The following is a 53,587-nucleotide window of genomic DNA, read 5'->3' as shown; positions in this document are numbered from 1 at the left end:
ATCATGTCACTCAGGAATTCATATTGGGCGCGAGTCAGATTACTGGGGTAAGCTTTACTCATGTTGCTCTCTCGGTGCTGTGTTCTACGTATTCATAGTTTATACCTAGAGAGCTTTTTTACCCCTCGGCTGACTTTTCAAACATCCTCTAAGTGTATTAAAAAAATTGAGTCAAAGTTTGAGTTAATAATTATGTCTATTCGTCCTATATACCTTGATTGCCACGCTACTACAGCCGTAGATGAACGAGTATTAGCAGCAATGCTCCCCTACTTCACAGAAAAATTTGGCAACCCAGCAAGTATCGGTCATGTTTACGGTTGGGAAGTAGAAGCTGCTGTTAAGCAAACACGAGAGATTTTAGCAGGAGCAATTAACGCTACTCCTGAAGAGATTGTTTTTACTAGTGGTGCAACAGAGGCGAATAATTTAGCTATTAAAGGTGTTGCGGAAGCTTATTTTAAAAAAGGTCAGCATATTATTACTGTTGCCACTGAACATAATGCAGTTCTTGATCCTTGTAATTATTTAAAAACTTTGGGTTTTGAAATTACTATTCTCCCCGTTAAACAAGATGGACTGATTGATTTAACTGAGTTAAACAAAGCTTTCCGTCCTGAGACAATTTTGGTTTCGGTGATGGCTTCAAATAACGAAATTGGCGTTTTACAGCCAATAGCCGAAATTGGGGAACTATGCCATGCTTACAACATCATTTTCCATACCGATGCAGCCCAAGCTATTGGTAAAATTTCCCTGGATGTGCAAGCGATGAAAATTGATTTGATGTCGCTAACAGCACACAAAGTATATGGGCCAAAGGGCATTGGGGCGCTGTACGTCCGCAGGCGCAACCCCAGAGTGCAACTAGCTCCCCAGCAGCACGGCGGCGGACATGAACGGGGGATGCGGTCTGGGACATTGTATACACCGCAAATTGTCGGCTTTGGGAAAGCTGTAGAAATCGCCTTGGCTGAACAAGCAACAGAAAACCAACGCCTCACTCAGTTAAGGCAAAGCTTGTGGGAACAGCTTTCTCAACTTGAAGGAATTCATCTCAACGGACACCCTCAACAGCGATTGGCGGGAAACTTGAATATCAGCGTTGAGGGGGTGGATGGAGCCGCACTTTTGCTAGGATTGCAGCCAGTAATGGCGATTTCTTCTGGTTCTGCTTGTTCATCGGCAAGTACTGCACCATCCCATGTTCTGACAGCACTGGGGAACTCCCAACAGCTAGCTTATGCCTCAGTGCGGTTTGGGATTGGACGGTTTAATACCCAAGAGGAAATTGATATTGTGGCGAAACATGCGATCGCTACTATTCAAAGTTTACGCAAAACCTCTTTTATGGATTCTCACTCAAGAAAGCGCCAATCTGAGCTTGCTCCTGCTGATTGAGGCGAAATTCCCCAGCAGCGATGATTCCTTCCACCTGCTTAGGATTGCGTGCGCCAACGATCGCAGCCGTCACCGCCGGATTGTTTAAAGTCCAAGCGATCGCCACCTCACCGGGGGAGCGATCGTGTTGCTTACCAATATCCTGTAACACCTCCACCAACTTCAGGTTACGAGATAAACGTGGCTCCTGAAATTCACCGCTATTCCTGCGCCAATCATTATCTGGTAAATTGGCAACCCGCTCAGGTGTCATCTTTCCTGTAAGCAAGCCAGATTGCATAGGTGAATAAACAATCGCACCTATGTTGTTTTCCTGACAAAAAGGCAGAATCTCGTTTTCGACATCGCGCTTAACCAGCGAATAAGGCGGTTGCAATGAAGTAACTGGTGCAATCTTTTGGATACGTTTCAACTGTTCTACATTGAAATTTGAAACCCCGATATAACGAACCTTACCCTCATCCTTGAGCTTGGCAAGAGTCGTCCAGCCTTTTTCAATTTCTGACTCTGGGTTAGGCCAGTGGATCTGGTAGAGGTCAATGGTTTCAATATCAAGTCGGCGCAAACTAGCTTCAACTTCCCGCCGCACAGAATCCGCCTTCAAGCTACGACCAATTTCGCCCTTTTCATCCCAAATCATTGAACATTTAGTGAAAATGTAAGGGCGATTAGATCGACCCTTGAGCGCCTTAGCAACAACTTCCTCCGAATGTCCCAGACCATAGATAGCTGCGGTGTCAATCCAATTAACGCCCAGATCCAGAGCGTGAGCGATCGCTTCAATCGATTCTTGGTCATCCTGCGCTCCCCAACCAAAAGCCCATCCACCTCCACCGATCGCCCAGGCTCCAAAACCGATTGGGGTAATGTGAAGCTCCGAATTACCGAGCTGTTTGGTTTGCATATCTATATATCTCCAAGGATTTTTGAGTCAATTGCTAGTTTAGGTTGCAAATATTTTCTCAACCGCTATCTGAAGTGTGAATGACTACTAGTGAGAACACAACAGCAAATCACTACTTATGTAGGATTACTAAATCTTGAAGGTTGTGTTGATACATACTACTTATACATTAGTACAGCACGGCGTAAATCCAGCTATTATCTCAATTAACAAGTGACTCAAGTCCCTTGTCTTCCGGCACAGTGTACTAGACTTGCTCGAAGATAGTAACAGTTGTCAGTGTTTATCAAAATAGAGAAGCAAACCGTAACGCTTGGATAGCAAAGCACTAATCAAAGGTTAGAATATTTTGAAGCTTTGGACTATTCATTTGGATCAGGGTTCGCGCATTTCTACGTCTGACTTTAGCAATGGGAGTGATCGCATCTTTAAAAGATAGATAGGTCTGTGCTTTTACCGTGCCAAAAGGCATCTATTTTAAACCTTTTTTTTCATACTCGAATTACTATAAAAATTATTATACGCATCACTATGCCCCCTTCCATGCTTAAACTTTCACTAATCTCATCTGCTATGATATGCACGCAATTACAGGGTGTTGCGTCTGCCCAAAGTAACCCACATTCTGCTTTTCAGGTAATTAAGGTGCAAGAATTTATCTCTTCTAACCGTATTAAAGTTACTATTCCAAAAGCTGTGGCTGCACAATTGTTTAGCAACTTAGAAGAACAAGAAGGAAGAAAGTCTGAGGAGATTTCAGTTGCGTATCCTACACAAAACACATCTGTAATCGTTCATACCACAGTAGGTTTGGCTGATGATTCAGTGATCGGGAGACGAAATCGCATCGAGTTGAGACGCAACAAAAATAAATGGGAAATTGTCTGGGTAGGTCGGCAATACAAGTGTCAACCAAATCGAGGTCATCAAGACTGGTCTAGCAGTCTTTGCTCATAATCGGGTTTTTAGTCTTCGTCGGTCTGGCTTAATTGCTACTCCAGCCACCGTAATCAAATATATGAAGTAGTATTTTATTCAATGACAAGATGCGTGCAATTCTCACGCTTTTGGTGCAACGCTTCTGGGATTGGGGGAATGCGATCGCCTCGACAAGATTGCAGCACAAGTTCATGGGGAAAGCTAAACTACTTATGGATTCATTTCTGCGATCGCACTTTAGTCTGACCAATAATGCTCGTGGATTTTAGGGACTACCGATTCAACCTTGATAGTCTCGTCCCAATGTTAATCCTAGCCAGTAGGCACTAACGCTGTAACCAGCAATCAATTCGGGAGTTTGGCGAGCGACGGATTGCACAGTGTATGCCCAGTTGCCGATGCAAGCTTCCATACCAACATAAACCAACAAGAGTGACCCAGTTAGCACTACTACTGGATTTTGCAGTGAGCGCCCCAAATTTTCTAACACAGTTGTATTTGACGACCGAGAGCTAATCTGTCTCTCGTCGCTAAAGCTGTAGGCGTGGCTGATGGTGAGCTAATAAAGAACAAATTGGACACTAGCAAGTTGATCTACTTCCAGTATATTTCTGGAAAACAGATTGTGCTGTATGTATCTAAGATAAATATCAATTTAGACCCATAGGATCTAATGATTAATCGCTCTGCCAATTTCATTTTTATTAATTTTTTTGTCTCAGCAAAATTTTAGATACTAAAATCTCATAATATTTCTTGACAATATTTGAATATTCAAAGGTAAAGCAATGCTCAATATAGATTTAGAACGACTTCTTTACGCAGTACAAATAAATTTTCAAGCAGAGGTTACTATGATTGCTGGGCAAGTTTTTAGCGACACTCAGTTTCAGTTATCTGCTCGAAAAATCGGCAAGGTTCATGCAGCTTTAGTTGTACCACAAATTTATTTAAAATCATTACATCAAGACTATCAAAACATTATTGATAATAATTTAGCCATTACTTTTAAAAGTGGAAACCGTGCTGTAGGGAATTTTCAAGTAAATTATTTACCTAAAATAAATATCTTAACTATATCTGGGTACTACAAAGAGGGCACGGCTTATCTATGTTATTCTCCAGGGAAGAATCCTGATTGGTACAATGGCAGAGGTTATAAAATAGCTCGCCCTGATTGTATTGGAGAAAGGTTTGAGTTGTTAGCGAACAAGTTTTATCCATTTTTTGAAGAATGTTTTGCAGTTTAATTCTAATTAAACGCGTTGTCAGGATGGCTATAAAGCGACGAATTATTTGACCAGAGTGACAGATTACGGTCAAATAATCTGTCACTCTACAAAATCAGCAAACAATTCATCAGCGTTGCGCCGTGAAAAGTCAGACTTTGAGGATGCTTACCCTCAAAAGTTTGGTAAATTGGTGACAGATGCGCCGCAACGGCCTGAATGGATTGCATGAGAAAGTTGGGCACAGAAAGCGATCGCTAAAAGGTCAGTTCCTCCCAAGCAAAAAGAACTAACTCTGTAAGGATTCAGTGATTATTAACTATGGGGGCTGTCTTTGAGCCTCACCAAAATTCTAGTCGCACACCAACGTCAGATAGCATATCGAGAACTCGTATCAGTTCCATATTCTTTGACACAATATCCCAGTCAATCCCCTCTAAGATTAGATGGGGCGGCTCAAAGTGTTTTGAACTTTTTTTGGAGAAATCTCAATGACCATTTCAATGTACCAAGCTTTAATACCCGTGTCTATTCGAACACTGGATAACCTTATAAACATTCTTGAAAAAGGTGCTGCTTATGCAGAAACTAAAAAAATAGATCCTTCTGTGTTGATTAATAGTCGTCTATCTCCAGATATGTTTCCATTATCAAAACAAGTGCAAATTGCCTCTGACATAGTAAATAGAGGTGCAGCACGGTTAGCAGGAATAGAACCACCTAAATTCGAGGACAATGAAACTACATTTCCTCAACTTATTGACCGTATTCATCAAACTATCTCTCATTTAAATACATTTAAACCTGAACAAATTGATGGTTCAGAGGAGAAAACAATTACCTTACAGATGCGTGACAACACTCTCTCTTTTCAAGGAATGCCATTTCTCCTATATTTTGTTTTACCAAACCTTTATTTCCATGTCACAACAGCGTATGACATTCTTAGGCACTGCGGTGTAGAACTTGGCAAAGGAGACTTTCTTGGTCAGCCTTAATCGGAGCAGTATCTAACTCATGGCTATTCGGTATTGCATGAAATTTTTTACTCTCTTTGAGGAATTTGAAAAGTATGTTTTGTATCAACAGTAACGCAGCCAAGCCAGAGCGACGAAAAATTGGGATTCTTCCTTTTACTTTGTGACGCTCAGAATGGCGAATTATACCTAGTAAAGTCGGGTGGCTGCCAATACCGTTCGGTTAAAGAATTTATTGGTTGAGGCAGGCAGAGGGAGCAGGGGGAGAAAAAAATAGCTGAACATATACCCTCTTGCCCCCCTGCTTCCCCTGCTTATCCGAACCGTATTGGGGTGGCTGCTAGAGAAACCCTAGCAGTATTAATTAATACCGTTGCTTTCTCTGAGGAGTTGTATTGAACCATCTTTTAGCAGTGCTAGGATAGAAATTAAAAGACTTGGGTATGGCTTTCGTAACTTTAGCAATTTTCGATTACGCAGTTTATTAAACTGGCACTTTTCTATTAATTCTTTATAAAAGTAACCGAAGAACCAGTATTTGTTTTCACGACAGATACAGTTACGTGAGCTTTCTTACTTCTTAGACATTCTCTTAGGATCAACGCTATTTTGTGATTGCAAAATTACAGGCTTCTGGTAATTAGAAGTATAACCTGGTAAAACTTTTACCCCTGATTGAGTCAACCTTAGCGTTAAAGAAAGTCTGACTTTACCGCTATTATTACGTACTGAGCGATGTAATAGTGTATTAGTAAATAGTACAAACTCACCAGGACGTAATACTACAGGAATAGCTTTTTTTGCAACTTCATCAGGGATTTCAAAAAAGTTATTTCCACTAAAAGGATCGGTTCCTTTTATCTGGCAACTTTTTAAGTAAATATTAGGTATATATTCAAATCCATTATATTCATTAACTTCTGTCAAAGCTATATAAGCATTGATAGTTTTACCATCTCCTTCCAGGAGTTTAGAATAAGAGTCTTGATGCCAAAAAGGAATTAATTGCTGGGCAGGATAATTTACCCATAATTCTGACCGCCATAATACTAAGTTATCCCCTAAATGAGCATTAAGCTTCTCTAATAAGTTTTTATCTTCACATAATTGCAAAATCACAGGTGAATCTAAATGTCTTTCCATGTAAAAACATCTGGTAAACACTTGAACCGATATAATGAATAACGAACCAATATCAAATCTAATAAATGATTTAACTACCTGTCTTAATAATATTTTTATTGGGATTCTTAAAATAATATTATCAAAAATATATTGGGTAATCTCAGCTATTTCGTTACTGCTTAAACTCAGAGAATTTGGCCCCCATATTTCATCAGTACCATCATAATTAATTTTCTTTGTATTCTGCTGTTGGTTGCAACCAGCCCATAATAAACTATATTCCCATAATTGCTGTGATAATTCTTGATTTTGTGCTATTTCAGGTAATATAATTTCTTGAGCGTGACTATCTAAAAATTTTCCATTAATATTCTGATAATCTGGGGAAGTAGCACAAATAAGGGTACTATATGCTCCGGCTTCCGAAGAAATACCTAAACCTAAATATTTACTGAGACGATGCCATATAGTAATATTTGATTGTACAAAGCCTGGATGTATGGCGTTAACAGTAACTTGAGAATTATTTAATCGCCCAGAAAGTTCTCTGGTTAAAAGCAATAAACAGAGTTTTGAAATGGCATATAATTTTAGGAAATTTAAAGGTGTTCTTTTAACTAATAAATTCCAGTCAATACCACTTGGAGATAATGCCAAATCTGATGCTAACATAATAATGCGGCTAGGAGCAGATTTTTGCAAATTTTCTAGTAATAAATAAGTCAGCAAAAAATGACCTAAATAGTTCGTTCCCCAAATCAGTTCAAAACCTTCTTTGGTTGTACCTCTGTTATTAAATATCCCTGCATTGTTGACTAATATATGTAATGGCAAATTGTAGCCATTAAATAGTTTTACACACTTACGAACTGAATCTAAAGAAGCTAGATCAAGAGGTAAAAATTTCACATTTTCATTTCCGGTGCTTTGGCGGATGTAGTCTATAGCTTTTGCGGCTTTATTTGCCGAACGACAGGCAATAAATACATGATTGCCTAATTTGGCTAAACCTATAGCAGTCATTAAACCTACACCAGAATTACCACCTGTAACCAGACACACTTGCATAATTTCCGCTCTCTTAGTATTTATTTCCAACTAATTGCTAGAAATATAGCCAGTATTAATATAACGTTAAATATTTCATCATCTTGCATCATGATTAAATCCCTCTATAATTTGAATTGGGCGCTTAGGCATCACCGTGCCAAAACCTTATTTCCAGGTAATAATTATGGCGCAACAAGTTTTGCGATGCCTTCGGCGGGCGCAGCCATCGCTCAAGTCAGATAAAAGCAAGTTAGTGAGTGAGCGATTATTGTCAAAAAAGCCTTGGTAAATGCCTTAACCTTCACTAATCAGCTGTAACAAGGCTTCCGTTGATATCTTGCCACTAATATCAGCACCTTCCAATAAGCTGTCTGCCAAATTTCGCTTGTGCTGATGCAATTGCACAATCTTTTCTTCAATAGTATCCTTTGCTACTAGACGATAAATAGTAACAGGGCGTTGTTGCCCAATGCGATGGGCACGGTCTGAGGCTTGATCTTCCACTGCGGGATTCCACCAAGGATCTGTATGAAGCACATAATCAGCAGCAGTTAAATTCAGTTCTCAATATTACTTAGATTTCGACCTGTTTAATAGGTATATATTTTACTAATTTACTGAATTTAGGATTTAGCGATCGCTCGTTTTTTGTCTGACTTCAGAAAATTGCGTTGCTGCTATTGTCTGTACGTGGTTCTTTTTTCAGGCATTCTTCCAAAAATACTATGTCCTCTTCTCCCCATTTTGACTTTCCTCCTCGACCGGGTAGTTCCCAAAGCCCTTCTAGACCTTTGCTTTTCCATTTGTGCAAAACCTCTCTCACCGTTTGTAGAGTCAAATTAAAGTGAGCAGCTATTTTTTCTACATACCAGCCATGTGCGTTTAGCCTAATTATTTCTGCTCGATCTTTTACTTTCTGTGGTACATCCGTAGTTCTTAGCTTTAACAGGGTTCTGTCTTGCTCACGAGTCAAGAATATCCTTAAACGGGCGCCCATATATAAGTCACCTCGGTAGATGCATTCTCCATATTTACTTATCTTTACATAGTTTGGTTTTTTCGTACCTACCTACTTACTTTCGCAAATACTTGGTATCGGAGAAAACAGCAGGCAATACAGTCGGTACAAAAATCAGCCGTAATCAAGAGATTCGGGAAAGTTTGTATATCTCTGCATAAAGTTATCTCAATTCTTCCTTGGTGAAAATGGTCAAGTCCGTTGAGAAGGCAGGAGGCAGGAGGCAGAGGGCAGAAGGGAAACCCCATAAATAAATTTAGGGGATTCAATAGGGACTTAGTATTTCTTCTCCCAAGGGGAGACGCGAAACGCGATGCGCTGCGCGTCTCGAAATACATATTTTTTCTGTTTTTCATAAATAAATTTACTTGCTCTAAACCCTTGATTGCTGAGGGAAAAATTATATTCTCTTCCTTCTGCCTCCAGCAAGAACTGCCCTCTGCCTTTCTTCGGTAAAAAAGAATTAAAGCTGACACCTAGCTAAAAGTTAAAAAGAGCAAAGGAGCGGTAAATAATCGCTCAACCACTCTAATCAAAAAAATCTCAGCTAAGTTTTAAACAAGACACAAAAACTGAGTTCCGAGCTTCATGTGTTGAGTTAGTGTATGCTTGTTAAGGTATAAATTCAATCCTATTTTACTCCAAATGTCTATTCCTGAAATTACCCAGAAACTTTTAACAGCCAAAGAAAACAAGGGGCTGACTTTTGCAGAATTAGCAGAAGTTCTGCAATGTAACGAAGTATGGATTGCCTCTGTAATTTACCGTCAAGCGAGTATTTCACCTGAAGAAGCAAAGTTACTAGTTGATATATTGGGGCTTGATATAGACGATGCTAGGGAACTGACTAAATATCCGATAAAAGGTAGTGATGCTGTTGTTCCAACTGACCCTTTTATTTATCGGTTCTATGAAATTATGCAGGTGTATGGACTTCCACTAAAAGATGTAGTTCAAGAAAAGTTTGGTGATGGAATTATGAGTGCTATTGATTTTACTTTGGATGTAGATAAGGAAGAAGACCCAAAAGGCGAACGTGTGAAAATTATTATGTCAGGGAAATTTCTTCCTTACAAAAAATGGTAATTCTCTTGGGTGTAGATACTTTTAATGACTAGCAAAGGGTCTGCAAGCGTTTGTTGAAGAACAAACGCATCTTTTATTCGTAATACTCAGAATTAGGTAGTGAGAAAATTCTGTTGTTATGATTTTATGGTACTTATTGAAAATCAACAAGGTTGATTCGATCGCACAAAGCTTATGCACGGTCACGCCCCGCACGAAGTTTACACTTTCGCCGAAGCGGGAGTCAATATTCATCCCGAAGACGAGATTACCTTTGTGCAGGAAACGGCAGAGCGCACCTGGGCGGCGGTCGAACGTGCCCACGCCGAGGTGAGTGGGTGATTTTGGATAATGCAACGTTTCATCATGGTGGTCGGATTGCACAATTAATTGAAGCTGTGGGGTGTCAACTGATATATCTGCCACCCTATTCCCCTGATCTAAATCGAATTGAAAAATGTTGGGCATGGTTACAATTTCGACATTTGTGCCTCCCCTGCTCCCCCTGCTCATTAGACAATGCTCTCACTTTTTCGCGTTGCTCCCATCCCGAATCGGATTTACTAGTTTGTGGGATAGGTTCATCATTCTGAACGTAGGGCTTTTACTGGGTCGATCTGGCTGGCCCGCACGGCGGGAAGCAAACTAGCTCCCACCCCTACCGCTAGCGCTGATCCTAATGCTAGCACTGCAATTCTGCTATCAAACTCATAGGGTAAGCTAAAGGTATCTGTAACCACAACTGTCAATCCATGCACCACTCCCAGCCCTGCTGTCCCTCCTATTAGACTTAAAAGCATCGCCTCTAGAATAAATTGCTGCATGATTTCCCGTTGGGTTGCACCCACCGCCCGTCTCAAACCTATTTCAGCGGTTCGTTCTGTTACTGAGGCAATCATAATATTTGCAATCCCAACACCGCCAACTAATAGCGCGATCGCTCCTACTGCTGTTAGACCTTGGGAAGCCATCTCTAGAGTTTTCTGCTGCTGTATAATATCTGATACATTATTCCAAAATTTAAATTTGTAACCTGGAAATCTTTGTAACAGTAACTTCTCTGCTTGCTGGCTTAACTCTTCCACATCTTCAAGTGAGTAAGGGCGCATTTGGATACTCCCAATGTCGCGGCTACCGGTCAAAGCATTGTAAATAGACATCGGCACATATAGTTGACCCGCCGGGGGTGCATTTTCATTTAGACTAGTCGCTACCACCCCTATGACGATATAGGGTCTTTGCCCAGCATAAATCAGCTGCCCCACAGGTTCCTGCTTTTGGAAAAGTTGTTCTGCCAGCAATTGATCGATTACTATCACCGGACGGTAGTTAGCAAAATCTTCAGATGTGAAAAACCGTCCCGAAACCAATGATTTCCCTGAAGTCAGCAAAAAATCTTGGGAAACAGGTGACATGGGTGGAGTAAATTCCTTGTCCCGAAATACAGTTGGCGTAGAACCAGCCCAATTAAAAGAACTGATCGCCTGCAAACCTACCATTCGCTGTCGTAAGAATTCCATGTCTTCCAACTTGAGTTGGGTGGTTTGCCCACCAGAATCCCAGTTTGGATAAACTGAAACTTGAGGTGCGCCTCGTTTTGCTAATTGTTGAGCGATCGCGGCCCGGCTAATATTACCAACCTGAAGTGTAGCACTAACAGCAGCCACACCCATAAATACCCCTAGAATAGTCAGAGCAGAACGCAACGGGTTCCTACCTAAGGAGTGAAAGGTAATATTTAATAAGTCAAAAGCTGAAAGAGCCATAATAGTCGCTTTGCTCTAGCTTAAAAATGGGTGAGTATAAAGGTGTGGAGTAAATGTCACGAAAATAAACTGGGGGAATAAAGTCTAAATATTAATTTATTTATTACTTTTCACTTGCCTTAACTGGCAGCCCTGGCTTGAGTTGCGACTCAACGGGCGGCAGTATGACCTGTTCGCCAGGATTTAAACCAGAGGTTACTTCTACAGCCATTAACCCCTCCAATCCCAGATTAATGGGACGTTTTTGGGCTTGATTTTGGCTATCCCGAACCCATACAAAGGGACGCGCTTCCGAGCGCACAATAGCCTCCGTCTTCAAAACTACTACGTTCTGCCGTTGCTGCAACACAACCTCGACATTTACCCTACTACCAGGGAGCAGTGTGCGAGTAGGGGTATCAAGCCGAATGGTTGCAGGTACTGTTGGTTGATCTGATTGTTTTGGACTACTACCGTCTTGTTTTTGGTCTTCAGCGGTGAGTGCTTGAGGATACAAGCTTTGCACCCGTCCAGAGAACGTCTTTGCATTAGGCCCGATCGCATTAATGCGGGCAAGTTGACTGACGCGAACTTGAGCAGCGTTGAGGGTAGAAAGCTGGAGTTTCACCAGGATTTTTCCTGGATCGCCCAAAGTCAGCAGATTGGTACGCAATTCTACTCCATCACCGTCCTCTACATTGACACCCAAGACTACACCATTTAATGGTGCAGTCACGATATTATCTTGAAGTTGCTGCTGAATAAGTTGGCGCTCCAATTGCAAAGTCTGAATTTTGAGGGCGGTTGTACGTGCCTCTGCTTGACTATCTCGCAGGCTAGCCCGAGCAACGCGCACTGCGTCTTCTTGCGCTTGGGCTTGTTGTTGGGCAATAGCTCCTTCTTGCACCAAGGGAGCAAGCCTCTTGAGTTGTCGTTCCTCGGCTATTAATCGTTCTTGGGCTTCAATAATTTTCTGACGACTACGTGCTAGATTGATTTGCTCTTGTTGAATTTGCAACTGCTGATTGGTAAGAGCAATTTTTCGCTCTGGGTAACGCAGGGTCAGCAACACTTGACCAAGTTTTACTCTGTCACCAGGTTTGACCATGACTCGTTCGACTGCACCCTCTTTTGGGGACTTCAAGATTCGCTGTTCTCGTAACTCAACAGTACCGCTCTCATTGATTGTGGTTTCAACATTACCTCGCTCCACAGTTAACAAGCGTACTGCTACTGGTTCAGGAGGTTGATTCAGAGCTAAGAAGTAGGTCAGCCAACCGCCAGCGCTAGCTAAAGCTAAAACTCCTGACCAGGCTAGCCATCGACTTGGGATATTAAATTTACCTTTTTCATATTTCCAGTTCATGACAACTCGATCCAGTGAGTTTGCAGTTAATTACAAGCGATGTCTACGACGGGCTATACCTACGCAATTAGAATAGTTTTCAGGTAAATAGCTGTAATGTTGGAGAATCTCGCAGCCAGAGATCGAACACAACAAGGCGGCTGTTGTCCAAAATGCGGCGGAAATTTGATCTGAGATAATTTCGCAGACCAGAGTAATAATCAAGCCACCAAAATGCCGGCCAGCCAATGACCATGAAACTTGCTCCTGCTTGACGCATTCGTTCAAGTTCTTGGATGGCCATCTCATCATTCAGTGGCGCTCCCCAGTAATGACCGTCATGTTCTAAAAAGGGTAGAGCATCGAATCCCGCCAGAATCTCACAACCCCATTGATTTTCATCGACCAAAATCAGACGCTTCCCAGCGGGAATCACAGATGCAATTTCCCGCATCGCAATCTGTAGCCGCTCTGACCAACTCAAATTAAGTTCAGGTATCAGTTCAGATGTCAACTCACTACGGCGCATATTTATATACAACACGCGCTCTGCTAACCACTGACGATAAGATGCATCCTCTGCACGCGGCGACTGTAACAAATAAGCGATCGCATCAGTACGTTCTGCGATCGCAGCCAGCGATCCTGTTCCCCCAGAGCCGAAGTTAAGCTGAGAATCCTGTTCAGCGTGAGACCGGAATTGAGCCAGCGTTTTAGGTATAAAGAAAAGATCGAATTGCGCTGCTATCCGCAAGTATAGGTTTAAGTCTAGCAAGTACTTGGAGTGGGGCGTGTCGTATCCCCCAACTGCTGCCAGTGCATCAGCGCGAAACATGGTAGCTGCACAAAAAAGCAAAATCCATTTTCGCCCGTCAACAATTTGGTGAATAAAATCTAATCCGTCGATGAACCCCTCTAAAAAGTTACTTGAAAATCTTCTGCTTTTGTCCTCTAAGAAAGCACCATTATTGTCAACCACTTCAATTTGACCAACTGAAAAACCAGCCTCTGGATGGTTATCTAACGCTAAGACGGATTCGCTAATAAAGTTAGGTAGTACGATATCATCGTCCGGCAAGAAGCTGAGATAGCAACTAGAATTAAGCTCAATAGCTCGTTGCCAATTGCGAAATAATCCAATATTAGTTTCATTACGCACGTAAGTGATGCGCGGATCTGCAAACGAGCGAACGACTGCCTCTGTATCATCGGTAGAAGCATTATCTAACACCAGAGCTTGGAAATCTGAATAGTCTTGTGATAAAACGCTTTGAAGGCTAACTTTTAATAAATCCGAGCGATTGTAGGTTGGAATCGCGATAGTTACTTTGGTTTCATATTTCATATCCTTGCTAATCCCCCTCTGTTTGGTAATAACGTCTGCATCATAAATTAAAGACAAACTTATCTAGGACTTACGCAATAACTCTCTGAAACCCTCTTCCCTTCGTGTCCTTTGTGTCCTTCTCTAACGAGACGCTGCGCGAACGCGGTTCGTTTTTCCATAATTTTGCGTAAGTTCTATTATCTTTAAGTTATTAAATCCAGTTTTCACGACCAGAGATCGAACACAATCAGGCGGCTGTTGTGCAAAACACAGCGGAAATTTGAATTGAGATAATTGCGTAGCTGTGAGTAGTAATCTAGCCACCAGAAGGCGGGAAATCCAATGACCATGAAACTTGCTCCCGCTTGTCGCATTCGTTCGAGTTCCTGAATGGCAGTTTGGTCGTCAGGTGGAGCGCCCCAGTAATCACCGTCGCGTTCGAGGAAGGGAAGGAAATTAGATTGAGGTAGAATTTCGGAACTCCACTGATTGTCGTCAACCAAAATAAAACACTTTCCTGCTGGAATCGTGGCTGCGATCTCCTCAATGGCAATCTGTTGTCGTTCTGGCCAGCTAAGATTGAGTGCGGGTACCAGTTGAGATGTAAACTCGCTGCGACGCATACTGATATGCAACAGGCGCTCTGTTAGCCACTGACGATAAGCTGCATCCTCTGCACGCGGTGACTGTAACAAATAAGCGATCGCATCATTACGTTCTGCCATCACAGCCAGCGATCCCAATCCTCCAGGGGAGTGAAAGCTAACCTGGGAATCCTGTTCAACATGGAACCGGACTTGAGCTAGTTCTTTAGCAATAAAGAAGAAATCGAATTGCACTGCCATCCGCAAGTATAGATTCAAGTCTAGCAAGTACTTAGAGTGCGTGATGTCAAATCCCCCAACCGCCCTGAGTGCATAAGCACGAAACATCACTGCACTGGTACGCAAAATCCATTTTTGCCCATCAACAATTTGATGGATGAAGTCTAGACCGGAGATTAGCCCTTCTGGTAACTGATCCGAAAGTTCTGTACCTGTGACATGCAATGTAGCACCGTTAATGTTAATAAATTCCGGTAGGCCAACCGACAGACCAGCATGAGGATGGTTGTCCAATGCTAGGACAGACTCGTGGATAAAGTTGGGCAGCAGTACATCATCATCCGATAAGATGCTGAGATAGGGGCTAGTGTTTAGCTCAACACTCCGCTGCCAATTGCCAAATATGCCAATATTGACTTCGTTGCGTACATAAACAATTCGCGAATCCGCAAATGAGCCTACAACCGCCTCTGTATCATCGTCAGAAGCATTATCTAATACAATAACTTGGAAATCTGGATAGTCTTGTGCCAATGCGCTTTGCAGGCTAGTTTTGAGTAAATTTGACCGATTGTAGGTTGGGATTGCGATCGTAACTTTGGTTTCAGGTTTCATATCGTTTCTGCTCACTCCCTGTTTTGCTAATAACGGTCAGGCAGTATCAAGCTAAAGTGTGTAAATCAAAGACAACCAAGCGTTCATTTTCCAAAAGACAACGAAACCTAGTACGCAAATAGCGAACGAATTCAGCATAGTAGTCAAGCCACCAGAAGGCAGGCCAGGCAAACACGATGAAACTTGCGCCTTCACGGTGCAGTCGCTCAAATTCTTTAATTGCTATGGTATCGTCACTAGGAGGCCCCCAATACATACCCTCTTTTTCTAGAAAAGGGATCGCTTGGCAATTTTCAAGTAGCTGATGATGACCCAATTCATCCATGTCAACCAAAATATAATTTTGCCCTTGTGCAATCAAAGAGCCTAACTCTTTACCTAACTCGACCATCCTCTGAAGATATTTGTGACAAGAATCTTCCTTGTATTCAAATGCATCATTAACTTTAATACCTTGTTTGTGTAAATATTCCCGTAGAACTTTCTCTTCATAATAATAGTGGCTAAGTCGCCAGCTATAAGTACGCTTGTTTGTGCCATTATGACCATGAATGCGGTATAGCGACTGATAGTCATTAATACGCCTGATACTGCCGGAAAAAGGAGCCAAAAAGCCGAGGTATGACTCTGCATTTAATCGATAGTTAGTCTCAGGCATAGGTAAGATTTTCTCTAAATAGCTGCGTAACCAAACGTTACCGCTAGTAGGTGGAAAAGTATGACCTTCTAGACCATATTTAAGCTGCTCATTGTAAAAATTACCTTCTGGCAAAATACCTTCACAATCAACTTTTTCTAGTAAGTTGCTATTAACATCAATGACGCGCAAGGGCCAATGAACCTTAACTGCGTCTGGATCGTCACGCAAGATTTTAACTGCTCTTTCAATAGCACTCGGTAGCAAAACATCATCTGAATCCAAGAAGCATATAACCTCACCACAACTAATAGCAAAAGCAGCATTAAATGCAGATGCTTGTCCACCATTATCTTTTAAGACAGGAACAATTTTTTCTCCATAACTGGCGATGATTTGTTGTGATTTATCGGTTGAACCATCATCAACTACGATGACTTCTGTAGGCTGATATCTTTGATTTAGAGCACTTTCAATTGCCTCGGATAAAAATGATCCATAGTTATAATTGGTAATGATAATACTGGCTAGATTTTTTTGCATATACTTTTCCCTTTATTCTAAGCCAAACACAATTACATAATCGTTTTTTAATAAGTAAGGAAACTTTTGACGCAAATAGTCATGAAATCCAGTAAAGTACTCTAGCCACCAAAAAGCCGTCCAAAAGAAGACAATTGCATATACCCCAGTTTGATGCAATCGCTCAAATTCTTGAATTGCCATATTATCATCTGTGGGAATTCCCCAATAATGTCCGTTGCGTTCAGTAAAGGGAATAGTCTGAAAACCTTCAATGATTTTGTTGCCATTTAGGCAATCCTCATCGACTAAGATGAAAGATTTTTCTGCTGAAATTACAGCCTTCAATTCCTCCCTCAACTCATACAGATGACCAATGCGATTGCGCTCTTCCACGAAATATAAATCTGCCGTCATTTGAGCCAAATTCCACTTTTTCTGGATCTCATCTAACTCCTTGGCAGCTTGTTGAATATCCCATCTTTTAAAGAAATAATCGAGGTTATCACGTTCTGGAGGAAAAGGATGCCAGAAATGAATAACAGACTTCGGTTCAAACACAACTGGAATGTTAGAATGATACAAAGCCATACTAGAATCAATCCAATCTAAATAGACGACATCATCAAAAGGCATCACTCGATTGAAAACACTTCGACGGTAAAGTTGACAATGAACCTCTCCAGATAACTCTAGTTTTCGGCGATGGGAACCTTGATCAAGCTGTTGATCGCCAGTAGCTGGCAGAATTTCCAACTTGATCCCATCCGTGGTTTGTACTGAATGAACCTGTCCTAAGTTTGGGTCCCAGTGAATTTTAGTTGCACCCAAACCGCCCTCGATAATACGGGGAATGGCCACATCAGCTGGATGTTCTTCGCAAGCCTGGATGAGATAAGACAGCCAACCCTCTTCTACGAGAACATCATTCTCGATGAAACACAAGAAATCATCATTAGGGTTAGATTCCTGAATTACCAGATTTCTTGATTGGTTAGGCATCAAATAATAATCTTTATAAATGACTTTGACATTGCTACGCCCCGCAAGCACCTGTTCAATTTGCTGCCAGTAAACTTCAGGAGTGTTGCAATTTATCACAATTAAATTAAAAGGAATATGCGTGTAGTCAAAAATTCGCTGCAAAGATTCAGCAGCTAATGAGAACTGTTCGCGAGGAAAAAATCCAATGGTGACTGTTGGCATATTGATATTCCTAAATTGAATCATGATGATTAATTCATGGCTGCTTCTAGCAGCGAGGACAGAACTTTATGGGAGTCAAAATATTCTTCCGCAATCTTCCGTGCGCCATGACGATGTTTTTCATAGTTAGAATTGATCGTCTGGACACCATTCATCGCCTCGCACAGGTCTTGGAAGATTAAAAGTCCTTCTCCGATGGGTAGCCAATCGCTTAAGCCTGTGTCTTGAACTAGAATTGGCCTACCGGAGGCTAGGTAACAGACGCTGCGATCGCTAAACCAGCCACCTTTGGTAGCAACATAACCCTGTTTTGCTACTCCAAACTCAGCACGGGATGCTTGAACAAATTTCTGGTAAGACTCTGGTGTAAAGGACGCAAGCCATCCGAGAATCACCTCCCAGCCATACTGCAATAGTTCATCAGGAAAGCCGCCGCTTAATGCAATCCGAAACTGCTGTTTGGTGAGTTGCGGTATATCAATAAACTTTAAGAACTCTTTATCTTTGTTGCCGTAGGTGATTCCTTCGTATACTACCTCTTGATAACTGTGCCACTGCATAATCGAACTGAAGCCGATGGTGTCATTGTCTTCAATTACTGGCCAGTAAGGCAGTGCTACTGGAGGTAATGTCTTTAACCAATGCCTACCGTTTGTGGGGATAAGACAGTCTTGGGCATCAATGCGTTGCCCAATTGTGAACAGGCGATCGCAACGTTCAATCGTCTGTACTAATTCCGAATTACCGCTAGCAATATTAATCTGCGTAAAACCGGGATCAGCATCAATATAGATGCGGCGCTGCGGCCATCCATACTCATCTCTCCAAACAGAAAGTGGTGAGCCACGGACAATCATTAAATCAGCCTGAAAGCAGATGTCTTTAAACTTGTCAATCTCCATTCCGACTGAATGCTCGTCAGTTCGGTAAATCCACTTGTTCTTAAAACCAAGCGGTTCTAGGCAGTTTTTAATATAATTTGTCGGATAGTCTAACTCCGTCGTGATTTGCTCGGTTTCCCAGTTGTAAACCCACGACATCGCTCCACATTCTTCCAAGTAGAAAATATCATGTCCGAGGGCACGCAGACCCAGAAGGTATTGCAGGTCAGACCAGGCGTTGCCCCCTATGGGAAATCGACCGATAGCACTAGCAAAAATTATAATCATCCTATTTTAAATTTATTAAATGTTTTGATTTAGATGTATTAGCTGATAATTTCTCGTTCTGCATAGGCAGTCAGAGCAATGGAGATAGATAAGGTGTGTTCATATTTAAAACTGTCTCCAGTAGTCGAGGTAACACCACTTTGTAACTGAAGAATTGCTCGGCTAATTCCCTTGCTGCCTGACAGTGAGCCTGATAATTTGCATTGACGCGCTCGATACAGCCGACGGCTTCCTCTAAGGATGAAAACACCAACGCACCTTGTCCCGTCGGCAGCCAATCGCTAAATCCGGTATCTTGTAAAATGGCGGGACGACCAGCAGCGAGATAGCAGACGCTGCGATCGCTAAACCAACCGCTACGGGTTTTGACATAAGCTTGTTTAGCAACGCTAAACTCTCCACGGGAGCCAGTCAGGTAAGTTATGTAGGTTGACAGACTAGCGCTAATTTCCTTACCATCTCGAACTAACCAGCCTGCTGCTTGTAAAGATTTCGTAACCTCTGCTATTTCTGCGTCCTTGCCAGCAAGAGCAAGTTCGAGTTTTTGCGAACAGTAGCTAGGGAGTTCCAGCAGGCGCATAAATTCCTGATCTTTCTGTCCATAATGCTCACCTTTGTAAGTCACGCCTCCATAAGCATTCCAATTGGCAATTGTCGTCAATGGTAAATCTGCGCGTTCTTCGCCACTATCTTTGGGAGTAAGTATCGAATTCCATATCTCTGGCACAACAGGCGGTACAGTGGGGAGCCATTCAATTCCATCACTCGGTATGCCGCAATCGGGTTGCCCAATATTAACGCCATAACTAAAGTAGGCGTGATATTCATTGCGACCCTCGGCGGCAAACGTCCCAATCTGAGTAAAGAATGGGTCCATATCGATTAATACTCGATGTTTGCATAAAAGAAATTCAGCTAACCAGCAAACTCCACCGATATTTAATAGCAGATCCGCCGTTTTGAGCATCTGCTTTATTTCTTGCCAATCTGCACCATATACAGTTTTTGTATCACGATTTACATAGCACACTGTCGCATTTACACCATAAGTGTTTATTAGTGCCTGGACTGCGTGCAAACCAAAGTCGGGATCATCAGTGTAATTGTGATTGATCGGGTTATAGCAGGACTCAGACCAGCCGCTTTCCTCCAGGTATAAAACTTCATGTCCCAGATTATGTAGCCCTAACACATAGTGAAAGTAGGCTAAGAGATTGCCAGCTACTGGATGTCGAATCATATATCCGCAAACAACAATGCGTGCCATGCTTATAACCCCGCTCGTTCCATGAGACTGCCAATCACTTTCTCTGCGGCAAAGTACTCTGAGGCAATTTCACGGGCTGCCCGGCAATTGCCCTCGTAGTCGCTTTCGATCGCATCCACTGCCGCCAAAATATCTTCCATAGTGTTGAATGCAAATAATCCCTTACCCGTGGGCAAGAACTTGCTAAACCCTGTTTCCTGGGTGATTACAGGACGGCCTGCGGCCAGATAGCAGGCAGAGCGATCGCTAAACCAGCCACTATGCAATCGCGTGTATTGATCCTTAGCTACGGTGAATTCTCCGCGCGATCGCTGGATATAATTGCGGTAAGAATTCAGATTTTGGGAGAGTTCCATCGAGTCTACCTGGCTCCAACCGTGTTTTTGCAGCAGGTGTCGGACATCCTGACTGATATCAGCCGCCGCAATCTCAAATTGCACTGAGCGCTGGTGCGGCAGATCGATAAATTTTTCAAACTCGCGTGCCTTGCGCCAGTAATAGGTTTCACCTTGATAGGTAATATCTTTACCTCCTTTGTTATCCCAGGTGGTAATGGTGTTGTAAGCAATGCCTGGCGCATTATCTGACGTATGCCACAAGTCTGTTGCGATCGCTTGACGAGTCGGCAACCACTCAAAGCGGGAAGTCGGGACTCCACAATCAGGCGCACCCAGATTTTCGCCAAAGCTAAAGTGTGTATCATGGGCTTCCAAGTCAGCAATTAAGGTTTTGTCTCCCTGAACAACCCGAATTTGAGATCCAACTGGATCAGATTCAACATAGATGCGGCGACGACAAGCTAAATGCTCCTCACGGATTTCTTGAGCGCCAGTTACATTCAAGAATGCGTCTGCTTCCTTATATAGGTTAAGGATTTGGGTTTCGCTCATCCCATAACACTCGCCCCCTGGATAGTGACCGCGAAATCCCCAACGCTCTTTAAAGCCATAGACCTCCAAAATTGGTGCGACTCGCTTAATGTTTTCACTAGCGTCTGGAGATAGATCGTTGATTAGGGGGTTGTAAATCCAGCGTCCTGAATCTTCTATGTAGTAAGGATCATAGCCGAGTTGACGCAGCCCAAGCATATAGTGGAGAAATTGATAAGTTACTCCTGCTAGGGGATACCAAAACAAAATCCCGAAGACAATAATTTTTCCCTTAGTAGGGGGTTCACAATTCATGCTTGCTACCTCCTGTCTCTAACTGGCGAACGATCCGAGCAGGATTGCCAGCCACAACGGTATACGCTGGAACATCCTCGCTAACAACAGATCGGGCACCAACGATCGCCCCTTCGCCTATTGTTACCCCCGGCAAAATACAGGCATCAAATCCAATCCAGACGTTATCTTGAATCCAAATTGGTTGGGCTGGGACATCAGCGTTAGAGAATTGAGAAAGTTGACACGATGCTCGTTCTAAAATTTTTCGTCGCTTGGCAATGTCGAACGGTAAGCGGTAGGTATCCATGAGAACGACTTGCCAGGAGATCAAAGCATAATTACCAATCTTCAGTTCGGCATCGCAGACGATGCGGGCACCGTGAATCAATGCATATTCCCCGACCTTTACCTGAGCGCGGGAACCTATGTCAAACATAGTATCTTTATATACAGCAGAACCTTTACCCAATCGTAGCCCTACTGCCAATTGGCTGCGGTAAAGTTTAAAGCTAAGGCTAGTTTCAATATAAGTGTCGTCTCCTAAAACAACATTGTCGGGAATCGTTCCCGGATACCAGTCCCAAGGCAATGTTCGTGTGGCATCCATTAGACTTCTACCTCCCCAATCACTTGGGCTGGATTGCCCATCACTCTGCTACGTGGTGGTATATTCCGTGTCACCAATGCCCCAGCCTCAATCCAAGCTCCCGCGCCGATGCGAACCCCTTTGAGGATCGTGACATTGGGGCCAACCCAAACATCATCTTCAATGATCACCGGCTGGCACATCACAGGAGGGCGGAGCCGTCCTTTTCCTAGAGGAGAGCAGGCGATCGCATCTGCAATTCGTTCTGCCGGCGCGATCGGATGAAAGTCTGTGTCAGCGATCGTGGTATTCCATCCCAAAACCACATAGTTGCCGATGCAAATTTCCTGTTCGCAAAGCAGGATGACACTAGTCAAATAGCAATAATTTCCAATCTCAACCCTAGCAGCTTTGCCCAGCGCAAAGTGGACATAATCTATCGTGCAGTTTTCTCCAACGAGTAGCGCGGGGTTGATGCGGCTCTGGAAGCGAGCAAAACAGCGCTCATCATGGTTGATAACACTGTTGAGTCCCACCTGGACATTGGGTGGAAGAGCTATTGTCTGGCAGTCGGGTGGCTGGTTGGTTAAATCATTCACAATTTCAGGGGAGCGCTGCATATTGTAATGCGAATCAAGATGGGTTGGTAAACGGTCTATTAGGTTCTGGAAATTTTGTATAATTTAACAAGAAAAATAATTAGTAATTAAGTATTTTCCTAAAAGGATATTTTTGTAATTGCTTTATTTAACTTGGCTTTTTACTCCAGCTTTGCGGTACTAAGCTGATGCTGTTTGAGTTGAGCCGAAGTGTAATTTATACAGCTTCTTGTAATAGCCACTTACCGCTAGCAACTCCTCGTGAGTTCCCATCTCTACTACTTTCCCCTGATCCAAAACTACGATTCGGTTGGCTCGTTGAATTGTCGAGAGACGATGGGCAATAATAAACGTAGTCCGTCCTGCCATCAGTCGCTCTAATGCTTCCAGAAACAGAAACTCGGTTTGAGCATCCAGAGCAGAGGTGGGTTCATCCAGAATTAGCACTGGAGCATCTTTGAGCAGGGCGCGGGCGATCGCTAACCGTTGCTTCTCGCCTCCTGAAAGTGTGGCTCCGCGCTCACCAATTATCGTGTCATAACCTTGAGGTAATCGTTGAATAAAGGTGTCAGCATTGGCAGCTTGGGCGGCTTTGACGATCGCTTCGCGGCTAGCATTAAAGCAGCCATAGGCAATGTTCTCTGCGATCGTTATCGGCAGCAAAAACGGCTCTTGCAGCACTAGGGCAATCTGCTCGCGCAGACTTTTCAGTTGCACACTTTGGACATCCACCCCATCAAAGAGAACTCGTCCCTGCCAGGGGTCAAAAAACCGCAGAATCAGGGACACTAGGGTAGTTTTGCCAGCACCAGTTGCGCCTACTAGTGCGATCGTTTCTCCGGGTCGCGCTTCTAAGGTAATTTCTTGGAGAACGGGATAGTTAGGTTCGTAACCGAAGGTGACTTTCTCTAAACATACGTGTCCGCGTCCTCCTGCTGGATGAGCAGGCAATGGTCTGGCAGTAGGGGCATCTTGCACCCCATCTTTAGCATCTAAAACCTCTAACACTCTACGAGCACTAGCTGCTGCTGCCGCAAAACTGGACGATATATAAGCCAGAGTCGCCATCGGCACGTACAGGGAGCCGAGATAAGAGAGAAAAACCAGTAAAGAACCAATTGAGAGCGACCCATCCAAAACCTGGAAGCCACCGTAAGCCATGATTGCTGCTGTTCCTACTGCGGTTACGCCTCCCACCCCAACTTTGAATTGCATTTGGGCAAGGATAGAGCGTACATAAGCTTGGAGGGCTTTTTGAGACAGGTAGCGAAAGCGCTCATCTTCGTGTGCTTCACGTCCGAATGCTTGAATAATCGGTAGCGCTGTCAAGGTCTGCTCACTCAACGCCACAATCTCACCTTCAAATTCTTGATACTGATAGGTTCGTTCAGTCATGGGCTGGTTAAAGACCCAAATTAGTAACATTATTAGAGGAGCAATCAGAAGTGAGAGCAGTGAAAGGAAATGATTAATCTGCCACATGACGGCGAACATTGCTAGTAAATTAACCAGGGAAGTAAGCATGGGCAAAAAAACCCCCATCACCAGATTCTGAATGCAGATGCTGTCAGTCATTACTCGCCTAACAAGATCGCCAGCCCGTTGTTGGTTGTGGAATCTCAAAGAAAGATGCTGTAAGCGATCAAACAGTGCTGCTGCCAAGTCATAAACCATCTGGTTGGCAACACCAGCTCCAACATATTCCTGTATAAGACGAACCCCCTCACTAGATAAAAATAGAAAGATTGTGGCACCTGCTAACCAACCGAGCAACTGAATGTTGGATTCACTACCAGGCAAGGTTTTGAGCCAAACAACACTATTAGGCAGCGATTGGTTGCTCAAGACGCAATCAACGATCAACTTTAAAGGCCAGGGCTTGAGTACATTCAGCCCCACATTAATCAGCATTAGCACCATTACAAAGGTGAGTCCGTGCCAACGAACCAGGGCGTAACGTGCCAGTCGCAGCCACCACAGTTTCATAGAACGACCTCCTGCGCCGGTTTGGAAAACTGTAAGGAGTGCAAACGATGATAGAAACCACCGACAGCCAGCAACTCTTGGTGCGTTCCCATCTCCACAACCTTTCCTTGCTCCAGAACCACAATCCGATCTGCTCGTTGAATCGTCGAAAGTCGATGGGCAATGATAAACGTAGTTCGCCCTTCGATCAGGCGATCTAAAGCTTCCAGCAGTAAATTCTCAGTCTGGGCATCCAGGGCAGAAGTAGGTTCATCGAGAATCAGTACTGGCGCATCCTTAAGCAACGCGCGGGCGATCGCTAGTCGCTGTTTCTGTCCTCCAGAGAGGAGCGCTCCTCTTTCGCCAATCAGGGTGTCATAGCCTTGGGGCAACTGTTGGATAAAGTCGTCTGCCTTTGATGCTTTGGCTGCTGCGACAATCTTCTCTAAACTTGCTTCTGGACACCCGTAGGCAATATTCTCTGCTACCGAGAGGGGCAGCAAAAACGGTTCTTGCAACACTAGGGCAATTTGCTCGCGCAAGCTTTCCAGTTGTACGTCTCGTACATCCACCCCATCAAAGAGGACTCGTCCCTGCCAGGGGTCAAAAAAGCGGGGGATCAGGGAAACTAGTGTACTCTTACCAGCACCTGTCGCGCCTACCAGAGCGATCGTTTCTCCCGGTCGCGCTTCCAGGGTAATTTCTTGGAGGACGGGATAGCTAGGTTCATAACCGAAGGTGACTTTCTCTAAACATACGTGTCCGCGTCCTCCTGCTGGATGAGCAGGCAATGGTCTGGCAGTAGGAGCATCTTGCACCCCATCCTTAGAATCCAAAACCTCTAATACTCTATCTATATTGGCATCTACAGACTTTAGGCTCCCGTAGATGCCAAATAGTCCCTTAAATGCTCCTTGTATAGACTGGAGATATGCTAAGAAGACGAGCAGGCTACCGATACTCATAGCCCCTAATAATACCTGCTGCCCGCCCACATACAGAACAAGCGCAGTACCAATCGTTGTCACAGTACCATTTGCCACACCGTAAACACTCTTGAGCAGAGTTTCACGTTGTGATAAAACAACTGCGTCTGCCGCTAAATGTTCAAACTGCCGGGTATTGTAACTCTCTCTACCAAATGCCTGGATCATGGGGATTGCCGTGACTGTTTGGTGGACAAAACTGGTGAGGCGTGACTGGGCTTCGCGGTTAAGTTTTGTCCGGCGCTTGAGTCGGGAACCAAAAACAAGGGCTGAACCACCCATCATTGGTGCTACGAAAAGCGAAAGCAACGTTAGTAAAGGACTCAGATTCCAGGCGACGATGCTAATAGTTCCTAGCGTCAGCAGGTACTGCACAGGTGAAATCAGCAAAGCACTGCTCAAGGTGTAAACGCAATAAGTATCTCCCGCCAAACGGCTGAGGGAATCACCAACAGTCCGTTGGTTATGGAACAACAGTGAAAGGCGTTGCAAACGATAGAACAGTTTCTGGGCCAGTTCGTAGACCATACTTTGCCCGACAGCACTCCAGGCCCAGCTAAGGGTAGTTTCCAAGGTAGCGTTTAGAGCATAAAGTCCGAGGCTACAAACAGCGGCGACAACGACCAGCAACATCGGTGTGAGCGCCAAGTTAAAAGTCTCCAGGAATGATCCAGCTAGTGGGGGGATCACTGCTTGACCGAAGGCATAATCCACCAGGATTTTCATCGGCCAAGGTTGAAGTGTTGCGGTGGCTGAAGTGCCAGCTGTGAGACCGAGGATTGCTATTATGGTACGCCAGTGGCGCAGCGGATATCGGAGCATTTGCCCGTATCGATGCATTATCGCTTTGATCTCTTGCCTCACTTACAGATTTACCTCCCGTCTAGTCATTTCATTTGTTACTGGAGTACCAAGACGTTCGTTAGGACTGTAATATTGCACTTTCTGTGACAGACTTGTTGCTGGTGGTTTGTATTGGCAGCAAGTTAACTCTTCTGGCAATAATCTCCAGTACTTGATAGAGAATACGCCCTAACTGGAAGTTCTGATATAAGATGAAAGCGGCGTTGAGCATACCTACTGCAATTGTGAATTTCGCTACTTCTGGCATTCCCAGAATGATCGCTATAATTGTGAACAGACAATAGCCAACCATAGCCATAATGGCTAACTGTGACATTCTCAGGGCACACCGCACCCGCAAGACTCTTTTGTTACCTCCATGATTTTCGGTACATACTTTGAGCTGAACTTTTGACCAAATCCCCTGGTAAATCTCTAAATCCCAGTCGCTCCAGCCTTGATCCATTGCAATGAAATACTTGGAAGGCAGGAGTAAATCCATTACCTTTTGCAGCAGGTTCTCCTTCTCCATTCCTGTTTCTGTCCAATAGGACAACTCATAAGCGCGATCGCGCCAGGAAATATTTACTCTGCTGGCTGGCGAATCAAACTGAATTAAATCTGCTTGAGTTAGTGTTTGAGTCATTTTTTTAATGCTTTTATTTTTATTTACAGTTCATCAAACTTTATCGGCTCGGCCTTCTTAAGTTCTTTGATTCGCCATTTGTAGCGCTCTATACTACGTAAAAGTGGCCCCAGGTAAATCAGTAGCGCCACAAGCAACCGTGCCCTGATTTTAAGAAAACGAGAGTCAATCCGCGCTTGCATAGCACCAGCTACACACCAGCTAAAAGAGATGAGGAACATTACTGCACCCAACCACGGGCGATCGCCAGACAAAAGTGCTGACACAAATAGGATCAAAGCTGCGACATTCCACTCTAGTGTCAGGGGGAGGTAAGAGATCAGAGAGGAGGAAGGCTCGTACAAGGTTTGAAACAGACCGCGACCAAACACCCCAGAGTAAATAATTGGTTGACCAATACGAAGAAATGTAGATAAATCTCCGTAAATTCTCCCCAACCAAGAGGGTTGTCCCAGAAGGTTAAAGCGGTAAGGATGCTGAAAATAAACCAGCGCTTCTGCCTTGCCATAACCTTGCTGTTGTTTGAGATAGGCAGCTACTGTGTTACGGCGAAAATGCCATACTATTGCCGTTGGGCTAAAACCAATGCTATAACCTCGATCTTGCAATCGCCAGCAGATATCTACATCATCCCCAGCAGTACGAAATATCGGGTTGAAGCCGTTAATTTCTTGTAGAACGTCCCGACGAAAAGCCATGTTACAGCCAGCAATATGTTCTGCTACCTCATCACTCAAAAGTATATGGGTAGGTACGCCGGGAGAGACAGCAACGCAGGCGGGAACAAGAGAGTCTTCTGGGGGAGATAAGTTTGGCCCGCCTACGGCAGCTAGACCAGAGGAGAGAAACTTGGCGACCAGATAGGTAAGCCAGTCTGGATCTGCCATACAATCAGAATCTGTATAGGCGACAATCTCGCCAGTTGCGGCGGCCATACCAACGTTGCGGGCGACGCTTAATCCCTTGTTTTCTTGGTTAATTAGGCGTACATAGTCGTAATGCTGAGTAATTTCGAGAGTGCGATCGCGCGATCCATCATTAACTACAATTACTTCATAGTTGGGATAGTTGAGTTCTTTGAGAGAAGCTAGACAACTATCCATTGTGCGTTCAGCATTGTAAGCGCATACAACCACTGAGACTTTGGGATACTCAGGTAACGCTGGCGGCAGAGGTGCTGTGTAATATTCCTGAACTGTCTCGAAAGCTGGTTTCTTAAGCCTTTCGGCATCAACTAAACCAAAAGCCCAGTCCTGTATGGCATATCCACCAGTAAACCATTCATCCGTCCAAGAAAAGATGATCGTTCCTGCTGCTCCCATCTCAAAACTAGATGACAGCTTTTGAGAAAGAATTTCGGCTTGCACTTGGGTTCCTTCACCCATTGAGTCAACGCCAAACTCACTCAGTACTAGAGGTTTATCCTCAGCAAGGTTATGAAGCCGAGAGAGGTAGCGGCGAAAATCTTGTTCCCGATGCAGGTAAACGTTAAAGCATGAGAAATCAGTAAAGTCAATATTTAAATACTCAGTGCAAGGATAATTCGCATAGCTTACTAAACCTTCGGGATCACTGGATTTTGCTACCGCCATTAACTCTTTGATAAAAGCCCGAACTGGTTTTGCTCCATGCCATCGGACAATATCTGGAGGAATCTCATTGCCCACTAAATAGGCAAAGGTGGCGGGATGATCCCGGCAAACTTTAACTCCTTGAGCAATGCAGTTACGGATTTCTGCTTTCACAGCAGAAGAGTCGAGGAAGGCGATATGCTGAGACCAAGGTATACCAATTAACAGCCTAAGACCATAGATTGCAGCTAGATCCAAAAGCCAATCAGGTGGAACAGTATAGGTACGCAGACAGTTAGCACCCATTTCTGCAATCATGGCGAAATCTTTTTCCACAACTGATTTTTCTGGAAAGGACTCACCGTGGCTACCGATGGAGAAAGGGCCGTAACTAACTCCTTTAAGAAAAAACTTTTTTTCTTTAATAAAGAAAAACTTACCTTTTACTGTGACTACTTCGCCTTTTGCAAGTGGTTCAGCACAGAAGCCAGAAGGTGTTGAAGTCAAGTTTAGCAAATTACCCCCGACAATTCACTGCAAATTTATTTCCTTTTTGCTGAAACGCTAGCCCAATCTACTTAAAAGAGAAACACACACACAGAAACACATAGATACTTATATGATTAACGCATCCGCAGCATATTGCGTTAATAGCACCACAACAGCTATCAATTAACAATCTTGTAATACTTAAACTTTCCCAGTAATGCGTTTGCGATCGCGTTTATCGAAATGTATAAGTTAACGTATATTTTCAGTGTAGTCTTGTATCCAGTTGGTCACTCATCGGCGTAAAAATGCTTTAACTCAGCAACTGGCGTTACTAAGTCAGTTCAAAAATTTGCGGTTGAATACATGAACTTATCCCACTATTCTAAAAATCCCTACTTCTTTTCATAAAATGTGATTGAAAAGTTTAATTTTTCGTTTTCATTCCTCAATAAGCTTAAACTTTGTAGCACAGATATTATCGAATAGAATTCAGGAGTCATATCAATTCACAAAAATAGTGATACAGCGTATTTCAGGTAAATGAAGTACACGGGTAGGGGCACAACATATTCATTGGTGTCAACTTAAGCAAAAACTCTTTTAAAACCTTGTTTTCAGCCTCTCGCTGGAAATGCAAATCAAAAGTGGCTCTGCCGCAAGTTTTGAGGCGGAGCCTCAACGACGGGCATTCTTAGTCGGAGACTCTTGACGAGGCAATCCTAAAAGCTTTTTTTAGACTGGTTTTTACGTTAACTGTTACTACTGTGGTTTATAACCCTGCTATATGCCGCTATATCTCATCAATCTTTTGGGGGTGGGTAACAATAACGTTGCCAAAATACTCTCTGTTACAGTGGGAGTTATTTTACAATTACTATTGAGACAATCTACTAATAGCTGATTGGCAGTGTAGTACTGTTTGAGTACTTCTTTGTGCTGCTCACTGAACTGCCATTGATGACCAATATTGCGACACCGAACTATCACCAACCTCAATTCATTAGCCCAAGTCTGACCGTTAGCATTCCACCATTCTTTTAACTTTTCTTTGCCTTGAACTGGACTCGGTAATTGTTCTTTAAGTTTTTGCAAAGAATGCTGTAACTCAGGATTGCAGGCAAGAGTTCGGTCATCAGGAAGAGCAAAGCTTAAAGCCAAAACTCGATCCAAAGACGGCTCATAAGGCAGGGCAAGGCTTAACTGAAGCGCACACTGAAGAGCTATATCTAGAGCTAAATCAGGAGTAAGATTATTAGTGAGCCTGAGATCGATACCAAGGGAAAAAGCCAAGTCATTAGTCAAGTTCACATTGTCGAGAAGTTCTAGTGTTAGATAAAAGGCACGAATAGCTACTCTTTTATGGGTACACTGAATTGAAATAGACTTATGGTTAACCCAGTTCAAGAACTTTTGCAATTGCTTATCAAAGACGACAAGCTGATCAATATCTTGCTTCATGAATTGCAATAGACAAGGAAGATTATCCAACATGCCAGCAGTTAGTAAAAAGATTTTGCGCCAACGTGGTTCAGTCAAATGGCTAACTAGCTCAATTAGTTTTTTTTCTAATATTTGTGGGTTGGCACTAGTAACAATATTTTTAGCTGTTAAATACTCCTGAAAAACTATATGCGAGAACGAGTAAATTCCCCGTGCCTGCTCTATTAATAATCCATGTGTTTCAAGCAATTTCAGCACTACTTCACTGTTGAGTTGCAATACTTCCGGCTCAGTTTGGTCTATGGGTAAGTTACAAAGGTAGTCCGTAATGTATTGCTGGACATTACTTTGCGTGAAAAAGTAATCACCTTGCTTAAAGGTAGTAGCAGCAATTTGACTCAGCAATCCAAACTTTTGAGGTAAAGACAAACGAAGATAAATTTCATTTCGTTTAATGTTCCTTACTTTATCCCAGCGATTGAGTAGAATGTCCAATCCTTGCTTGTAAAGTTCGACTTTTCTAACTGGAAAGTCTGAATGGTCTTGGAATACACAACAAACCAGGTTAAGCAAAAGTGGCGTTACGACCAGTTCTCGAATTTGTTTATTCTCCAATAACTGTAATTTTTCCACGAACTGACAAGTTAAGGCTTGTCCTTTCTCTAGGGAATTATTGCTAACATTAATAAACCAGTTTTGGACAAAATCCTCAATTTGGGAGGAGTTAAAATCAGCAATTTCAATATCGCTAAATTCCTCAAACCGATACTGTTGGTAACCAATCCGACATGTAATAATAAACTTGTTTTTATAATACTTTTCCGCAAAAATCGCAATTTTGCTGATTATTGTTTGGTTATCATCTTCTGGAATTTCATCTAAACCATCCAGCAAAAATAATATTTTGCCGTCAATTAATAATGTTTGGATTTCTATGTCTGAAGCACCGCAATCGGCAAGTTCTTGACTAATATAGCTCAATAAACTGTAACTTTCTGTTTCTCTAGCATTCTCAGCAAAGCTTTTCAAACGAATAAAAATAGGTATCCGATCTAATAGTAATTTGCCTTGATTGCATTGCATAGCAATATACTTTAAAAATGTAGTTTTCCCAGACCCTGGTTTACCTAATACCATTAGTTTGGGATAGGTGATAACTGCTTGTATTGCAGAGACTCGTTCTTGATAAAGTTGATTAAAATCAAAACAGTCGAACTCTTCTGGAATAGACTCTTGTAGATCGAGGATATCTAACCATCTTCGACTTGTAATATTATTCAGAATATTGGTGTCAACATAAATTTCTTCTAGTTGAATTGGTTGAGGGATATCTAACAACCGCGTAGTGGCACATTGGGATTGAATCTTATCACTGCGACGCGATCGCAACATTTGCACCAAGCTTTCGACATCTTGGCAGTTTTCCCATGTCTGGTTGTTTTCTGTCAGTAGCCTCTGATCAGGAAGTTGAGCAATGTCTTGCCAATCTAAACCGAGTTGAAAGCAAATCTCCATAAAGTTGTGACGCTCAATCGGCTTCCCTGTAAAAAATTTCCAGATTGACTGGCGAGTTTCAAGTCCTACCTCACTAGCTAAATACTCTTGCGTCCATTCCCTGACTTTGAAAGCCCTTTTTGCTTTCTCAATGCCTACAATAGATGCTTTCAACGAACGTCGTGCCATACAACAGTTTTGAATCTCTAGTTATTAACTTAGGTTAAGTATTGAATAAATTAATGATTAACTATTAATTTATACTCGTATTAGATGCTACTTCAAAGTTTGAGTTTTATAAACTTTTCTTTAATAGCTAAAAAAATCCATTAGCTGAAACAATAGTGTAGTTAGCCTAATTAAATGTTTATCAAGATTGGTTTCTGAGTAGGTTTTAAAAATAACTAATTTAGAACAGTGGTTTCTTCCCCCTTATGGCTTAATTTTTTATCAAAAAAGAATGGCTTTTAGCTTTTTACTATTAGATGTAAGAAAAGTAGGAAAAGTAGGAAAATTAGGATAAATAGATAAATTAAAGCAAACTCAGATGATATAACTTATACGTCAAGTCATACATTCTCCTAAACGCGATCGCAAACACACTTATTACACACTGGTATTTATATAAAGGATTGTGCTAGTACCATAACATAACGCACAGTTAAAAACAGTCTTGTAAGCGGTTCTTCATGCGAGGTAGCTCGTCTTGAGGAAATGGTTTTGTAGTTTTGTAGTGAGTCAACAAAGGTTTTTTACAAAACCAAGCTCTACCTATCAGGTTTGACATCCATGAAAATACTGGTAACTGGAACTGAAGGCTATATCGGTTCTTTATTAGCCCCAATCTTGATGCAACACGGTCATGAGGTTATTGGAGTTGACACAGGATTCTACAAAGTTGGTTGGCTATACAACGGTACCGAACTCACAGCCAAAACTCTTAATAAAGATATCCGCCATATCACAGTTGAAGATTTACAAGGTGTTGAGGCAGTCATTCATTTAGCTGAACTCTCCAACGATCCCGCCGGGCAGTTACGTCCTGATGTGACTTATGAAATTAACCATCAAGGCTCAGTTCAACTTGCTCAACTAGCTAAAATAGCCGGTGTGCGTCGCTTTGTCTATACGTCTTCGTGCAGTGTCTATGGTGTTGGTACTGATGACCACGTTACGGAGGAGTCTCCTGTCAACCCCCAAACGGCCTATGCTGAATGTAAAACCTTGGTAGAGCGAGATGTCAAGTTATTAGCTGACGATAGTTTCTCTCCTACGTTTTTGCGGAATGCCACCGCCTACGGCGCATCTCCCAGAATGCGCTTCGATATCGTGTTAAATAACCTGTCTGGGCTGGCATGGACGACTAAAGAAATCAAGATGACAAGCGACGGTACTCCTTGGCGACCGCTAGTTCATTTGCTAGACATCTGCAAAGCAATTGTATGTACCCTAGAAGCTCCGCGCGACATTATTCACAACCAAATTTTCAATGTGGGTGACACTGCTAGCAACTATAAAGTCAAAGAAATTGCCCAGATAGTAGCTGAAGTTTTTACTGGATGCCAACTTTCTTTTGGTGACGCTAGTGCTGATAACCGCAGCTATCGGGTTTCTTTCGAGAAGATTAATACCAGACTACCGGGATTTAAGTGTGAGTGGAATGCAGTTAAAGGTACACAGCAATTGTTCGATGTGTTTACTGCTATCGATATGTCAGAATCCACTTTTTTATTTAAAGGGTTCACTCGCTTAAAGCATCTGGAGTATTTGATTCGGACTCAGCAAATAGATCAAAATTTCTTCTGGAATAAGTCATGGTATTCACAGAAACCGCACTCAAAGGTGCATTCGTTATAGACATAGAGCAACGGCAAGATACTCGTGGCTTCTTTGCTCGTACTTTTTGCGCTCAGGAATTTTCGGCTCATGGTTTAAAGCCAACAATTGCCCAATGCAATGTCGCTTTCAACTACAAAAAGGGTACTCTCCGGGGTATGCATTATCAAGTTACTCCGGCAACCGAGGTAAAGTTGGTTCGCTGTACTCATGGCGCTATCTATGATGTGATCATCGACCTCCGCCCTGAATCTCCTACATATAAGTTACATGTTGGTGTTGAGCTATCAGCAGAGAACCGTAGAGCTTTATACGTGCCTGAAATGTTTGCTCATGGTTATCAGACGCTAACTGATGCGGCTGAAGTTGTGTATCAAATGAGTGAATTCTATGCGCCAGATTATCAGTGTGGGCTGCCCTATAACGATTCAGCTTTTGGGATTGAATGGCCTTTACCTATAAGTGAAATTTCTGAGAAAGATACAAACTGGCCTTTGTTTGAATCTGTTTTAGACTCTAGCCACGCCCAACCAGGTGTGAGGATGTAATGCTTCTCATATACCACTATCAAATTGCATATAACAAACAGTGTGGGAGCTAAAAAATAAATGACTACGACAACTTTGCAAACCTCTGTACAAAATGGTATAAGCGTAAATCGTTGTAACTGTCGATTCTGTGGGACAACGTTAGAGCAAACCTTTGTGGATTTGGGAATGTCACCACTGTGTGAAAGTTACGTGACAGCAGAACAGCTAAACCAAATGGAACCATTTTATCCACTGCATGTCTACGTGTGCGATCGCTGTTTTTTAGTTCAACTTCAAGAATATGTTAGTCCGCAAGATATCTTCAGCCACTATGCCTACTTTTCGTCTTACTCTGATTCTTGGTTACAACATGCCAAAAATTATACCGAAAAAGTAATAACTCGCTTTGCACTTAACACCTCAAGCCAAGTAGTAGAAATAGCTAGTAATGATGGTTACTTATTGCAATATTTTGTATCAAAACAAATACCTGTTTTGGGTATAGAACCAGCAGCTAATGTTGCTGAGGTAGCTATTACAAAAGGCATTCCTACAACTGTCAAATTCTTTGGACAAAACACAGCAGATGAATTAGCTGCTAATGGCAAGCAAGCAGATTTATTAATAGGTAACAATGTGCTTGCTCATGTACCTGATATCAACGATTTTGTTGCAGGCTGTAAGATTTTACTTAAGCCTGAAGGTGTCATTACTATGGAATTTCCTCATTTAATGCGACTAATAGAGGGAAACCAATTTGATACTATTTATCATGAACACTTTTCTTACTTATCCTTACTCACAGTAGAGAATATTTTTGCTGCTCACAATTTAACTATCTTTCATGTAGAAGAACTGTCTACACATGGTGGTTCTCTGAGAATTTATGCTTGCCATGTAGACGATAATTCTAAATCTATCACTCAGCAGGTAAAGGAATTAAGAGCAAGAGAAGAAGCAGCAGGGTTTAGCAAGATAGAAAGTTATTTTTCTTTTGCTGAAAAGGTGAAGGAAACCAAGTTTCAACTTTTGGAATTTTTAATCGCAGCTAAACGGCAAGGAAAATCAATCGTTGGTTACGGCGCTCCTGGTAAAGGTAACACTCTTTTGAATTATTGTGGAATTAGAGAAGATTTCCTTGATTACACTGTAGACCGAAATCCCTTCAAACAAGGTAAATTTTTACCAGGTACTCATATCCCAATTTTTCATCCAGACACGATTCAAGAAACTAAGCCAGATTATCTGTTGATTTTACCTTGGAATCTGAAAAATGAAGTAATGTCCCAGATGTCGTTTGTACGTGATTGGGGTGGGAAATTTGTAGTCCCGATTCCGGAAGTCAATGTCTATGCTTGAGCAAAAAAGCAACTTGAATTTAATCTGATTTATTAATACCAAAGGAAATTACAATGAAAGTAGTTTTGTTTTGCGGTGGTTTGGGAACAAGATTAAGAGAATTATCCAGTAATATTCCTAAGCCAATGGTTCATATTGGTTACAGACCAATATTATGGCATGTGATGAAATACTATGCTCACTATGGACACAAAGATTTTATTTTGTGTCTTGGTTATAAAGCAGATGTCATCAAAAATTATTTTCTCAATTATGATGAGTGTGTTTCCAATGATTTTACTTTACAGAAGGGGGGCAAGAAAATTCAACTTTTGAATAGTGATATTGAGGATTGGAACATTACTTTTGTTGATACGGGATTGAGTTCAAATATAGGCCAAAGGTTCAAGGCAGTTGAAAAATACTTACAAGGCGAAGATGCCTTTTTAGTCAATTATAGCGACGGCTTAACAGATTTACACCTACCTGACTTAATTGATGACTTTTATAGACATAACAAAATAGCCAGTTTCTTGTGTGTAAAACCATCGCAAAGTTTTCATTTAGTTTCAACACAAGAAAATGGTTTAGTAAATGATATCCAAAGCGTTCAGGAAGCTGGTATTAGGATAAATGGCGGTTTTTTTGTATTTAACAAGGATATCTTTAAATACATTGAGACTGGAGAGGAACTAGTGCTTGAACCCTTTCAAAGACTAATTAAATTAAAACAATTAGTAGCTTATAAATATAATGGCTTTTGGGCGTGCATGGATACTTTCAAAGAACAGCAGCAGTTAGATGATATGTATTGCCAAGGCAACGCTCCTTGGGCGGTATGGAACCTTATTGAAAGGAAAGCAGCATATTTAGAATATAGCCGAAATTATCAGTTTGCTAATGATTCCGTACCAATCAGTTTGGCTAATAGTTAAATACCAATTTATTTTACAGTAGATATCTCATAAGAGTATCTGCTGTAATTATTGTTTGAAGCAACTATCTTAGACAAACTATTCTCTAAAAATAAGAAATCACTAATATGCTTAAATTCACTTTTGAGGGAGAAAAAAACTTTGGTTATAAAGTTTTGTGTTTAGGATCCCATTGTGATGATATAGAAATTGGTTGCGGAGGCACGATATTAAAGCTGGTAGAAACTTACCCAAATATTATGTTTTATTGGGTTGTATTTAGTTCAAACTTACAAAGAGAAAAGGAAGCTTATAATAGCGCTAATAAATTTCTCAAGAATACAAATATAAAAAATATAGTAATCAAACAATTTCAAGATGGATTTTTTCCTTTCATCGGAATTGAAATTAAACATTTTTTCGAGGAACTAAAACGAGAATACAGCCCTGATTTAATTTTTACTCATTATCGCCAGGATTTGCATCAAGATCATCGCTTAATTTCCGAATTGACTTGGAATACATTTAGAAATAATTTAATTTTAGAGTATGAAATCCCTAAATATGATGGTGATTTAGGTAATCCTAACTTCTTCGTTAATTTAAATGAGGAAATTTGTCAAAATAAAATTCAATATATTCTTGACAGCTTTCCGTCACAAAATAATAAACAATGGTTTACAGAAGAAACTTTTCTATCAATTCTAAGACTGCGAGGAGTTGAATCTAATTCACCCAACAAGTATGCGGAAGCTTTTTATTGCCGTAAAGTAGTTTTTTAGCCACGTACTTTGTTACAGCAGGTAAGGAGATTTATAATTTGTACAATCGAAATCGTTCGCAGGTTTACCACGTATATATTTCTTCATTTTGAATTGTGAATGAGCAAATTTTGAATTTTTTACTCTCATTATGGAAGCTTTATTAGGTCAGGTTGCAGTTGTCACAGGAGCTAGTAGCGGTATCGGTAGAGCGATCGCTTTGGGTTTGGCGGCACAAGGTGTAAAACTTTGTTTGTTAGGACGTAACCTTGAAACCTTGCAAATAGTCGCCGCGATTGCTAAGGAAACTTCTCCTAACGTTGTTTGCTATACAATCGACTTGATGGTTGATGAAGATATAAGCAAGCTAAAAACAAATCTTGAGCGAGATTTTGAACAGATTGACCTGCTCATCCTGAGTGCGGGTATGTTCTCAATGGGGACATTTCAAAAGAGTTCTGTTCAAGACTTCGATTTCCTGTATCGGGCCAATGTTCGCGCTCCCTATCTCCTGACACAAACTTTACTCCCCATGCTTTTATCCAGTCGGGGACAAATTTTGTTTATCAACTCCAGTGTGATTATGAATCCCAGAGCGAATGTGGGGCAATATGCGGCCACCAAACACGCTCTTAAGGCGATCGCTGACTCTCTTCGTGTAGAAATTAATGCCGAGCAAGTGCGGGTTATGAGCGTGTTTCCTGGGCGTACTGCTACTCCTCAACAAGCAAAAATTCACGAGATGGAGGGTAAACTCTATTATCCTGAACGCCTTATCCAGCCAGAGGACGTGGCCGCAGTAGTCATTAATTCGCTAAGTTTACCTCGAACTGCTGAAGTTACTGATATCAGTCTCAGACCGTTCGTGAAATCCTGATTTGCTCAAATTAAGTTGTTTCTTTCAACAAATTAAACTGCAACAAAGTATCTGCTGTTTTCTTAATCAAATCAAACTCTAAGCTTGATTTTTCAGAAATATCCAACAGTGTGTGATTGCCATCAGAGAAGTTTAAAATCCATAACATTGCCATTTCACTCTTCTTTGTATCAGTCTGCCCACCTATAGCGCTGTATAATCCTCGTTTACCTAACTGCGGTTCACATTTAGGATTTTGATTTAAGTATTTTTTATTATTCTCTATAATGTCTAAGACTGACAAAATTTTTGAGAAAGAATCAGCCAGATATTGGGGTTTTACTATATCCAAATTATCTGCTGATGTATGATATTGCGGATAAGTACCATGAGGCGATCGCATGAAACAACCTACAGGAAGATTAAATCCTGGTGAACAAAATTGCCGTTCATCATAGCCATAGGGAGAGAACTCCATAATTTCATAATCTTGTCCAGAATTTTTCAAAACATGAGTAACAGCTTTATCAATTTCAGCATTACCTTGACGGCTTTTTTTGTAGTGAGATTTACCCGAATCACCAACACAAGTTACAACTAAACCATGTTTTATTTTGTTAACATTCGCTTCATTTAAAGCCAGCCAAGTTATGGAACCAATTGTTCCAGGAATAAACAGAAAACGATAGGAGTAATAAGGTGAAATTTGGCTAAGATATTTGGCTAAAAAGGTTGCTAATGCTAGACCCGATAGATTGTCATTACAAAGTGATGGGTGGCAGGTATGACATGAAATAAGAACTTCATCTGCTTTTTTACCTTTAATGTAATACTCTCCGTAAGTTAAACAACCATTCTCTAAAGAAGAATCAATGCAAACTTCATACACTTCATCTTTTAATTCCAATAATTGATTGTGACTGAGACAGAATCCCCAGTTCTCTTGATAGTAAGAGGTTCTATAAGGGATCCAATCAGGGCGATCGGGTAGTGTAAAAAGATGTGCTTTTAAATCCTGTAATAGCATCTTTTCATGAATATTTATACTGTAATTAACTATATGCAGATTAGATTCATGGAAATTTATAATCTTTTCACCCTGTAAATTTTTAATAAACGCATCTCGGATATTCCATTCTTTAGGAATAGTCCAATCGAAGACTTGAGTCCCTGTGGGGATATCATGTACAACTAAGGGTATATATTTTTGAATAATATCCAGTGTGGTTCGTAAGCCATCACCAGTAATACTACGACAAATAGGATATAATTCAGATATCAACTGGTACATTTGATAGCTAATCTCATTTAAGCTAATACTGCTATTTCTATCAGTAGTTATATACATATTTTCTATTAGGTTATTTGATAATATCTACATATTTATAATTTACAACATTATTTTATTAATATTCACTAGTATAGCGGTTATCAGTCCAGTTCAGTACACTTAGGAGAGAGTAATTCTACTGATAACTGGTCACTATGAAAGCCTACTCTCTGGGCTTGCGTCAGAAAGTTGTTGATGCTTATGCCTGCGGTGACATTTCCCAACGAAAACTGGCTAAAAACTTTGGCGTCACCTTAAGTTTTGTCCAAAATTTACTCACTGGAGTTTAGACTAAAAGCGATATGAGAGAACGCAAATCAAATGGAATTTAGAGATTAAAAATATTCTCAGTTAGCCTCAAAGCATCCGCGACCTTGAATAATTATGTAGTATATTTATTTGCATCATAATACAATAATGATAATCATGGAAACGATGGGAGAGAAACGAGCATCGTTCGTTTCTCTCTCACCCCCCTAAAGACAGCAGTAAACGCGCTCACAGTTCTGTTGGCTGCTGAACTTAAAGATACCCCAATTAAAATCAATGCTGCTGACCCAGGTTTCACAGCAACTGACATTAATCAATACCAAGGACACCGCACTGTTGAGCAAGGAGCGATCGCTACGGGGGGCTACGCCTACACAGCAGTCAGACTTGCTACTCTACCTGATGATGCTTCTAGCGGAGGGTTTTTTGATGAGGATGGCGTGGTTCCCTGGTAGAAAGTAGGGAGGCATAAAGCATTGAGCAGGAATTAAAAAACTCGATTCATCCACCTTTGATTTCCGTTAACGAGCCTTTGAACTGCATGAATCCACCTTTGATCTCCGTTGATCCCGCTTGTCTGCTTGTCCTCTTTTCCCCACTCCCCATTTAATATGGATTTGAATCAATCCGTCCCCTTTTAACACTTCTGAGATAATACCCAGAGGTTGGTCTGTTTCTCAAGTTAAAGGTATCGCCACTGCGAACTTTCCAAATTTTGTAATTGGAAAACGTCAAAGGCGTTCGGGGTTCGCATACTTCCGGCAGATGATTGCCAAGTACAAAGTACGCATCACCCCTACCCATAACTTTCACCAAACCGTTTTTATCCACAAGAACCGATGTACTTTCACAAACCGCTATGCCTAAAACACTGCTAGATACACCGTCCTTAATTTGACGAGCAATGAAAGCCATAATTCGACCCATTCTTTGCCGCCTGTCGAAGTGCGTATCTACAATAGTTCCCTTCAAATTACTCCAATTGAAAAAGTTGTAAGTAAAAGTAATGTCTCGGTAGGGATCATCCAGTGCATCTCTAGTTTCAATGCCTTTTTCAGAAGACGCACAAGCATCATAGACACAATCACTTTGGATCATCGCACCCGCACTAGTGCCACCAATACCACCTCCCTTAAGATAAACTGACTTAACAGCAGCCTCAAGCTTAGTATCTTTCCAGTTGCGGATGTATTGACATTGGTCGCCGCCAGCAAAGAAAATCACATCAGCATTTCTAACTTTTTCATAAATTTCAGCTTTGTTTGCTTCTTCTCTATTGCGAATCAGAAGAGTTTCCACAAAGTTTACGCCCTTCATTGCATAAATTAGCCGATTGTAATCGTGATTACCATTCGTGCGGAGAACTACAACATTAACTTTAGTGCCGGAGTTAGTACTTCCCCTAACTTGGTTGATCATCCACTGGATTGCATCATCGACATCGGGGCCACCCCCACCTAAGGTAAGGACTGGGCCTGCTAAGGAAGGTCTAGGATTGTCGAAAGAGGGAGAGGGGGAAGGGGAGGGGCGGACATCAACAGTGTCACCCAAGAAGTAGCGTTTCCAGCTTTCAATAAAACGGTTTATTAGGAGGGTTCCCATCTTCAACAACTTGATTCCTATATTTTTCAAGCGCCTTGCTATGCTTGGGAATGCCTTTGTCATACTAAGCTTCTGGAGCAAACTGCAATTATTGCTAGGCTGTTACGCACTTTAATTGCTTATTTTTCCGTGAAATTCGTCCTTTGTCATTAGTCATTTATCAGTTGCCTTTTATGAATAATCAATGACAAATGACAGTTTTAACGAAAAAATCTGCAACTTAAACGCGCACTAGCTTAACTTTGGCACTAGATAGGGTAGAATTTCCAGCGTACAGGGCTTGTACTGTTTGTTAACGTCAAATAGCCCAGAGTAATCATTTATTCTCTGCTCTACTCTGCAAAAATCCCCACATTGGTTGTGGCTTTTAATTCCAGCCAGATGAAATCCAAAATCTACTAGGTATCGGTTGTCACTGTCCAGATATTTCCGTAGTTGCTGGGAATATTTACCCAATGGAATAACTTTTGCGTTCTAGTAATGCTATCAAACTTGCATTAATCATATCCCCCAAACATAAACAGAGAGACTTGTTCATCAGTAGCATTCATTAAAGCGTGGAGATTACCACCTTTTAGCATGGCAAAGTGTCCGGGTTGTAGTGTACGGATTTCAAAGCAGCGTTCTCGCTCTGGCATTTTGCACCAATCACCTACTACCATAAAGCCTTGGCCATCCATCATCAGAAAAACTTCCTGATTATCACGATGGCGATGTAAACCAATCCCACAGCTAGGATTGAGGACGTGCAAATCCATGTAATCTACGGCAAAGAATCGTTCAAAACCGTTGCCATGATTTTTGCTACCAAAGGCGTTGAAGTTCCATGAGTTTAATTGGCGACCCAATTCAGGTTTACTGGAGTAGTTCCCATAATTAGACATTAAATTGCGATACTCCAAAAAGCCAACACCACCATGAGGGTTAGGACTGATACCTGTTCCCAAAAAGTGATCCCATCCCCGGAGGATCATGTTGAATTCGTAATGGTAGTTTGCCCCATTTTGGGAGTCCCAAATTTTTTCGCTAAAATCTGCCCAAGCAAGTTCCACATGGAGGGGTAACACAGGATGCATTGTGTTTGTGGGGGCAACATCAAGTATGTAGCGATCGCTTAATACTTCCCGGTTGAAATCTGTAATGCTGCCATGTACTAAGTCATTACGTACTTGAAGTTCACCGCGATCGAGGGCATTGCGTCCCTTGTCGTCTAGCTGACTTCGCAGATCATTGCCTGGATAACCCCAAAATTCAACTTCATAGCGATCGCTCAGTGGATTATACGGCACCAAAAGCAAAGTAGGAGTTGCTACACCTGCCACTTTAATCCAGAGTTTAATTTTTTCTCCTAGTTTATGGTTGGCAGCAACGGATAATTTACTATCAGGGCCCCCACGGTAAGAAACTCGCAAAAACGGCCCTGTCCAGTCTCCTACAGTCACCAAACCTCGAGTCAAAAAGGTGTCGGTACTAACGAAATCCTTGACATTTTGCTTTTGGAAATCTGTTTTATTGTCCTGTTGAGTCGGGTCGAGAATATTAGCATCATTTCCCTGAGGCCCATATAAAACAAGGGATTCATAGGGAAATAAATGCTGGAACTCCCCAGTTAAATAAAAATCACGTTCAGCCGCTAATTGGGCGCGTTCGAGAAAGTTCAGCAACTTCAGCAGGGGATTACCCCGACTATAGTCAGGCGGGGTATTGGGATCGACTTTAAAAACACTGTCAGAATGAAGGATAAACATGGCAAAAGTTAAGATTAGATTGTGTGATACAAGAAAGCAACGAATTTTAGGGGTTTTGTACCAGGGTTACGAATGCCATGCATCCCACCACTCTTGGTGAAAATAACGCTACCTGGTTTCACGGGGAGTTCTTTAAATTCGCGGCTCCCCAGTCCCATGACTTGACGTTTTACAGTCGGGTATTTGTCTGTTGCGGGATCGTCGCCGGCACGCATATAGGCGATGCCCTCTCCCTCGGTGATGTAATACAATTCTTCCGTACCAATATGTTGGTGAGTGCCTTCCACTGTGCCGGGAGGAATTGTTACTTCGTGGAAGAAGATGTTGGAACCGCCTAATTCTCGTTGAACAATCCAGCGCATATCAATAATGTTGTTGTCTGCTCGATCTGGATTGTCGCCATCCATCATGGCATTCCGATAGCGCACAGGCTGAATGTCCGGTGCTTGTAAAAACCAACCGCGCTGGAAGTTGATTAGGTAGTTGAGATCCTCAACGGTATTTTGCTGTGAACTGGGTTCTTGGGTGCGTGGTTCTTGGTGCGATCGCGAATAGTCATTATCCCAACATGCATCAGCATCACTAATTTGGTAGCCAGTGGGTAAATTGCGATCGTTTTCACGAAATGCCAATTCTATCTGTGTCAGTGCTTTGATATCTCGCAAAGCTGGGTTAAATGCCTTGACTCGCGTAATCGGGCCATTGCGCCCCATCTGATCCAAAATCTGAAAATCGTGGTAACTGGTGGCGGGAGCTTCTAGGGTTTCCCATATCTCCACCTCGTAAGCATCAATCCACGCGCAATAGTGCAGCTTTACCCTGGACTCTGCTTTTTTGCTTTCATCTTCTGGTAACAGCCTTACCCAGGCAATCACCTCACTACTGAGCAACCGCTTTTTCTCGCGTACCTGCTCTACTAAACGACCGGATCTGTATTCCAACCGCAGAAAATTACTGATAAACTTTCCATCGAGATATACTTCTCCCTTCAGGGCATTGATACCCAGGTAGCTGCGAACCTCTCGCACATTGTAACGGTAGCGGGGGCTGCGCGTAGCGTTAAGGTATTCAGCATGGTAAATGCGATCGGGAAAAAAGACAACTTTGAAAATCTCGTTCCACGGATTACTTTGAATATCGTTAAATGCTGGGTCCATAAAGTTAAAGCCTCTTAAGTAATTCGTCAGCTACCCGAAAAGAATTGGCCTGAATTGTCAAGGTTGGGTTTGCGCCTCCCGAAGTGGGCATAAATGAGCCATCGGTGACATAGAGGTTATCAAAGTCCCAAACTTTGCAATTGCGGTCTAGCACTGAGTCTTTGCGGTCAGTACCAAACCTTGCTCCTCCAAGAATGTGGTTAGCAATCCGTGCCAAGGCGTTTTCTGCCAGGTATACGCCACCCTGACCTTTAAATTCAAATTTGAATTCGCCTGGAATTGTATTACCACCCAGCTTCAAAACCTGGCCACACATTTCAGCCAAGGTATCCATGAGATATCTGTCGTGGCTGTGCCATTCTTTGATGATGTGAGCCACAGGACGACCCCATTTATCTTGAATCGTGGGATGGAGTTCAATCCGATTGGTCTTCAGGGGTACTTGATTGGCCATAAAGCTGACGGATAAACCCCTACCCATGTTGTTGTCCAAAAAGTCCGTTAACCCTTGAGCCGCTAAACTGGTGTCCTCGATAAAGCCTTTCCAAAGAGTGTCTAAATCCCGACTACCGTGGGTACGCCCCAAAGAGATAGGCAAGGCTTGATCGGAAGTATTGTTGTAGATTGCTCCACCTGCCCAAAGACCTCTGCTCTTGAGAAAGTCGTCAGTAGCGCAAGCATCGGTTGCCCAATCAGCATCAAGAGCTAAGGTCTTATCGCTACGGGTGGGCATGAGGGCGCTAGCACCTCCAAAACAGTGGGTAAGGAAGTATTTACCCAGTAAATCATTTTGGTTGATGCGTTTGTTAAATTCGGAACTGAGCTGTGCTGACAGCTTCAGCAACCGAATCGATTCAATGGCAGAACAGGCTACGATTACCAACTTTCCTTGAACATACCGGGTTTTACCACTCGGATCGCGGTATGCTACTCGGCTGACTTTCGACCCTTCACTTTCTAGATGGGTGACTACGCAGTTTGTGCGAATTTCAAAGTTTGGTAAATTAGCGATCGGGCTGAGTAAAGATACCCAAGTATTCGATTTCACACCCAAAGGACAGCCAAAGCGATTTACATAACTGGTTTTGAGGGTTTCAGGGTCTTTGGGAACTTTGCGTCCACTCGGTTCATGATCGCGGGTAATCACCGCTAGAGGTGCGCGGTATGGCTTAATTTGCTTACCATTACCCAGCTGTTCACCTAGCTTATCCATACCAAATTTCGCATAGTTGCTAATTGGGTTAGGTTCTAGAGGCGGTTGATAGCTATCTTTACTAAAAGGCTTGAGCTGATTGTCGGCGGTGCCGTTAAGACCTACAAGGTATTCAGCTTTAACATAGTACGGTTCTAGCTCGTCGTAACTGACAGCCCAATCACGCGCTTCCCTTTGCACATCGTTATTTGGGTCATTTTTCAGGTCTTTACGTCCGGCATTAAAGCTTTGTAGACGTAAATCGGTAGGCGTAAAACGTAGCGAAACACCACCATAAAGTTGAGTACCGCCGCCTACCACTTGAGCTGTATAGCCTTCAATTGTGGCTCTATCTTGTCCATTGGGATCACGATAGATATGCGGCTCGTCGTTAATATCTGGTTCAACGTGGCTAGAATAAAAGGCTTCGTTCTGATTAGCAACTCCAGGAACGCGGATGCGCTTTTCTGGCCCATTAGCAAACAATTCGTCACGCTTAAAGTCACTTAACCCCTGAGGACTCTGATACTGGGGTCTAAATAGTGGGCCTTTTTCTAGAATCAGCACTGATTTCCCAGCCTTCGCTAATGTGTAGGCAATAGGGGAACCTCCAGCGCCACTACCAATGATCACTACATCAAATTCAGTTTGCATATATCTTCTCCTGAGGATATCAATTAGCCTCGATAATCGCTGTTAAGTCCAAGGGGTGGTTCTATAGCTTTGCGCCAATCAAATAGAGTTTTGCCGTTCTGATCTCTATATCTTTCTGATAGATAAGCCCAACCTGTTCCTCCCACGTTGCCACCATATTTAGGATGAGAAAAAGCACCTGTAAATGTGTGACGGCGCAGTAATTGGAGGAAGAAACGGGGTTCTTGGTATTTTTGATAATTCCAACCGTTGACTTGGTTAGTAGCCATTTCGTTATACAAATCAATGTATAACTCTTTAGAGACATCTTTTGGTTCAACGTAGGGATTACGCTGTCTCAATATGCGGTTAATTTGATCTAAGCAAATTTTGTAATCAATTAAATGATGGTTTTCTTCTCTAGCTAAAATGTTGTCAATAAAGTTTGCGGCTCCCACAGATTCATCTAGACGATAAGCATAGGCGTATTGTACTTGCTTATCTTGTTTACCCAAAAAATTGTAATGACGTTTCAAAAAGTTTTCCCCTTCTTCAGTTCGGAAAGGCAAAATATGATCTATTAATCGAGCTACGATGTCAAATTCCCAATCTTCAAAATTCAGTGGTTCAGTACATAATTGGGTAAAAAATCTTGACCATAATTGCCCGTTATCAAGCTGGGCCCTCTGGGGATTTATTGGGTCTATAATCGCCTGCCCATCGATGATAAATTTATAGGTGTGAAATTGCGCTTTCGGTACCACAATCGATAAAGCATAATATCCTGTGGCTTCCCCAATAAAGTTGACAGGCTTGAGTGGGATTGGCTCATAAAGGTTGGCGAAAGTCCCGATTACAGCAACATTTTTTGGCGGTGTTGCTCCTTGTTGCTGATATACGAAAGTTACTACATTGGAAGAATAACTTTTAACAAAATCTTTGCCATCGCTGTAATTATCGATAATTGGAAATCGCCAAGGTTCCGCAATCCGAGAGCGTGGATCATCGTCAGTTAATTGCCCAAAGTTATGACGAGGATCTTTATTATCTCTAGCGAGAAATTTAGTACAGTGGTTTAGTACATACTGTTCGTCTGTTTTTAAAATTTCAACAGCCATTAATTTTTCTCCTGGTAGATATTTATCGACCAAATCAAGTCACAAGGAATCGCAGCAATTAGCATTTTGGAATCAATCCAAGTTAGCTTTGCCGGACTATACAAAAAAGTGGTGTTTATTGGAACAATAATAACTTTAACCTTTCCGGAAAACTAACTAATGATTTCCGAAAAAATGATTAAATTTCATCCGTGGTGTTCTGGATTAGGCATGAGGATAATTTTACCAAATGCCTGTTTTGCCTCAATTCGCTCGTGAGCAAAATTTGCTTCTTGTAGGGGCAAAACGGAGTCAATCACAGGTTGAAATATTTCCTGGGCGAAGTGTTGCAAAATTTGGTCGAAATCTTGCGGTTGAATCAGAGCAAATGAACCGTGAATGCTGGCATTTTTCATCAGTAGATCCATGACATTAATTTCTGCCACATCACCACTGAGAGTCCCAGCACAAACAATCCGCCCTTTTTTTGCCAGCATACTAATAGACGATCGCAATGTTGTACGTCCTACTAAGTCAAGAATAAGAGTGGCACCTTGCCCCTCGGTTATCTTGATTACCTGCTCTACTAAATCAGGAGAGTGGCGATCAAGGATAAAATCGGCTCCTAGTTGGTATAGTCGCTCTGTCTTGTTCTTGTCACTGATGGCAATCACTTGGGCATTTTGCCAACGGGCAATTTGAATTGCAGAGGTTCCCACTCCACTGGATGCTGCATGGATCACAATTCGTTCAACTTGCGCGATCGCCCCGTTATAAAATAGGGCAATCCAAGCAGTTGTGAAAGCTAAACCAATACTCGCCGCTCCAATGTAACTCAGTTGATCGGGAATGTGGTGTAATTGCTTAACTGGTAGCGTGGTGTATTCCGCATAAGCACCATTTCTTTCTCTTCCCAGGGCTTCAAAAGTGGCAACAATGCGATCGCCTATTTGCCAATCTGTTACCCCTGCACCCAATTCCACGATTTCCCCTGCTACATCCATACCCAAAATATGGGGGAGACTTTTTTGAATGAAAAACTGTCCTGAGCGGTGAAATATATCTGTGTGATTTACCGTAGCAGCATGAACCTTGACTAATACCTCGTTGGCCATGGGTATCGGGGTAGGAAAGGTTTCATAGTGCAGTACTTCTGCACCCCCTGTTTCATGCATGACGATCGCTTTCATGAGTTACTCCCCTATACCATAACCAAGCCATTATTTTATTGAGAAAGAATCAAGACGCTATAAGGGCCAATGCCAACATTGGCACGGAAGGGCATACCATCGGAATCATTGGGATTGCTCCGATCTGCAAAGGTGTCATAACCAGAATGGTTGCCAAAATCTGGACTGTAACCATTCCAGTCGCTATTAAACCTTACCCACCAAGTTCCGCCTCCAGGAAAGCCCAGACTATAGCGATCGTAGGAGCGATCGCCCATATTCACAATCACAACTACATCATCCCCTGAACCGCCGTTATCCCAACGATGGAAGGCTATAACTTTGTCGTTATTGTTGACATGATGTACATTTACATGCTGTCCACGCAAACCTCTGGTATTGTTATACCAGTTGCGCCGTAAACGAATTAACGACTGATATAGATCCCAAATACCACTAAATCTATCTTTCTTGCTCCAATCTAAAGTTCCAGAATCACTCCAACTTCCCCATTCCAGAAATTCCTGACCTTGAAAAATCATCGGGATTCCAGGAGATGTAAAAACGAGAGCCGCTGCTAAGGTAGATCGTTTGCGGGCAAACCAACTATCTGCATTACCACGCCAAATTGCTTCCGGGAGCCGGACTTTACGGTTAATTTCGGCTACTTCATCATGGTTTTCGCTATAGATGACTCGCTTCCAAGCATTGGTTTCAAACCTTTGCAAAATTGCGTCCCGAACGCTGTACATATTACGTGCACTATCGCTGGGAGCCACTACCGCTTCAAAAATCGAATAATAAAAGGAACTACCCCACTGAGAATCAAATCCTGCTCCCCCGGCTCCTGTATTACGGTTAATCCATTCGTTATTTTGCAAATCTTCGGCAATGGTAATTTTCCAGGACATCTTGCTATCTATTTCATTGTTGATCCATTGCATCAAACTCCAGCCTTCAGGAATATCATTTGCAGGATCGTTGTTTTTGCCCTCTATATTACGAATGTTGACTGTGGAATCAAACCTTAAACCATCGATCTGATATTCTTCTAGCCACATTAGAACATTGTCACGGATATATTGACGAACTTCACCCCGACCATAGTCTGGGCGAGGACCAAAAGCAGTTTGCACACGTCTGTCATTGTAGAAATAGATTCCATCCCCATTATTTTGATTCCAACCATCAAACCGCCTTAGAGAATAATCTAATTCTTCACTACCGAAATGGTTATAAACTACATCGAGAATGACAGCTATACCAAATTCATGGGCTTTTTTAACAAAGTTTTTAAATTCACTAGGATCGCCATAATTACTTTCTATATCAAAGGGGAAAGCAGGGTTATAGCCTAAAGAGTATTCCCCTGGAAAACCAAAAATCGGCATCAGTTCAACGGCATTGATGCCTAAGTCTTTTAAGGTACCTAGTTTCTCGATAATTGAACTGAAATCTCCCGGCTTGTTCTTGGTTTTATTAAAAGAAGCTACATGCAGCTCATAAATCACCAATTCATTCCAAGCTGGCATATTGAAGGTATTGCTTCCCCAGTCAAACTGATCTGTGACAATTACACCATCGCCGCCGTCATTCTCTAGGACATGTTTGCAATAGGGATCGGTACGCCACCATACAGAATCAGTGGGGATGAAAGGACTTTGAATTACATAGCGGTACTTTTGACCTTCTTTAGCTCCAGGAACATCCACAGACCAGTACCCATTATTTTCAGAGGTGAGGAGATTTGCGGATGTAGACCAGTTATTAAAATCTCCAGCCACATAAACTGCTGAAGCAAATGGCGCCCAAACCCGAAAAGCTGTTCCTGTTTCATAGGGGATAGCCCCCATTCCGGTAAGGGTGGAGGCTTTAATCGCAGGCATACTTGAACTTGAGTTAACACTTATTTCGGTTGAGAGCGTCATAAATTAAAATTATCTCCACGATATGACTGAATGGTAAAGTGCTGGCGTTGCTGATTCAGTTTGATTTCAAAACTCTTATAGCGTCTCTATAATGGGATTCATACTACAATTGAGCAACGCCAAAGCCAGATTAAAATTGCTTCGCTGAAAAAATTACAGCAATGCCTGTTGTGGATTTATCAAAAGTTGATTAGAATTTTATGCAAGTTTAAACAAAGTTTACATTTATACACTGTTCAAGGACAGCTTCACTTAGCTGTCCCTAATGTCATATGTATAACAGTATACTTAATTGATTACCAAGCAATTTGCGATCGCTCTTGTACAACTCGCTGATATACTTCTTCAGTTTGCTTGGCTAATTTCGGCCAGCTAAACCGTCGCTTTAAATCCTCATAAGCGTTATCCACCAGCCAATGCCGATATCCTGGATTTTTCAAAACCTCCAAAATTCCCCAAGCTAAAGAATCGGGATTGTTCACCCAAGTCACAATACCTGTTTTGGTATGTTGCACTACTTCTGGAAAACCACCAGTATCAGAAACTACTACCGGAACACGAGAAGCAAAGCTTTCTAAAGCCACAATTCCGAAAGGTTCGTAAAGACTAGGAAAAACGGCGCAATCAGCGACAGTTTGGAATCTATCTAAGTATTGATCGGAGAGAAAACCTGTAAAATAGCAATGATGCCAAATTCCCAAATCCCAGGCTTGGCGCTTGAGATGGTCAGTATTGCCGCCACCAACAATTACAAATTTAACGTTACCTCCCATTTGCGAAAGGATCTTAGGTGCGGCATTGAGCAATATAGGTACACCCTTTTCGTAAGTCATGCGACCAAGGTAATAAACGATTTGCTCATCGTCTGTAGCGAATTGGCGGCGAAAATTCAGAGCATGAAAATCTACGTTATGCTGTTTTTTTTCGGCTCGGATACCGTTATAAATGACATCGATTTTGTCCCAAGGACTGTATAGCGCTCGTTCTAATTCTTGGCGCATATAGCCGCTACAAACAATAATCCGCCAAGCGTTGTAAGCCAGCAAGGTTTCTTTGCCATTTATATAACCTTGAATATCTGTGTGAATACCGTTGTAGCGTCCGTATTCTGTTGCGTGAATTGTAGCAATTAGTGGTATTTTAAAATTATGCTTGAGAGCGATCGCAGCATCTCCTACCAACCAATCATGGGCATGAATTAAATCAAAAGGCCCTTCCTCTAAAATCAACTTACCACCATGATCTCCCATACTCAGGTTGAGATTGGCTACCCAATGGAAAAAGTCGTTACCATGTGCCACTGACACTCGATGCACCTTTACTCCCTCAACCACTTCATACATCGACGCATGACCAAACTCTGCTGTAATTAAGTGGACTTCATGCCCTAGCTTTACCAGTTCCGGGTACAATTCCGCTACATGCCGCGCAATTCCCCCAATAATCCTTGGCGGAAACTCCCAACTCAATACCAGTATCTTCATCTGCTAGATTCCCCGACACTTTACAAATATCTAAAAAATTACATTTACCTAAAAATACAAGGGTGGCAAATATAGTGAGTATGTTTACTAAAATTTTGAGATTTTTTAACAGTTATTTTGTTAAAGCTTATCAAAGGTTATCAACTGTGGGATACGGTATAGGAACTTTCAATTAAAAAATAATCAATCACTGTGTAGGCAGGGGAGCAGAGGGAGGGAGAAAATTTAAAGTCTCTCTCCTTAAAGGAAGCTACGGTGTACACACAAGTCGAAAAATTCTTTACCCACATTTTGTCAGAGTGAAGCTGTCACACAGACAGGCAATCCCGCCCAGAACTGAAGTTCAGGGCTGATAGCCCAAGTCCACTCAAGTAGACTAAATAATTAATTCAGTCCACTTGAGTGGACTTTAGCTATGAGACTCGGAATTTATTCCGAGGCGGGATAGAAACGCAGTGCCAGATTTATAGCAACCGCCAAGATGGTTAGGACAAACAGTATAATCTCTAATTAGGGCTTGCTGAAAAATAAAGAAAAGGTGACAGGATCTAAATTATCAGACTCTAGAAGTATATTTAGGTGCAAGACTTGGAGGTAAAATAGCCCAAAATACTTGCATCACTGTGGACAAGAGCGACACAGAGTATTATTAGATACTATGTACCGAAAAGAGGAATCAACTCAAATTCCACCGTCAAACTTTGACCTGCCATTTGAGGGAAAGTTGTCATCAGATAATCGGTGGGTAATCATGGCTGATTTAATACCCTGGGCAGAATTTGAATCGGAAATATTCTTCCAGATTCTCCGCAGAAATGGGAGCGCCAGCAAAATCATGGAGAATAGCATTAGGTGAATTAGTGGAGTTCCGTTAGGAAGACCACCAGCCAATATTAGTAAAGAAAAAAAGAAACAAGCTCAAGAAGATGAAAGGATTCGTAATTCTATTGAGGGAAAATTTGGACAAGCTAAAAGAAGATTCAGCCTCAATAGAGTGATGGCAAAACTTTCTCACACTTCTCTTACTGCCATTGCTATTACTTTTTTAGTGATGAATCTATCTGCTCATCTGTCGCGGACTAAGAGTGCTTTTTTGTGTCTATTTTTGAAAACTACACCTTTTTTCCGGTTTAATATGAGTGAAACTTATACTTTACCTATTTACAAACATAAAAACTTATATTTCAGCCTGACTTGAATAACTAATTAATCCTTCTCTGGCTTTTTTATGACTTTTTCAGCAAGCCCTAATTATGGATTAGCGCAAGGGGGATTTGAAGGGAAAAGTCTATATTAAGATTATGGATTCACAAGAAAAAAAAGCTGCTGAAACCTTAGCCCAACGCGGACTTATTACTGTAGTACAGGATAATGGTTCTCTGCACAAGAGCTTAGTGGTGCGTTAACAATGGCAGCGTTGGCAGCAACAAGGACTATACATTTTCTTTTTGCCCCCTTACTGTTCACAAATGAATCCGATTGAAACACAATGGCATCAATTAAAAACTCATGAAATTGCAGGTCAAATGTTTGACAATGAGTATGACGGGAGCAATCTCAGTGATAGAGGGCATGACAGCCCGTAGTCA

44 protein-coding genes and 7 pseudogenes are annotated in these 53,587 nt (G+C 42.1%); 21 read left to right on the top strand and 30 right to left on the bottom strand.

Annotated elements, in window-relative coordinates:
- Window positions 1-192: 192 nt before the first annotated feature.
- Window positions 193-1,401 (top strand): cysteine desulfurase family protein, encoded by a 1,209-nt coding sequence (locus VE944_RS04470; protein WP_324972869.1) that lies wholly within the window; start codon window positions 193-195, stop codon window positions 1,399-1,401.
- On the opposite strand, the gene VE944_RS04465 is transcribed toward VE944_RS04470, so the two are convergent.
- Window positions 1,349-2,305 carry an aldo/keto reductase gene (locus tag VE944_RS04465; protein ID WP_324972865.1) on the bottom strand — a complete coding sequence of 319 codons (957 nt, stop codon included), beginning with the start codon at window positions 2,303-2,305 and terminating at the stop codon, window positions 1,349-1,351. The two genes, VE944_RS04470 and VE944_RS04465, sit on opposite strands and share 53 nt — an antisense overlap.
- A 573-nt stretch (window positions 2,306-2,878) precedes the next feature.
- On the opposite strand from VE944_RS04465, the gene VE944_RS04460 reads away from it, so the two are divergent.
- Entirely contained in the window at window positions 2,879-3,262 is a 384-nt protein-coding gene (locus tag VE944_RS04460) for a hypothetical protein (protein WP_324972863.1), read from the top strand.
- 89 nt (window positions 3,263-3,351) lie between these two features.
- On the top strand, window positions 3,352-3,513 hold the full coding sequence (locus VE944_RS04455) for a hypothetical protein (protein ID WP_324972860.1): 162 nt from the start codon (window positions 3,352-3,354) through the stop codon (window positions 3,511-3,513).
- An 11-nt stretch (window positions 3,514-3,524) separates the two neighbouring features.
- On the opposite strand, the gene VE944_RS04450 is transcribed toward VE944_RS04455, so the two are convergent.
- Entirely contained in the window at window positions 3,525-3,734 is a 210-nt protein-coding gene (locus VE944_RS04450) for a hypothetical protein (RefSeq protein WP_324972857.1), read from the bottom strand.
- Between the two features lie 298 nt (window positions 3,735-4,032).
- Here VE944_RS04450 and VE944_RS04445 point away from each other — a divergent pair, with 298 nt between their 5' ends.
- The 3 genes from VE944_RS04445 to VE944_RS04435 all read left to right on the top strand — a co-directional run bounded on the left by VE944_RS04445 (window position 4,033) and on the right by VE944_RS04435 (window position 5,471).
- Window positions 4,033-4,494, top strand: coding sequence for a hypothetical protein (locus VE944_RS04445; protein WP_324972854.1), 462 nt, complete (start codon window positions 4,033-4,035; stop codon window positions 4,492-4,494).
- Window positions 4,495-4,549: 55 nt separating this feature from the next.
- Window positions 4,550-4,705, top strand: a complete 156-nt coding sequence (locus VE944_RS04440) for a hypothetical protein (RefSeq protein WP_324972851.1) — start codon at window positions 4,550-4,552, stop codon at window positions 4,703-4,705.
- A 259-nt stretch (window positions 4,706-4,964) separates the two neighbouring features.
- On the top strand, window positions 4,965-5,471 hold the full coding sequence (locus VE944_RS04435) for a DUF1993 domain-containing protein (RefSeq protein ID WP_324972848.1): 507 nt from the start codon (window positions 4,965-4,967) through the stop codon (window positions 5,469-5,471).
- A 552-nt stretch (window positions 5,472-6,023) separates the two neighbouring features.
- Here VE944_RS04435 and VE944_RS04430 read toward each other — a convergent pair.
- Window positions 6,024-7,643, bottom strand: coding sequence for an SDR family NAD(P)-dependent oxidoreductase (locus tag VE944_RS04430; protein WP_324972845.1), 1,620 nt, complete (start codon window positions 7,641-7,643; stop codon window positions 6,024-6,026).
- 90 nt (window positions 7,644-7,733) lie between these two features.
- Between VE944_RS04430 and VE944_RS04425 the strand changes: the two genes are divergently transcribed.
- A complete protein-coding gene (locus VE944_RS04425) occupies window positions 7,734-7,868 on the top strand; it encodes a hypothetical protein (RefSeq protein WP_324972841.1) in 135 nt (44 codons plus the stop codon).
- A 51-nt stretch (window positions 7,869-7,919) separates the two neighbouring features.
- Here VE944_RS04425 and VE944_RS04420 read toward each other — a convergent pair.
- Window positions 7,920-8,186 (bottom strand): annotated as a pseudogene (locus VE944_RS04420) (helicase-related protein); the annotation flags it as partial.
- A gap of 97 nt (window positions 8,187-8,283) precedes the next feature.
- Entirely contained in the window at window positions 8,284-8,622 is a 339-nt protein-coding gene (locus VE944_RS04415) for a helix-turn-helix domain-containing protein (protein WP_324972838.1), read from the bottom strand.
- A 77-nt stretch (window positions 8,623-8,699) separates the two neighbouring features.
- Here VE944_RS04415 and VE944_RS34075 point away from each other — a divergent pair.
- The 3 genes and pseudogenes from VE944_RS34075 to VE944_RS34070 all read left to right on the top strand — a co-directional run.
- Window positions 8,700-8,897, top strand: a pseudogene (locus VE944_RS34075) (AIPR family protein); the annotation flags it as partial.
- 391 nt (window positions 8,898-9,288) lie between these two features.
- The gene (cynS, locus tag VE944_RS04410; protein WP_324972837.1) at window positions 9,289-9,729 is read left to right on the top strand and encodes a cyanase; all 441 of its coding nucleotides are present in this window, start codon (window positions 9,289-9,291) and stop codon (window positions 9,727-9,729) included.
- Between the two features lie 308 nt (window positions 9,730-10,037).
- Window positions 10,038-10,190, top strand: a pseudogene (locus tag VE944_RS34070) (transposase); the annotation flags it as partial.
- Between the two features lie 102 nt (window positions 10,191-10,292).
- Here the strand turns inward: VE944_RS34070 and VE944_RS04400 are convergent.
- The 16 genes and pseudogenes from VE944_RS04400 to VE944_RS04325 form a co-directional block, all read right to left on the bottom strand.
- A complete protein-coding gene (locus VE944_RS04400) occupies window positions 10,293-11,474 on the bottom strand; it encodes an ABC transporter permease (RefSeq protein WP_324972834.1) in 1,182 nt (393 codons plus the stop codon).
- Between the two features lie 103 nt (window positions 11,475-11,577).
- Window positions 11,578-12,819: an efflux RND transporter periplasmic adaptor subunit gene (locus VE944_RS04395; RefSeq protein ID WP_324972831.1), complete on the bottom strand. Its 1,242-nt coding sequence runs from the start codon at window positions 12,817-12,819 to the stop codon at window positions 11,578-11,580.
- 79 nt (window positions 12,820-12,898) lie between these two features.
- A complete protein-coding gene (locus VE944_RS04390) occupies window positions 12,899-14,143 on the bottom strand; it encodes a glycosyltransferase family 2 protein (protein WP_324972828.1) in 1,245 nt (414 codons plus the stop codon).
- A 206-nt stretch (window positions 14,144-14,349) separates the two neighbouring features.
- Window positions 14,350-15,564, bottom strand: a complete 1,215-nt coding sequence (locus tag VE944_RS04385; protein ID WP_324972825.1) for a glycosyltransferase family A protein — start codon at window positions 15,562-15,564, stop codon at window positions 14,350-14,352.
- A gap of 46 nt (window positions 15,565-15,610) precedes the next feature.
- On the bottom strand, window positions 15,611-16,744 hold the full coding sequence (locus VE944_RS04380) for a glycosyltransferase family 2 protein (protein ID WP_324972822.1): 1,134 nt from the start codon (window positions 16,742-16,744) through the stop codon (window positions 15,611-15,613).
- A 12-nt stretch (window positions 16,745-16,756) separates the two neighbouring features.
- Window positions 16,757-17,953: a glycosyltransferase gene (locus VE944_RS04375; protein ID WP_324972819.1), complete on the bottom strand. Its 1,197-nt coding sequence runs from the start codon at window positions 17,951-17,953 to the stop codon at window positions 16,757-16,759.
- Window positions 17,954-17,958: 5 nt separating this feature from the next.
- On the bottom strand, window positions 17,959-19,098 hold the full coding sequence (locus VE944_RS04370; protein WP_324972813.1) for a glycosyltransferase family 1 protein: 1,140 nt from the start codon (window positions 19,096-19,098) through the stop codon (window positions 17,959-17,961).
- A 70-nt stretch (window positions 19,099-19,168) separates the two neighbouring features.
- Window positions 19,169-20,365, bottom strand: a complete 1,197-nt coding sequence (locus tag VE944_RS04365) for a hypothetical protein (protein ID WP_324972810.1) — start codon at window positions 20,363-20,365, stop codon at window positions 19,169-19,171.
- Window positions 20,366-20,367: 2 nt separating this feature from the next.
- On the bottom strand, window positions 20,368-21,549 hold the full coding sequence (locus VE944_RS04360; RefSeq protein WP_324972807.1) for a glycosyltransferase: 1,182 nt from the start codon (window positions 21,547-21,549) through the stop codon (window positions 20,368-20,370).
- Between the two features lie 25 nt (window positions 21,550-21,574).
- Window positions 21,575-21,724 (bottom strand): annotated as a pseudogene (locus tag VE944_RS34065) (chloramphenicol acetyltransferase); the annotation flags it as partial.
- A gap of 413 nt (window positions 21,725-22,137) precedes the next feature.
- Window positions 22,138-22,737: an acyltransferase gene (locus VE944_RS04350; RefSeq protein WP_324972801.1), complete on the bottom strand. Its 600-nt coding sequence runs from the start codon at window positions 22,735-22,737 to the stop codon at window positions 22,138-22,140.
- A 159-nt stretch (window positions 22,738-22,896) separates the two neighbouring features.
- Window positions 22,897-24,702: an ABC transporter ATP-binding protein gene (locus VE944_RS04345; RefSeq protein ID WP_324972799.1), complete on the bottom strand. Its 1,806-nt coding sequence runs from the start codon at window positions 24,700-24,702 to the stop codon at window positions 22,897-22,899.
- On the bottom strand, window positions 24,699-26,489 hold the full coding sequence (locus VE944_RS04340; protein ID WP_324972797.1) for an ABC transporter ATP-binding protein: 1,791 nt from the start codon (window positions 26,487-26,489) through the stop codon (window positions 24,699-24,701). Before VE944_RS04340 ends, VE944_RS04345 begins: the two co-directional genes overlap by 4 nt.
- Before the next feature lie 100 nt (window positions 26,490-26,589).
- Window positions 26,590-27,156 (bottom strand): hypothetical protein, encoded by a 567-nt coding sequence (locus VE944_RS04335; protein ID WP_324972794.1) that lies wholly within the window; start codon window positions 27,154-27,156, stop codon window positions 26,590-26,592.
- A gap of 23 nt (window positions 27,157-27,179) precedes the next feature.
- Window positions 27,180-29,234 (bottom strand): glycosyltransferase, encoded by a 2,055-nt coding sequence (locus tag VE944_RS04330; protein ID WP_324972792.1) that lies wholly within the window; start codon window positions 29,232-29,234, stop codon window positions 27,180-27,182.
- Between the two features lie 765 nt (window positions 29,235-29,999).
- Window positions 30,000-32,342: an NACHT domain-containing protein gene (locus tag VE944_RS04325; RefSeq protein ID WP_324972790.1), complete on the bottom strand. Its 2,343-nt coding sequence runs from the start codon at window positions 32,340-32,342 to the stop codon at window positions 30,000-30,002.
- Between the two features lie 600 nt (window positions 32,343-32,942).
- Between VE944_RS04325 and VE944_RS04320 the strand changes: the two genes are divergently transcribed.
- From VE944_RS04320 to VE944_RS04295, 6 genes are all read left to right on the top strand, one after another.
- Window positions 32,943-34,010 (top strand): NAD-dependent epimerase/dehydratase family protein, encoded by a 1,068-nt coding sequence (locus VE944_RS04320; RefSeq protein ID WP_324972788.1) that lies wholly within the window; start codon window positions 32,943-32,945, stop codon window positions 34,008-34,010.
- A complete protein-coding gene (gene rfbC, locus VE944_RS04315; RefSeq protein WP_324972785.1) occupies window positions 33,968-34,537 on the top strand; it encodes a dTDP-4-dehydrorhamnose 3,5-epimerase in 570 nt (189 codons plus the stop codon). The genes VE944_RS04320 and rfbC overlap by 43 nt, the downstream gene beginning before the upstream one ends.
- Before the next feature lie 60 nt (window positions 34,538-34,597).
- On the top strand, window positions 34,598-35,878 hold the full coding sequence (locus VE944_RS04310) for a class I SAM-dependent methyltransferase (protein WP_324972782.1): 1,281 nt from the start codon (window positions 34,598-34,600) through the stop codon (window positions 35,876-35,878).
- Between the two features lie 53 nt (window positions 35,879-35,931).
- Entirely contained in the window at window positions 35,932-36,792 is an 861-nt protein-coding gene (locus VE944_RS04305; protein ID WP_324972779.1) for a glucose-1-phosphate cytidylyltransferase, read from the top strand.
- Between the two features lie 107 nt (window positions 36,793-36,899).
- Window positions 36,900-37,553, top strand: a complete 654-nt coding sequence (locus VE944_RS04300) for a PIG-L deacetylase family protein (protein ID WP_324972776.1) — start codon at window positions 36,900-36,902, stop codon at window positions 37,551-37,553.
- Window positions 37,554-37,683: 130 nt separating this feature from the next.
- Window positions 37,684-38,409 (top strand): SDR family NAD(P)-dependent oxidoreductase, encoded by a 726-nt coding sequence (locus tag VE944_RS04295; protein WP_324972773.1) that lies wholly within the window; start codon window positions 37,684-37,686, stop codon window positions 38,407-38,409.
- Between the two features lie 10 nt (window positions 38,410-38,419).
- Here VE944_RS04295 and VE944_RS04290 read toward each other — a convergent pair whose 3' ends face one another.
- Window positions 38,420-39,736, bottom strand: a complete 1,317-nt coding sequence (locus VE944_RS04290; RefSeq protein WP_324972770.1) for a DUF4910 domain-containing protein — start codon at window positions 39,734-39,736, stop codon at window positions 38,420-38,422.
- 137 nt (window positions 39,737-39,873) lie between these two features.
- Between VE944_RS04290 and VE944_RS04285 the strand changes: the two genes are divergently transcribed.
- Both VE944_RS04285 and VE944_RS04280 read left to right on the top strand, forming a co-directional pair.
- Window positions 39,874-40,008, top strand: a complete 135-nt coding sequence (locus VE944_RS04285) for a hypothetical protein (RefSeq protein WP_324972767.1) — start codon at window positions 39,874-39,876, stop codon at window positions 40,006-40,008.
- A 219-nt stretch (window positions 40,009-40,227) separates the two neighbouring features.
- Window positions 40,228-40,443: a Rossmann-fold NAD(P)-binding domain-containing protein gene (locus tag VE944_RS04280; protein ID WP_324972764.1), complete on the top strand. Its 216-nt coding sequence runs from the start codon at window positions 40,228-40,230 to the stop codon at window positions 40,441-40,443.
- A 151-nt stretch (window positions 40,444-40,594) separates the two neighbouring features.
- Here the strand turns inward: VE944_RS04280 and VE944_RS04275 are convergent, their stop codons facing one another.
- The 8 genes from VE944_RS04275 to VE944_RS04240 form a co-directional block, all read right to left on the bottom strand.
- Window positions 40,595-41,653, bottom strand: a complete 1,059-nt coding sequence (locus VE944_RS04275) for a cyanophycinase (RefSeq protein WP_324972761.1) — start codon at window positions 41,651-41,653, stop codon at window positions 40,595-40,597.
- 434 nt (window positions 41,654-42,087) lie between these two features.
- On the bottom strand, window positions 42,088-43,338 hold the full coding sequence (locus VE944_RS04270) for a cupin domain-containing protein (protein WP_324972758.1): 1,251 nt from the start codon (window positions 43,336-43,338) through the stop codon (window positions 42,088-42,090).
- A gap of 14 nt (window positions 43,339-43,352) precedes the next feature.
- On the bottom strand, window positions 43,353-44,495 hold the full coding sequence (locus VE944_RS04265) for a cupin domain-containing protein (RefSeq protein WP_324972756.1): 1,143 nt from the start codon (window positions 44,493-44,495) through the stop codon (window positions 43,353-43,355).
- A gap of 4 nt (window positions 44,496-44,499) precedes the next feature.
- Entirely contained in the window at window positions 44,500-46,341 is a 1,842-nt protein-coding gene (locus VE944_RS04260) for a GMC family oxidoreductase (RefSeq protein ID WP_324972754.1), read from the bottom strand.
- 23 nt (window positions 46,342-46,364) lie between these two features.
- On the bottom strand, window positions 46,365-47,438 hold the full coding sequence (locus VE944_RS04255; protein WP_324972752.1) for a gluconate 2-dehydrogenase subunit 3 family protein: 1,074 nt from the start codon (window positions 47,436-47,438) through the stop codon (window positions 46,365-46,367).
- A gap of 185 nt (window positions 47,439-47,623) precedes the next feature.
- Complete coding sequence (locus VE944_RS04250; protein WP_324972749.1) at window positions 47,624-48,607, bottom strand: quinone oxidoreductase family protein; 984 nt, start codon at window positions 48,605-48,607, stop codon at window positions 47,624-47,626.
- 35 nt (window positions 48,608-48,642) lie between these two features.
- Complete coding sequence (locus tag VE944_RS04245; RefSeq protein WP_324972746.1) at window positions 48,643-50,514, bottom strand: alpha-amylase family glycosyl hydrolase; 1,872 nt, start codon at window positions 50,512-50,514, stop codon at window positions 48,643-48,645.
- A gap of 296 nt (window positions 50,515-50,810) precedes the next feature.
- Window positions 50,811-51,998, bottom strand: coding sequence for a glycosyltransferase family 4 protein (locus VE944_RS04240; protein ID WP_324972743.1), 1,188 nt, complete (start codon window positions 51,996-51,998; stop codon window positions 50,811-50,813).
- A gap of 658 nt (window positions 51,999-52,656) precedes the next feature.
- Between VE944_RS04240 and VE944_RS04235 the strand changes: the two are divergent.
- The 3 pseudogenes from VE944_RS04235 to VE944_RS34060 all read left to right on the top strand — a co-directional run.
- Window positions 52,657-52,861: pseudogene (locus VE944_RS04235) on the top strand (IS5/IS1182 family transposase); the annotation flags it as partial.
- Window positions 52,855-53,196, top strand: a pseudogene (locus VE944_RS04230) (transposase); the annotation flags it as partial. The pseudogenes VE944_RS04235 and VE944_RS04230, both read left to right, overlap by 7 nt.
- 235 nt (window positions 53,197-53,431) lie before the next feature.
- A pseudogene (locus tag VE944_RS34060) lies at window positions 53,432-53,584 on the top strand (transposase); the annotation flags it as partial.
- Between the last annotated feature and the right edge of the window lie 3 nt (window positions 53,585-53,587).

It is taken from the genome of Nostoc sp., from assembly GCF_035638895.1.
Taxonomy (GTDB): Bacteria; Cyanobacteriota; Cyanobacteriia; order Cyanobacteriales; family Nostocaceae; genus Nostoc.
Note: the sequence above shows the minus strand (reverse complement) of the source record. Positions and strands in the feature narration are given on the sequence as shown.

Excerpts from the sequence above, each read along its gene's own strand:
- VE944_RS04470 (WP_324972869.1), top strand. The coding sequence starts at position 193 with ATGTCTATTCGTCCTATATACCTTGATTGCCACGCTACTACAGCCGTA.
- VE944_RS04465 (WP_324972865.1), bottom strand. The coding sequence starts at position 2,305 with ATGCAAACCAAACAGCTCGGTAATTCGGAGCTTCACATTACCCCAATC.
- VE944_RS04460 (WP_324972863.1), top strand. The coding sequence starts at position 2,879 with ATGATATGCACGCAATTACAGGGTGTTGCGTCTGCCCAAAGTAACCCA.
- VE944_RS04455 (WP_324972860.1), top strand. The coding sequence starts at position 3,352 with ATGCGTGCAATTCTCACGCTTTTGGTGCAACGCTTCTGGGATTGGGGG.
- VE944_RS04445 (WP_324972854.1), top strand. The coding sequence starts at position 4,033 with ATGCTCAATATAGATTTAGAACGACTTCTTTACGCAGTACAAATAAAT.
- VE944_RS04435 (WP_324972848.1), top strand. The coding sequence starts at position 4,965 with ATGACCATTTCAATGTACCAAGCTTTAATACCCGTGTCTATTCGAACA.
- VE944_RS04430 (WP_324972845.1), bottom strand. The coding sequence starts at position 7,643 with ATGCAAGTGTGTCTGGTTACAGGTGGTAATTCTGGTGTAGGTTTAATG.
- VE944_RS04425 (WP_324972841.1), top strand. The coding sequence starts at position 7,734 with ATGATTAAATCCCTCTATAATTTGAATTGGGCGCTTAGGCATCACCGT.
- VE944_RS04415 (WP_324972838.1), bottom strand. The coding sequence starts at position 8,622 with ATGGGCGCCCGTTTAAGGATATTCTTGACTCGTGAGCAAGACAGAACC.
- cynS (WP_324972837.1), top strand. The coding sequence starts at position 9,289 with ATGTCTATTCCTGAAATTACCCAGAAACTTTTAACAGCCAAAGAAAAC.
- VE944_RS04400 (WP_324972834.1), bottom strand. The coding sequence starts at position 11,474 with ATGGCTCTTTCAGCTTTTGACTTATTAAATATTACCTTTCACTCCTTA.
- VE944_RS04395 (WP_324972831.1), bottom strand. The coding sequence starts at position 12,819 with ATGAACTGGAAATATGAAAAAGGTAAATTTAATATCCCAAGTCGATGG.
- VE944_RS04390 (WP_324972828.1), bottom strand. The coding sequence starts at position 14,143 with ATGAAATATGAAACCAAAGTAACTATCGCGATTCCAACCTACAATCGC.
- VE944_RS04385 (WP_324972825.1), bottom strand. The coding sequence starts at position 15,564 with ATGAAACCTGAAACCAAAGTTACGATCGCAATCCCAACCTACAATCGG.
- VE944_RS04380 (WP_324972822.1), bottom strand. The coding sequence starts at position 16,744 with ATGCAAAAAAATCTAGCCAGTATTATCATTACCAATTATAACTATGGA.
- VE944_RS04375 (WP_324972819.1), bottom strand. The coding sequence starts at position 17,953 with ATGATTCAATTTAGGAATATCAATATGCCAACAGTCACCATTGGATTT.
- VE944_RS04370 (WP_324972813.1), bottom strand. The coding sequence starts at position 19,098 with ATGATTATAATTTTTGCTAGTGCTATCGGTCGATTTCCCATAGGGGGC.
- VE944_RS04365 (WP_324972810.1), bottom strand. The coding sequence starts at position 20,365 with ATGGCACGCATTGTTGTTTGCGGATATATGATTCGACATCCAGTAGCT.
- VE944_RS04360 (WP_324972807.1), bottom strand. The coding sequence starts at position 21,549 with ATGAATTGTGAACCCCCTACTAAGGGAAAAATTATTGTCTTCGGGATT.
- VE944_RS04350 (WP_324972801.1), bottom strand. The coding sequence starts at position 22,737 with ATGCAGCGCTCCCCTGAAATTGTGAATGATTTAACCAACCAGCCACCC.
- VE944_RS04345 (WP_324972799.1), bottom strand. The coding sequence starts at position 24,702 with ATGAAACTGTGGTGGCTGCGACTGGCACGTTACGCCCTGGTTCGTTGG.
- VE944_RS04340 (WP_324972797.1), bottom strand. The coding sequence starts at position 26,489 with ATGCTCCGATATCCGCTGCGCCACTGGCGTACCATAATAGCAATCCTC.
- VE944_RS04335 (WP_324972794.1), bottom strand. The coding sequence starts at position 27,156 with ATGACTCAAACACTAACTCAAGCAGATTTAATTCAGTTTGATTCGCCA.
- VE944_RS04325 (WP_324972790.1), bottom strand. The coding sequence starts at position 32,342 with ATGGCACGACGTTCGTTGAAAGCATCTATTGTAGGCATTGAGAAAGCA.
- VE944_RS04320 (WP_324972788.1), top strand. The coding sequence starts at position 32,943 with ATGAAAATACTGGTAACTGGAACTGAAGGCTATATCGGTTCTTTATTA.
- rfbC (WP_324972785.1), top strand. The coding sequence starts at position 33,968 with ATGGTATTCACAGAAACCGCACTCAAAGGTGCATTCGTTATAGACATA.
- VE944_RS04310 (WP_324972782.1), top strand. The coding sequence starts at position 34,598 with ATGACTACGACAACTTTGCAAACCTCTGTACAAAATGGTATAAGCGTA.
- VE944_RS04305 (WP_324972779.1), top strand. The coding sequence starts at position 35,932 with ATGAAAGTAGTTTTGTTTTGCGGTGGTTTGGGAACAAGATTAAGAGAA.
- VE944_RS04300 (WP_324972776.1), top strand. The coding sequence starts at position 36,900 with ATGCTTAAATTCACTTTTGAGGGAGAAAAAAACTTTGGTTATAAAGTT.
- VE944_RS04295 (WP_324972773.1), top strand. The coding sequence starts at position 37,684 with ATGGAAGCTTTATTAGGTCAGGTTGCAGTTGTCACAGGAGCTAGTAGC.
- VE944_RS04290 (WP_324972770.1), bottom strand. The coding sequence starts at position 39,736 with ATGTATATAACTACTGATAGAAATAGCAGTATTAGCTTAAATGAGATT.
- VE944_RS04285 (WP_324972767.1), top strand. The coding sequence starts at position 39,874 with ATGAAAGCCTACTCTCTGGGCTTGCGTCAGAAAGTTGTTGATGCTTAT.
- VE944_RS04275 (WP_324972761.1), bottom strand. The coding sequence starts at position 41,653 with ATGACAAAGGCATTCCCAAGCATAGCAAGGCGCTTGAAAAATATAGGA.
- VE944_RS04270 (WP_324972758.1), bottom strand. The coding sequence starts at position 43,338 with ATGTTTATCCTTCATTCTGACAGTGTTTTTAAAGTCGATCCCAATACC.
- VE944_RS04265 (WP_324972756.1), bottom strand. The coding sequence starts at position 44,495 with ATGGACCCAGCATTTAACGATATTCAAAGTAATCCGTGGAACGAGATT.
- VE944_RS04260 (WP_324972754.1), bottom strand. The coding sequence starts at position 46,341 with ATGCAAACTGAATTTGATGTAGTGATCATTGGTAGTGGCGCTGGAGGT.
- VE944_RS04255 (WP_324972752.1), bottom strand. The coding sequence starts at position 47,438 with ATGGCTGTTGAAATTTTAAAAACAGACGAACAGTATGTACTAAACCAC.
- VE944_RS04250 (WP_324972749.1), bottom strand. The coding sequence starts at position 48,607 with ATGAAAGCGATCGTCATGCATGAAACAGGGGGTGCAGAAGTACTGCAC.
- VE944_RS04245 (WP_324972746.1), bottom strand. The coding sequence starts at position 50,514 with ATGACGCTCTCAACCGAAATAAGTGTTAACTCAAGTTCAAGTATGCCT.
- VE944_RS04240 (WP_324972743.1), bottom strand. The coding sequence starts at position 51,998 with ATGAAGATACTGGTATTGAGTTGGGAGTTTCCGCCAAGGATTATTGGG.